Annotated in this window: 54 protein-coding genes and 4 tRNA genes (2 of these 58 running past the window's edge); 18 read left to right on the top strand and 40 right to left on the bottom strand. The window is 70.5% G+C overall.

Features of this window, described 5'->3' with window-relative positions; translation table 11 throughout:
• Positions 1–194, top strand: the final stretch of a protein-coding gene (locus ABZT47_RS21360; protein WP_354844566.1) for a GlxA family transcriptional regulator. The gene continues 784 nt to the left of window position 1, outside the view; the window shows 194 of its 978 coding nt (coding positions 785–978); its start codon lies beyond the left edge, outside the window; it ends in the stop codon at positions 192–194.
• Positions 195–239: 45 nt separating this feature from the next.
• Here ABZT47_RS21360 and ABZT47_RS21355 read toward each other — a convergent pair whose 3' ends face one another.
• Positions 240–1,229, bottom strand: coding sequence for a DUF5937 family protein (locus tag ABZT47_RS21355; RefSeq protein ID WP_354844563.1), 990 nt, complete (start codon positions 1,227–1,229; stop codon positions 240–242).
• A gap of 134 nt (positions 1,230–1,363) precedes the next feature.
• Here ABZT47_RS21355 and ABZT47_RS21350 point away from each other — a divergent pair, with 134 nt between their 5' ends.
• Positions 1,364–2,218, top strand: a complete 855-nt coding sequence (locus tag ABZT47_RS21350; protein ID WP_354844560.1) for an isocitrate lyase/phosphoenolpyruvate mutase family protein — start codon at positions 1,364–1,366, stop codon at positions 2,216–2,218.
• A gap of 114 nt (positions 2,219–2,332) precedes the next feature.
• Here ABZT47_RS21350 and ABZT47_RS21345 read toward each other — a convergent pair whose 3' ends face one another.
• From ABZT47_RS21345 to ABZT47_RS21305, 9 genes are all read right to left on the bottom strand, one after another.
• Positions 2,333–3,088, bottom strand: coding sequence for a class I SAM-dependent methyltransferase (locus ABZT47_RS21345; RefSeq protein ID WP_354844557.1), 756 nt, complete (start codon positions 3,086–3,088; stop codon positions 2,333–2,335).
• Between the two features lie 195 nt (positions 3,089–3,283).
• Positions 3,284–3,928: a response regulator transcription factor gene (locus ABZT47_RS21340; protein ID WP_354844554.1), complete on the bottom strand. Its 645-nt coding sequence runs from the start codon at positions 3,926–3,928 to the stop codon at positions 3,284–3,286.
• The gene (locus ABZT47_RS21335) at positions 3,921–5,093 is read right to left on the bottom strand and encodes a sensor histidine kinase (RefSeq protein WP_354844551.1); all 1,173 of its coding nucleotides are present in this window, start codon (positions 5,091–5,093) and stop codon (positions 3,921–3,923) included. The genes ABZT47_RS21340 and ABZT47_RS21335 overlap by 8 nt, the downstream gene beginning before the upstream one ends.
• A gap of 3 nt (positions 5,094–5,096) precedes the next feature.
• Positions 5,097–5,789 carry an ABC transporter permease gene (locus ABZT47_RS21330; protein ID WP_354844548.1) on the bottom strand — a complete coding sequence of 231 codons (693 nt, stop codon included), beginning with the start codon at positions 5,787–5,789 and terminating at the stop codon, positions 5,097–5,099.
• A gap of 14 nt (positions 5,790–5,803) precedes the next feature.
• Positions 5,804–6,697 carry an ABC transporter ATP-binding protein gene (locus ABZT47_RS21325; protein WP_354844545.1) on the bottom strand — a complete coding sequence of 298 codons (894 nt, stop codon included), beginning with the start codon at positions 6,695–6,697 and terminating at the stop codon, positions 5,804–5,806.
• 318 nt (positions 6,698–7,015) lie between these two features.
• Positions 7,016–7,089: transfer RNA gene (locus tag ABZT47_RS21320), tRNA-Phe, on the bottom strand.
• A gap of 26 nt (positions 7,090–7,115) precedes the next feature.
• Positions 7,116–7,190: transfer RNA gene (locus ABZT47_RS21315), tRNA-Asp, on the bottom strand.
• 115 nt (positions 7,191–7,305) lie between these two features.
• Positions 7,306–7,378 (bottom strand) — tRNA-Glu (locus ABZT47_RS21310).
• Between the two features lie 83 nt (positions 7,379–7,461).
• The gene (locus tag ABZT47_RS21305) at positions 7,462–9,141 is read right to left on the bottom strand and encodes a metallophosphoesterase (protein WP_354844542.1); all 1,680 of its coding nucleotides are present in this window, start codon (positions 9,139–9,141) and stop codon (positions 7,462–7,464) included.
• Positions 9,142–9,267: 126 nt separating this feature from the next.
• Between ABZT47_RS21305 and ABZT47_RS21300 the strand changes: the two genes are divergently transcribed.
• Positions 9,268–9,609, top strand: coding sequence for a metallopeptidase family protein (locus ABZT47_RS21300; RefSeq protein WP_354844539.1), 342 nt, complete (start codon positions 9,268–9,270; stop codon positions 9,607–9,609).
• A 278-nt stretch (positions 9,610–9,887) separates the two neighbouring features.
• Entirely contained in the window at positions 9,888–11,180 is a 1,293-nt protein-coding gene (locus ABZT47_RS21295) for an MFS transporter (protein WP_354844537.1), read from the top strand.
• Here the strand turns inward: ABZT47_RS21295 and ABZT47_RS21290 are convergent.
• Positions 11,177–11,620 carry a PspC domain-containing protein gene (locus tag ABZT47_RS21290; RefSeq protein ID WP_354844534.1) on the bottom strand — a complete coding sequence of 148 codons (444 nt, stop codon included), beginning with the start codon at positions 11,618–11,620 and terminating at the stop codon, positions 11,177–11,179. The genes ABZT47_RS21295 and ABZT47_RS21290 overlap by 4 nt on opposite strands.
• Before the next feature lie 231 nt (positions 11,621–11,851).
• Here ABZT47_RS21290 and ABZT47_RS21285 point away from each other — a divergent pair.
• Positions 11,852–11,923, top strand: a tRNA-Lys gene (locus ABZT47_RS21285).
• Between the two features lie 68 nt (positions 11,924–11,991).
• On the opposite strand, the gene ABZT47_RS21280 is transcribed toward ABZT47_RS21285, so the two are convergent.
• From ABZT47_RS21280 to ABZT47_RS21235, 10 genes are all read right to left on the bottom strand, one after another.
• The gene (locus ABZT47_RS21280) at positions 11,992–13,236 is read right to left on the bottom strand and encodes a tyrosine-type recombinase/integrase (RefSeq protein WP_354844532.1); all 1,245 of its coding nucleotides are present in this window, start codon (positions 13,234–13,236) and stop codon (positions 11,992–11,994) included.
• Positions 13,233–13,418: a helix-turn-helix domain-containing protein gene (locus tag ABZT47_RS21275; RefSeq protein ID WP_354844529.1), complete on the bottom strand. Its 186-nt coding sequence runs from the start codon at positions 13,416–13,418 to the stop codon at positions 13,233–13,235. Before ABZT47_RS21275 ends, ABZT47_RS21280 begins: the two co-directional genes overlap by 4 nt.
• Complete coding sequence (locus ABZT47_RS21270) at positions 13,400–14,755, bottom strand: replication initiator (RefSeq protein ID WP_354844643.1); 1,356 nt, start codon at positions 14,753–14,755, stop codon at positions 13,400–13,402. Before ABZT47_RS21270 ends, ABZT47_RS21275 begins: the two co-directional genes overlap by 19 nt.
• A gap of 142 nt (positions 14,756–14,897) precedes the next feature.
• Complete coding sequence (locus ABZT47_RS21265) at positions 14,898–15,020, bottom strand: hypothetical protein (protein WP_260324633.1); 123 nt, start codon at positions 15,018–15,020, stop codon at positions 14,898–14,900.
• 79 nt (positions 15,021–15,099) lie between these two features.
• Positions 15,100–15,456: a hypothetical protein gene (locus ABZT47_RS21260; protein WP_354844526.1), complete on the bottom strand. Its 357-nt coding sequence runs from the start codon at positions 15,454–15,456 to the stop codon at positions 15,100–15,102.
• Between the two features lie 14 nt (positions 15,457–15,470).
• Positions 15,471–16,106, bottom strand: coding sequence for a DUF2637 domain-containing protein (locus ABZT47_RS21255; RefSeq protein WP_354844524.1), 636 nt, complete (start codon positions 16,104–16,106; stop codon positions 15,471–15,473).
• A 5-nt stretch (positions 16,107–16,111) separates the two neighbouring features.
• Positions 16,112–17,485 (bottom strand): FtsK/SpoIIIE domain-containing protein, encoded by a 1,374-nt coding sequence (locus ABZT47_RS21250; protein ID WP_354844521.1) that lies wholly within the window; start codon positions 17,483–17,485, stop codon positions 16,112–16,114.
• Entirely contained in the window at positions 17,478–17,816 is a 339-nt protein-coding gene (locus ABZT47_RS21245; RefSeq protein ID WP_354844518.1) for a hypothetical protein, read from the bottom strand. Before ABZT47_RS21245 ends, ABZT47_RS21250 begins: the two co-directional genes overlap by 8 nt.
• 327 nt (positions 17,817–18,143) lie before the next feature.
• Positions 18,144–19,346 (bottom strand): helix-turn-helix domain-containing protein, encoded by a 1,203-nt coding sequence (locus ABZT47_RS21240; RefSeq protein ID WP_354844515.1) that lies wholly within the window; start codon positions 19,344–19,346, stop codon positions 18,144–18,146.
• Positions 19,343–19,651: an antibiotic biosynthesis monooxygenase gene (locus tag ABZT47_RS21235; protein WP_354844512.1), complete on the bottom strand. Its 309-nt coding sequence runs from the start codon at positions 19,649–19,651 to the stop codon at positions 19,343–19,345. The genes ABZT47_RS21240 and ABZT47_RS21235 overlap by 4 nt, the downstream gene beginning before the upstream one ends.
• A gap of 153 nt (positions 19,652–19,804) precedes the next feature.
• Here ABZT47_RS21235 and ABZT47_RS21230 point away from each other — a divergent pair, with 153 nt between their 5' ends.
• From ABZT47_RS21230 to ABZT47_RS21220, 3 genes are all read left to right on the top strand, one after another.
• On the top strand, positions 19,805–20,209 hold the full coding sequence (locus tag ABZT47_RS21230; RefSeq protein WP_354844509.1) for an ATP-binding protein: 405 nt from the start codon (positions 19,805–19,807) through the stop codon (positions 20,207–20,209).
• Positions 20,206–20,409 carry a hypothetical protein gene (locus tag ABZT47_RS21225; RefSeq protein WP_354844506.1) on the top strand — a complete coding sequence of 68 codons (204 nt, stop codon included), beginning with the start codon at positions 20,206–20,208 and terminating at the stop codon, positions 20,407–20,409. The genes ABZT47_RS21230 and ABZT47_RS21225 overlap by 4 nt, the downstream gene beginning before the upstream one ends.
• A 545-nt stretch (positions 20,410–20,954) precedes the next feature.
• Positions 20,955–21,356: a hypothetical protein gene (locus tag ABZT47_RS21220; protein ID WP_354844503.1), complete on the top strand. Its 402-nt coding sequence runs from the start codon at positions 20,955–20,957 to the stop codon at positions 21,354–21,356.
• 299 nt (positions 21,357–21,655) lie between these two features.
• On the opposite strand, the gene ABZT47_RS21215 is transcribed toward ABZT47_RS21220, so the two are convergent.
• Complete coding sequence (locus tag ABZT47_RS21215; protein ID WP_354844500.1) at positions 21,656–22,915, bottom strand: tyrosine-type recombinase/integrase; 1,260 nt, start codon at positions 22,913–22,915, stop codon at positions 21,656–21,658.
• 72 nt (positions 22,916–22,987) lie between these two features.
• Between ABZT47_RS21215 and ABZT47_RS21210 the strand changes: the two genes are divergently transcribed.
• Positions 22,988–23,260, top strand: coding sequence for a hypothetical protein (locus ABZT47_RS21210; protein ID WP_354844497.1), 273 nt, complete (start codon positions 22,988–22,990; stop codon positions 23,258–23,260).
• A gap of 399 nt (positions 23,261–23,659) precedes the next feature.
• Here the strand turns inward: ABZT47_RS21210 and ABZT47_RS21205 are convergent, their stop codons facing one another.
• Positions 23,660–23,929, bottom strand: a complete 270-nt coding sequence (locus ABZT47_RS21205; protein WP_354844494.1) for a hypothetical protein — start codon at positions 23,927–23,929, stop codon at positions 23,660–23,662.
• Positions 23,930–24,507: 578 nt separating this feature from the next.
• Between ABZT47_RS21205 and ABZT47_RS21200 the strand changes: the two genes are divergently transcribed.
• The gene (locus ABZT47_RS21200; RefSeq protein ID WP_354844491.1) at positions 24,508–25,458 is read left to right on the top strand and encodes a S41 family peptidase; all 951 of its coding nucleotides are present in this window, start codon (positions 24,508–24,510) and stop codon (positions 25,456–25,458) included.
• A 15-nt stretch (positions 25,459–25,473) separates the two neighbouring features.
• Here the strand turns inward: ABZT47_RS21200 and ABZT47_RS21195 are convergent, their stop codons facing one another.
• Positions 25,474–26,694 (bottom strand): FAD-dependent monooxygenase, encoded by a 1,221-nt coding sequence (locus ABZT47_RS21195; protein WP_354844488.1) that lies wholly within the window; start codon positions 26,692–26,694, stop codon positions 25,474–25,476.
• Positions 26,695–26,770: 76 nt separating this feature from the next.
• Between ABZT47_RS21195 and ABZT47_RS21190 the strand changes: the two genes are divergently transcribed.
• Positions 26,771–27,505 (top strand): TetR/AcrR family transcriptional regulator, encoded by a 735-nt coding sequence (locus ABZT47_RS21190; protein WP_354844486.1) that lies wholly within the window; start codon positions 26,771–26,773, stop codon positions 27,503–27,505.
• A gap of 85 nt (positions 27,506–27,590) precedes the next feature.
• Here ABZT47_RS21190 and ABZT47_RS21185 read toward each other — a convergent pair whose 3' ends face one another.
• The 3 genes from ABZT47_RS21185 to ABZT47_RS21175 form a co-directional block, all read right to left on the bottom strand.
• Positions 27,591–28,025 (bottom strand): DUF1232 domain-containing protein, encoded by a 435-nt coding sequence (locus ABZT47_RS21185; RefSeq protein ID WP_354844483.1) that lies wholly within the window; start codon positions 28,023–28,025, stop codon positions 27,591–27,593.
• Between the two features lie 67 nt (positions 28,026–28,092).
• Positions 28,093–28,677 carry a Chromate resistance protein ChrB gene (locus ABZT47_RS21180; protein WP_354844480.1) on the bottom strand — a complete coding sequence of 195 codons (585 nt, stop codon included), beginning with the start codon at positions 28,675–28,677 and terminating at the stop codon, positions 28,093–28,095.
• 99 nt (positions 28,678–28,776) lie between these two features.
• Entirely contained in the window at positions 28,777–30,057 is a 1,281-nt protein-coding gene (locus tag ABZT47_RS21175) for an MFS transporter (protein WP_354844477.1), read from the bottom strand.
• Positions 30,058–30,561: 504 nt separating this feature from the next.
• Here ABZT47_RS21175 and ABZT47_RS21170 point away from each other — a divergent pair.
• Entirely contained in the window at positions 30,562–31,860 is a 1,299-nt protein-coding gene (locus ABZT47_RS21170) for an RICIN domain-containing protein (RefSeq protein ID WP_354844474.1), read from the top strand.
• Positions 31,861–32,031: 171 nt separating this feature from the next.
• Here ABZT47_RS21170 and ABZT47_RS21165 read toward each other — a convergent pair whose 3' ends face one another.
• Positions 32,032–32,604 carry a TetR/AcrR family transcriptional regulator gene (locus ABZT47_RS21165; protein ID WP_354844471.1) on the bottom strand — a complete coding sequence of 191 codons (573 nt, stop codon included), beginning with the start codon at positions 32,602–32,604 and terminating at the stop codon, positions 32,032–32,034.
• Positions 32,605–32,689: 85 nt separating this feature from the next.
• On the opposite strand from ABZT47_RS21165, the gene ABZT47_RS21160 reads away from it, so the two are divergent.
• A complete protein-coding gene (locus ABZT47_RS21160; protein ID WP_354844468.1) occupies positions 32,690–33,061 on the top strand; it encodes a DUF4267 domain-containing protein in 372 nt (123 codons plus the stop codon).
• A gap of 58 nt (positions 33,062–33,119) precedes the next feature.
• Here the strand turns inward: ABZT47_RS21160 and ABZT47_RS21155 are convergent, their stop codons facing one another.
• The 3 genes from ABZT47_RS21155 to ABZT47_RS21145 form a co-directional block, all read right to left on the bottom strand.
• A complete protein-coding gene (locus ABZT47_RS21155; RefSeq protein WP_354844465.1) occupies positions 33,120–33,686 on the bottom strand; it encodes a GNAT family N-acetyltransferase in 567 nt (188 codons plus the stop codon).
• Positions 33,687–33,915: 229 nt separating this feature from the next.
• Positions 33,916–34,290, bottom strand: coding sequence for a hypothetical protein (locus tag ABZT47_RS21150; protein WP_354844462.1), 375 nt, complete (start codon positions 34,288–34,290; stop codon positions 33,916–33,918).
• 143 nt (positions 34,291–34,433) lie between these two features.
• Positions 34,434–35,186 carry an SDR family oxidoreductase gene (locus ABZT47_RS21145; protein ID WP_354844459.1) on the bottom strand — a complete coding sequence of 251 codons (753 nt, stop codon included), beginning with the start codon at positions 35,184–35,186 and terminating at the stop codon, positions 34,434–34,436.
• Positions 35,187–35,481: 295 nt separating this feature from the next.
• Between ABZT47_RS21145 and ABZT47_RS21140 the strand changes: the two genes are divergently transcribed.
• The 4 genes from ABZT47_RS21140 (at position 35,482) to ABZT47_RS21125 (ending at position 42,165) form a co-directional block, all read left to right on the top strand.
• On the top strand, positions 35,482–37,515 hold the full coding sequence (locus tag ABZT47_RS21140) for a translation factor GTPase family protein (RefSeq protein WP_354844640.1): 2,034 nt from the start codon (positions 35,482–35,484) through the stop codon (positions 37,513–37,515).
• Positions 37,512–39,251 (top strand): ABC transporter ATP-binding protein, encoded by a 1,740-nt coding sequence (locus tag ABZT47_RS21135; RefSeq protein WP_354844456.1) that lies wholly within the window; start codon positions 37,512–37,514, stop codon positions 39,249–39,251. Before ABZT47_RS21140 ends, ABZT47_RS21135 begins: the two co-directional genes overlap by 4 nt.
• Entirely contained in the window at positions 39,248–41,221 is a 1,974-nt protein-coding gene (locus ABZT47_RS21130; protein WP_354844453.1) for an ABC transporter ATP-binding protein, read from the top strand. The genes ABZT47_RS21135 and ABZT47_RS21130 overlap by 4 nt, the downstream gene beginning before the upstream one ends.
• Positions 41,222–41,328: 107 nt before the next feature.
• Positions 41,329–42,165, top strand: a complete 837-nt coding sequence (locus ABZT47_RS21125; RefSeq protein ID WP_354844450.1) for an inositol monophosphatase family protein — start codon at positions 41,329–41,331, stop codon at positions 42,163–42,165.
• 309 nt (positions 42,166–42,474) lie between these two features.
• Here ABZT47_RS21125 and ABZT47_RS21120 read toward each other — a convergent pair whose 3' ends face one another.
• Entirely contained in the window at positions 42,475–42,717 is a 243-nt protein-coding gene (locus tag ABZT47_RS21120) for a hypothetical protein (protein ID WP_354844447.1), read from the bottom strand.
• A 472-nt stretch (positions 42,718–43,189) separates the two neighbouring features.
• Here ABZT47_RS21120 and ABZT47_RS21115 point away from each other — a divergent pair, with 472 nt between their 5' ends.
• A complete protein-coding gene (locus tag ABZT47_RS21115; protein ID WP_354844444.1) occupies positions 43,190–43,525 on the top strand; it encodes a hypothetical protein in 336 nt (111 codons plus the stop codon).
• A gap of 127 nt (positions 43,526–43,652) precedes the next feature.
• On the opposite strand, the gene ABZT47_RS21110 is transcribed toward ABZT47_RS21115, so the two are convergent.
• The 8 genes from ABZT47_RS21110 to ABZT47_RS21075 form a co-directional block, all read right to left on the bottom strand.
• On the bottom strand, positions 43,653–44,171 hold the full coding sequence (locus ABZT47_RS21110; protein ID WP_354844441.1) for a sarcosine oxidase subunit gamma family protein: 519 nt from the start codon (positions 44,169–44,171) through the stop codon (positions 43,653–43,655).
• Complete coding sequence (locus tag ABZT47_RS21105; protein WP_354844438.1) at positions 44,161–47,076, bottom strand: 2Fe-2S iron-sulfur cluster-binding protein; 2,916 nt, start codon at positions 47,074–47,076, stop codon at positions 44,161–44,163. Before ABZT47_RS21105 ends, ABZT47_RS21110 begins: the two co-directional genes overlap by 11 nt.
• Positions 47,073–47,381 carry a sarcosine oxidase subunit delta gene (locus ABZT47_RS21100; protein WP_354844435.1) on the bottom strand — a complete coding sequence of 103 codons (309 nt, stop codon included), beginning with the start codon at positions 47,379–47,381 and terminating at the stop codon, positions 47,073–47,075. Before ABZT47_RS21100 ends, ABZT47_RS21105 begins: the two co-directional genes overlap by 4 nt.
• Before the next feature lie 17 nt (positions 47,382–47,398).
• On the bottom strand, positions 47,399–48,631 hold the full coding sequence (locus ABZT47_RS21095; RefSeq protein ID WP_354844432.1) for a sarcosine oxidase subunit beta family protein: 1,233 nt from the start codon (positions 48,629–48,631) through the stop codon (positions 47,399–47,401).
• 17 nt (positions 48,632–48,648) lie between these two features.
• The gene (locus tag ABZT47_RS21090) at positions 48,649–51,087 is read right to left on the bottom strand and encodes an FAD-dependent oxidoreductase (RefSeq protein WP_354844429.1); all 2,439 of its coding nucleotides are present in this window, start codon (positions 51,085–51,087) and stop codon (positions 48,649–48,651) included.
• Positions 51,088–51,173: 86 nt separating this feature from the next.
• The gene (locus tag ABZT47_RS21085) at positions 51,174–52,169 is read right to left on the bottom strand and encodes an ABC transporter substrate-binding protein (protein ID WP_354844426.1); all 996 of its coding nucleotides are present in this window, start codon (positions 52,167–52,169) and stop codon (positions 51,174–51,176) included.
• Complete coding sequence (locus ABZT47_RS21080) at positions 52,166–54,193, bottom strand: ABC transporter permease subunit (protein ID WP_354844423.1); 2,028 nt, start codon at positions 54,191–54,193, stop codon at positions 52,166–52,168. The genes ABZT47_RS21085 and ABZT47_RS21080 overlap by 4 nt, the downstream gene beginning before the upstream one ends.
• A gap of 22 nt (positions 54,194–54,215) precedes the next feature.
• Positions 54,216–55,194 carry the 3' portion of a glycine betaine/L-proline ABC transporter ATP-binding protein gene (locus ABZT47_RS21075; protein WP_354844420.1) on the bottom strand. 74 nt of this gene lie beyond the right edge of the window, so the window shows 979 of its 1,053 coding nt (coding positions 75–1,053); its start codon lies off the right edge, out of view — the gene reads right to left on this strand; its stop codon occupies positions 54,216–54,218.

Raw genomic sequence — 55,194 nt, 5'->3', positions numbered from 1 at the left:
GCTATGTGGAGAGCATCCGATTCGACATGGCCAGGGCGCTGCTCGACCAAGGACACACCGCGACACAGGCCGCGGCCCTCGCCGGGTTCCCCAGTTACGAGAGCATGCGACGGGTCTTCGCCCGGAAGCTGTCGATCAGCCCCGCCGCCTACCAACGCCGCTTCAGCACCACCCGCCGCACCGACCTGGGGTAGGCCCGCGCCACCGCGCACACGATCAGCCTCACGCCGATCGGGCCTTCACGTCTGTGCGGTGAGCAGGGCATCGGCGAGACCGGTCCGCGCATAGAGCACCGAGCGGCCCGCCCGGTGAGTGCTGGTCAGGCCGGCGGCCCGCAGCGCGGTGAGGTGCTGGGACACGCCCGCCGCGGAAAGGCCCGACCGCCGGGCGAGTTCGGTGGTCGAGGCGGGAGAGTCCAGTTCGGCCAGGATCAGCGCGCGGGATCGGCCGATCACCGCGGCGAGGGCTTCCATGCCCTCATGTGTCCCACGCTCCCACAACGTGCCGATCCCCCGCGCCGGGTAGGCGAGCTGAGGCGGTTCCGACGCGACGGACCGGGTCAGCACTCGCGGCCAGGCGAAGACCGACGGCACCAGGAGCAGCCCGGCCCCGGTCTCGATCCGGGTGATGGCGCAGTGGCGCTGCACCAGGTGGAGGCCGCCGCCGGCCCAGCGCACCGTGTGGTGCAACTGGTCGAGCGCCCGGGCCGTACCGTGCTCGGCCACCTGGCGACCCCGATAGAAGAGGTCCGCCTCCAGCACCGAGCGGATTCTGGCCCAGTAGGGCGCTATCGCGAGCTGCCAGTAGGCTTCGATCTCCGCGACGATCCGAGGCAGGTAGAGCCGAGGGGTCCGATGAAGGCTTCGCAGCCGGGAGGACAACGAGCCGTCGCGCTCGGCGGCCAGAATGTCGAGGTCCCGCCGTACCTGCTCGGGGTCCGTGGCCTCGATGGCGGCGAGTTCGTCGGAAAGGCCGCTGGACGTGGTCGCCGGTACCGGGTTGAGGAAATCGGGGAGATGGCCGGTGGGCGGAATCATCTCGGCCAGCCACCCACGATCGAGACCCGCCGCCGCGAGCCGAGGGCGTACCTGGTCGGCCCAGCCGCGATGGGGATCCGGCACCGCCGCGGCGGCCAGCGCTCTGCGGCTGGTGACGACCTCCCACATGGGCGAGACGGCGAACCGGGTCTCGGCCAGATCGTTCACCGAGAAGGTCAGCCGCGCCTTCATGCCGCCTCCATCTGTTCCACGATTCGGCCATAGCTTAATCAATGGACCTTCACTTCCCGGCCCGGCACCATCCCGTGGGCAGGCCCACGAGTCAGGGTGCCGGAAAGCAGAACAACGCGAAGGCGGTCGTCCCCATGTCCGTTGACATCTCCTCCTCCCCCGATGCCGCGATCGAGGGGAAGGCTCTGCTGTTCCGCACCTTGCACACCGAGTCCGTGCTGGTGCTGCCCAACGCCTGGGACGCCGCCAGCGCGAGTGTGATCGCCGCGGCCGGCGCAACGGCGATCGCCACGACCAGCGGTGGCGTGTCCTGGTCCCTGGGCCGCGGCGACGGGCAGGGGCTCGGCCGGCGCGAGATGGTGGAGGCCGCCCGGCGCATCGTGGACTCCGTCGACCTGCCGGTGACGGTCGACGTGGAGAGAGGATACGGACCGGCCCCGGCGGATGTGACCGCGACCGTGCGGGCAGTGGTCGAGGCCGGTGCGGTGGGCGTCAATCTCGAGGACTCGACGGCCGTCGGCGGTCCTCTGTTCGACGTCGCGGAGCAGAGTGCCAGACTGCGCGCCGCCAGGGACGCGGCGGAAGCGGCGGGCCTGCCGAAACTCTTCGTCAACGCACGCACCGACGTCTTCCTGTTCGCGATAGGTCCGGCCGATGCCCGGCTGGGCGAGGTACTGGCGCGCACGGAGGCCTACGCCAAGGCCGGAGCCGACGGCATTTTCGTCCCCGGCCTGCTCGACCTCGACATGTTGAACAGTCTCTGTGCGCGGTCGCCACTGCCGGTCAACGCCATGGCCGTCGCCGGTGGACCGAGCGTCACCGAGCTCACGCAGGCGGGGGTGCGCAGGATCAGCCTCGGGACCGCACTGGCCCAGGCCGCCTACACCGCGGTCCGCGAAGCCGCCGCCGAACTCCTCGGCACGGGAAACCTCACGGCCCTGGACGGCTCACTGGACTTCAGCGAACTCAACGGCCTGTTCCGTCATTGACCGAGGACCGATGAGCAGGCCCAGAAAGCGATGAGGAACCGGAGGCCGACGTTTTCGCGGCGCCCGGTGCGATGGAGGGCGATCTCAACCCGGCCCCGTGTGACCACGGGGCGGTCAGGTGCTCATGACGAGGCGATAGCCGAGGTCGAGGGTGTCGGCGTCGAGGAGATCTTCGTGTCGTTCATGCCAGCGTCGAGTGGTGAGGTCGATGTCGAGGCGTCGCATCGCGCGCTCGACAAGGTGCTGGTCGAGTCTGGCCAAGGCGGAGATGGCGGCGCGGACGTGGGGGTCGAGGTAGTGGTGCGGCCGGCTCCAGTACGCGCCCAGGAAGCCGTCCGTGCAGTCGGCCGGCACCGGCACGGGGATGACGCTCACTCGTGCGCCCTCGCGCCGGAACCAACTCTGGACGACGTCGAGACAGGCGAGTCCGGCCTCCGCGTCGGCGATCTGCGGGAGGTACTCATCGACCAGCCAGAATCGTGCGGTGACGGCGGGGTCCCAGGTGAGGACGATCTGCCGGTCGGACACTCGGCGCAGCTCGGCGAGGCCGGCGGCCGCGTCGGTCCAATGGTGGACGGTGAGGATGGCCATCGCGGCGTCGAACGACTTGTCAGGGACCGGGAGGGACTCGGCGTACCCCTGGATGACCGGCGCCGAGCCGGGGGGACGCTGGCTTATCATCACCGCCGACGGCTCCACGGCCATGACCTGCCTGCCGCGGGGCTCGTAGGAGCCGCTTCCGGCGCCCACGTTGATCACCGTCGCGGCGGAGCCCAAGGCCCGGTCGATCTGGCCGGCGATGCGAGGGTCGGGGCGGCGGTGATGCGAGTAACCGAGGCCGATCGTCTCGTACGGGTTGGCGTTCCCCATCCTTGTCGCTCCTCTCAACTGCCATGAGTCGATATTGCATGAACACGAGGGAGGCGCGAGAACCGGTCGACCTCAACCGTCCCGACACTCACGTCAGGGTTGCTCTCACTGGAGATCGAAAACGCCCCGTAGCACGGATGCTCGAGGCGTTTCAGCTGTTCGAGAATGTGGTCAGGTGGAGATCTCCACGCGCCGTCAGCGGTCGTTCTCCACGGTGAGCAGGCCGCGGCGAAAGGCGGTGGCGACGGCGGCCGCGCGGTCGTTGACGCCGAGTTTGGCGTAGATGTGCAGCACATGGCTCTTGACCGTGGCCTCGCTGATGAACAAGCGTGCGGCGGCTTCGCGGTTGGTGGCGCCGTCGGCGATGAGTTGGAGGATTTCCAGTTCCCGCGCGCTCAGCGGGTCGGCAGGGGCGCGGACCTGACCGAGGAGGCGGGTGGCGACCGACGGGGACAGCACGGCTTCACCCCGCGCCGCGGTACGTACGGCGCGAACGAGTTCGTCGCGGCCGGTGTCCTTGAGCAGGTAGCCGGTGGCTCCGGCCTCGATGGCGGGCATGACGTCCCGGTCGGTGTCGTAGGTGGTCAGGACGAGCACGCGGGCCGCGATGCCGAGCCTGACCAGTTCCTTGATGGCCGTGACGCCGTCCATCCCGGGCATGCGGAGGTCCATGAGGATCACGTCGGGGTTCAGTGCCCGGGCGCGCTCCACGGCCTGCGCGCCATCCCCCGCCTCGCCGAGCACCTCGAAGTCCGGGTCGCCGGCGAACATGCCGCGGATGCCGTCGCGGACGATGGGGTGATCGTCGGCGATCAGCAGCCTGACCGGGGTCTCAGCCACGTACCACCGCCGGAACGCTCGCGGAGATCGCGGTGCCGGCCCCGGGCTCCGACTCGATCTCCAGCGTGCCCGCCAGCCGGCTCACCCGCTTGCGCATCGCCGTCAGACCGAAGCCGCCGCCGTCGCGGACACGCTCGGGGTCGAATCCGGCGCCATCGTCGCGGACGTCCAGGGTGACCACGTCCTCCATGTACGACAGGGTCAAACCGATCCGGGACGCGCCGGCGTGCTTGGCCGCGTTGGCCAAGGCCTCCTGCGCCGTGCGCAGCAGCGTCTCCTCCACCTCCGGATGCATGGCACGGACCGTACCAGTGACGGTGAAATCAGCGCGCACCCCGTTGAGTTCGCCCCAATGGGTCACGACGTCGTTCAGTGCCTGGGACAGCGGTGCCGCCTCCAGTTGGCCCGGGCCCACCGCGTGCACGGAGCGCCGGGCCTCGGCCAGGCTCTCCCGCGCCAGCCCGATCGCGTTGTCCACACGGCGGTGCCAGTCCTCGGCCTGCTTGGCCGCCATGGCCGCCTGAAGCTGAGTGATGATGCCGGTCAGGCCCTGGGCGAGGGTGTCGTGGATCTCAGCCGCCATGCGTTGCCGCTCGTCGAGTACGCCCGCCTCTCGGGCCTGGACCAGGAGCTGGGCATGCAGGCCCGCGTTCTCCCGCATGGCCTCCTCCAGCCGCGCCACCATCAGCTTGCGCTGGGCGCTCCGCTCGGCGGTGATCTCGCCGGCGAAGCTGAACAGGCCCACCGCCGCGACGATGGCGGCGGTGAAGAAGAGGTAGGTGAGGGTTGCGGACGCGGTGGGCTCGGGCAGGCCCCCACGGTAGGTCGCGACGCAGATCGCCGCCGTAGCGGTCAACCCGACGAAACGCCACTTCCCCTTCAGGTACTGCCAAGAGTGCAGATATCCAACGAAGCCAAAGAAGCTCGCGAACCATATGCCCTGCGTACACAGCGCGCCGATCAGCACCACCAGCCCGGCCACATAGACCGGGCCCCGCGGCGCCGACCACATCCAGGCGGCGGCGAGCGCGGCCACGCCGGACGTGACCCACGGGTTGCTGCCGGTGAGCAGGGAGAGCACCATGGAGACCGCCAGCAGCACGTACGGCGCGGCCGCCAGCTGCCGCTCCAGCAGGTGCTCCCATCGGTCGAGCCGCCCGGTCATGCTTCACTCCCAGCGGAAGAACTTGGCCGCCGCGAGGCTGATGACCAGGGCATAGGCGGCCATCACCCCCAGCAGCAAGGGGCTGGGAGCACTGCCCGCCCAGACATCCCGCATGCTTCGCCCGAAAGCACCCAGCGGGGTGTACTCCCCAATGGCCGCCACGATAGCGGGCATCTGATGCGTCGGCTGGATGAGCCCGGCGAGGTAGGCCATCGGGAAGTACAGCAGCACCCCGATCCCGTTGGCGGCCCGGCCGTTCGGCGCCAGCGCCGCGATGAGCAGGCCGATGGCGAACATGCTCGCCGTACCGACAAGGAACACCAGCACACCGGACAGCACCCGGCTGGGCAGATGAGCGCCCAGGACGGTGCCCGCGACCGCCATCAGCAGCCCGCACGCGGTCACCGCCAGGACCAGCTGCAGGAGCAGCTGCACCATCAGCAGGTTCCCCGGACGCACCGGCGTGGTGGACAGCCTGCGCAGTATGCCCCGCTCGCGGTAGGTCGCCAGAGTGGTGGGCAGCAGGTACAGACTCACCAGCCCGACGGCGATGGCCAGCGCCATAGGCAGCAGCACGGTGTCACCCGGCTCGATCGAGCTGCCGAACACCACCAGGATGAACAACGGTATGAGCAGCGAGAACAGCGCCCCGGGCTCGCGTGTCAGCAGCTTGGTCTCGACAATGGCGAGTTTCATCATGATCTGCTTCCTCAGCCGAAGGACCGGCCGGTCAGGGCGGTGAACGCGTCTTCCAGAGTGCGCCTGTCGAGGCGGAGATCACTGACCAGGACCTGGTGGCGGGCCAGATGCGCGGTGACCGCCGTGGCGAAGTCGCCCCTGCCCGAGACGACCACCCGGTCCCCCTCTCTGGACACACCGGTCACCCCTGGCAGCCCTTCCAGGCCGACCATGTCCCCTGCCATCAGCGTGAACCGCATCTGGTGCTCTCCGCCGACCAGCCCGGCCGGGCTGTCGATCGCCACGACCTTGCCGTGGTTGAACACCGCGACGCGGTCGCACAGCTCCTCGACCTCGTCCATGAAGTGGCTGACCAACACCACGGTCAAGCCGCTCGCCCGGACCTGCTTGATCAGCTCCCAGGTGGCACGGCGAGCCTGCGGGTCCAGGCCCGTGGTGAGCTCGTCCAGGAAGGCCACCCGCGGGTCGCCCACCAGCGCCAGCGCGATGAACAGGCGCTGCTTCTGACCGCCCGACAGCTTCCCGAAGCGAGCGTTGCGCTTGTCGGCCAGCCCCCACTCCTCCAGCAGTTCCCGCCAGTCATGGGGCTTGGCGTAGAAGGAGGCATACAGATCGAGCGCCTCCCATACCTTCAGGTTCTCCGGCAGTTGGGTCTGCTGGAGCTGCACCCCGATCAGCTCACGGACCTTGGGCCCGTCCTCGAACGGGTCGAGCCCAAGGACCTTGATCGACCCACTGTCCGGGCGTCGCAGGCCCTCCACGGACTCCACGGTGGTGGTCTTACCGGTGCCGTTCGGCCCGAGGATGCCGAAGATCTCGCCCTCCTCCACGGAGAACGACACGCCGTCCAGAACTGTCAGATCTGCGTACCTCTTGCGGAGGTCTGTGACCTCGATGACTGCCATGGCTCAAGCATCTTGTGCTCGCCTTCGCGGCGAATCGACCTGCCAGCCATGATCAACCACGAATGATGCTGACCGGAAAATCCACCGAACGGTGGATACCGCTCTCCTTGCGAACTGCTGGCAGGCTGTGAGGCCTGCCAGATCTTGGAGAGGGCGTCGTGCCATAGGGAGTGGCCGGTGCGAGAGCGGACCTTGCGAGAGCCGCCTAGAGCCGACTCGGTTCTCACAGAGAGCCGTTGCTGTCAGTGTCGCCGTCACTGGAGATCAAAAACGCCCCGTAGCACGGATGCTCGGGGCGTTTTGGCTGTTCAGATGGTGTGGTCAGGGGCGGGGTCGAACCGCCGACCTTCCGCTTTTCAGGCGGACGCTCGTACCGACTGAGCTACCTGACCCGGTGGTGAGATGACACCTACCAGAGCGGTCCTGACGGGACTTGAACCCGCGACCTCCACCTTGACAGGGTGGCGAGCACTCCAAACTGCTCTACAGGACCTTGCTTGCCTTGCTTGTCGCCGGGAGCTTGTGGCTCTCGGCCTTTGCGCTCGCTTAGCCTACCAGCTCTTCGGAGATCTTCGACCTCCGTCGTTCTGGCGAGCCGTGCTCGCGCGTGCCCCCAACGGGATTCGAACCCGTGCCGCCGCCTTGAAAGGGCGGTGTCCTAGGCCGCTAGACGATGGGGGCTCAGGACTCTCGCCCTGGATCCGTGACGCCTTCCGTCGGGGACTCCTGAAGCATAGGGGACTGCGCCCCAGATGCCAAAGTGGTCATCTTCTGGATGGTGTCGCGGTGGAGTCGACCGGCTTCGCTGGCGACGAGGCGACGAGCGGCTCCGGAAGAATTGTACGTCCAGGCTCGGGCTCGACGTTACGTTGAATCTGCACCCATTGCTCTCCGAAGCCGCCGAGCGTGACGTCGTCCCAGGCCTGGAGGCGATGGGTCTTCCTGTCGAAGTAGAGCACGGACGCCTGGATGGGCGTGGGCTCGTCGTGTTCCAGCCCTCGCAGGCCCGCGGCGCCGGTCGAGCCCTGGATCATGAGCCGGGTGCCGGACTTGAGCATCTCGGTGGAGCGTTCGTGCACGTGGCCGGCCAGGACGAGGGGGACGGCCCCGCTGAAGGCCCGTCCGATGGTGGGGTCGTGTACGGCGACGAGATCGACGGTGATCTTCTTGGCGGCGTCGGCCCCAGCGGGCCCCGTGGTCGCCGCCGGAGAGGGGGAGGGGGACGGCGATGGCCGCCTGGACGGGGACGGGGAGCCGTGGCCGGGGGACCGGGACGGTCTGGCCGCCGCGTGCGGCGGCTTCCTGCCGGTGGGCGCGGCGTTCGCGGGGGAGGTCACCCGCTCGGCGTGGAAGCGTCCGAGATCCGTGAGCAGCTGGGCGTCCGACTTGACGTCGACCGACTTGTCGGGCGTGAACCGCGGGTCGCCCACGCCGTAGATCCGCAGGCCCTCCACGGTCTTCTCACCGCCGTCCAGGACGACGGCGTTCTTCTGCTGGGCGACGGCGTGCTGCGTGCCGATGGAGTCGTGGTTGCCGCGCACGTAGACGTACGGGACGCCGAGCTCGCCGATCTCCTCGACGAACTTGTTCTCGGCCTTGGTCCCGTGGTCGGCGATGTCGCCCGTGTCCAGCACCATATTGATCTTGAACTCATCCTTCAGTGAGCGGATCGTGCTCCAGGCGACGGGATTGAGATGGATGTCCGAGACATGCAGAACGCGCAACGTGTTGGGGTCCGGCGAGTACACCGGCAGGGTGGCGCCCGCGTGGTAGAGCTGCGAGACGTTGGTCACCAGCTTGGCGAGCTGCGTCCGGTACTCCGAGAAGCGGGTCACGATCGACTCGGCGCTGCCGATGAGCGAGGGGACACCGGTGAGCAGGCCGGTGTAGCGCGGCTCGGCGATGGATCGGGGGTTGAAGGTCAGCACCGCCAGCAGCGCGACGAGTCCCATCGCCACCAGGCTGCCCAGACCCGTCCACAAAGCGCTGCGCCAATGGCGGAACACGATGAGCCCCGCGAGCGCCCCTCCTGCCACCGCGAACAGCGTGGCCCTGATCACCAGCTCGCGCAGGCCCTCCTGAAGGTCCGCCTCGATCAGGTCCGGAAGGGTCTCCGCCCAGCGCGGACTCTCCAGGAGCCGCTGCGCCACGTCCGCGCGGATGCCGTCCAAGCTCAGGCCGAGCTGGATGGGCCCGTGATGGGAGTCGAAGCGCAGCGTGCCGAGGGGACGGATGTCCACGACCGTCTGGCCGCCCCACGAGGGCCGCAGGCTCATCCCGATCTCCGCGGGGCCCACGGCGGTGCGGACATGGGCGCCGATCGCGAGGCCGAGCCATGCCCCCGCCAACGCGACGACGGCGATGAGCAGGGCGTTCACACTGCGGCGCACGGCGCGCCGTTCGTTCAGCCGCTGAGCGGTCGCCTTCCAGCGCATCAGATTCATCGCCGTCTTGCCTACCCGAAAACCCGGCCCCACTCATAGCCACGACGAGTCAGCCCGCGTGTCGGCGCCAGTCAAGACGTCTGATCGCGGTTACGCGACGTCCCGCACCAATGACACGATTGACCGGTGGTGGAGGTTTCGCGGGAAAAGTTCGAGGAGCTCGTGGCCGAGGCGCTGGACACGATCCCGCCCGAGCTCGCCCAGGTCATGGAGAACGTCGTCATGGTCGTCGTCGACGATCCGCCCGAGCCGGGGCTGCTCGGGCTGTACACCGGCATCCCCCTGACCGAGCGGGGCGACTGGTACGCGGGGGTCCTCCCGGACCGCATCGAGATCTACCGGAACCCGATCTGCGAAATCTGCGAGACAGAGGACGAGGTCGTGGAAGAGGTGCAGATCACCGTAGTCCACGAGATCGCCCACCATTTCGGGATCGATGATGACCGTCTGCACGAGCTGGGCTGGTAGACCCTCCCCTGCCTGAAGCCCGATTCTCGTCCCGTCACAGCGCGGATCCGCCGGCGCCAAGGCGCCCGGCCACTCTCGACGTCTACCGCGTACCCGTCACCCCGGGATGCCGCCGTCCATCCCATACCTGACGTCATCCGGACGTAGCGCACGAGGGCGGGCTGGTCACGGCCCTTCGTGCCGCTATCGGCCTTGCGAAACCAGCGGCAGACCGGGCACCGTAGGTGACATACTGAACACGGACTGTCAGAACGGCCCAGCGAGCCCACCGGAGTCATATGGCGGCCATCAGGCCCAGCCGGCTGCCCGGGCGGCACCGCCGCTCGCCCGAAAGCCAGGCAACGTACGGCGAGGTCATCGCCATCGGCGAATTCCGTGCGCTGTGGCTCGGCCAGTGCCTGTCCTTGCTCGGCGACCAGCTCGCCCAGGTGGCGCTGGCGCTCCTCGTCTACGACCGGACAGGGTCCCCGCTGGCCACCGCGGCCGTGTACGCCCTGACCTATCTCCCGCCCATCCTCGGGGGTCCCGTGCTGGCCGGGCTCGCCGACCGGTTCGCGCGCCGCCGCATCATGATCGTGTGCGATCTGGCGCGAGCGGTGCTGGTGGGTCTGATGGCCGTGCCGAGCACGCCGTTCCCCGTGCTGTGCGTTCTGGTGTTCTGCGTCGTCCTGCTCAGCTCGCCCTTCACGGCCGCGCGCGCCGCGCTGCTGCCCGAGATCCTCGAGGGCGACCGGTACGTCGCCGGGTCGGCACTGCAGAACATGACGAACCAGGTGGTCCAGATGCTCGGGTTCGCCGCGGGCGCCGGAATGATCGCCGCCATCGGCGCCTACGAAGGGCTCGCGCTGAACGCCGCGACCTTCCTGGCCTCCGGGCTGATCCTCACGCTCGGGCTGCGCCGGCGTCCCCCGCCGGCTCCCGAGGACGGCGTCCACGCGTCCATGTGGGCCATGACCAAGTCGGGCGCCCGGCTGGTCTTCGGCGACCGGCGGCTGCGCACTCTGGTGTTGTTCGCGTGGCTCTGCGGCTTCTACGTACTCCCCGAGGGCATCGCCGTGCCGTACGCCGTCACGCTGGGCCACGATGCTCGAGAGGTCACGTTGATCACCGGTCTGCTCATGGCCGCCATGCCGACCGGCACGGTCATCGGAGCCTTCGTGTTCAGCCGGTTCGTGGCCCCCACCGGGCGCCTGCGCGCCATGGGGTGGATGGCCATGCTGAGCTGCGCGCCGCTCATCGGCTGCGCGACGCGGCCTCCGCTGGCCGTCGTCCTGGTCCTGTGGATGCTCGCGGGGCTCGGAGGGGCGTACCAGCTCGCGGCCAACGCCGCCTTCGTGCAATGCGTTCCGCCCGGCCGCCGCGGCCAGGCCTTCGGGCTGGTGCAGTCCGGCCTGCTGGCCGCCCAGGGCTTGGGCATCCTCATCGGAGGCGCAGCCGCGCAGGCACTCGGCCCAGAGCCGGTGGTCGCCCTCGCGGGGGCGGCCGGGCTGTGCGTCGCCGCACTGCTGGCCATGCTCTGGACCGAGACTCGCACCGAGATAATCACCAGGGTCCGCACCCAGGTGAGCTAGATGGTGGCGGGGGGCTCGTCCACCGGCGACTGCGGCCGGCTCGTGGGCGACTGCGGCTGGGCGGCGGAGGGGGCCGTGTAGGGCGACTGGCCGGTGGGCTGGTCACCGTACGGCGCGCGGCCGTCCTGCGGGGCCTGCGACGGCTGCCAGTACGAGGAGACCTGGTGCCAGGCGGACCCGCTGTCGCTCTTCTGCTTGTTGATGAGGTCCTGGACGATCGAGCCGTTCTTGCCCTCTTCGGGGATCAGCAGCCAGGCGACGGCGTAGATGCCGACGCCGAGGCCGCCGAAGAAGGTGGCGACGGCGAGCGCGAGGCGCAGGATGTTGGCGTCGATGCCGGTGAACTCGGCGGCGCCGGAGCAGACGCCGGCGACGATCCTGCCTTCGCGGGTGCGGCGGAGTTCCTTGGTGGAGTGACCGTGGAGGTTCATCTCGTTCATGTCTCAAGACTGCCCCCGGGGCCCCTCTTCGCACATCGGGATTCCCCCTGGCCCGACCCTGGTGACGCCCTGAAGCCACGAGAGCTGAAGCCGCTGCTTGAGCCTTACCCTGACAGGGCACCACCTGAAGGTGAAGGCAGCGTCGCCCGGCACACGGCCCCTTGCCGCCCCGCGAGAGGTGGTAGGCGGTCGCGCAAGGCGCGGTACGCTCAGTACCCTGCAATCCATGCCGGGCCGCTAGCTCAATGGCAGAGCTGCGGACTTTTAATCCGTAGGTTCAGGGTTCGAGTCCCTGGCGGCCCACCTGCGAAAACACCCCCGGAGCGCCATGCGTCCGAGGGTGTTTGCTAACACCTTTGCTAACAGCGGCCCTACGGTGTCCCCTTCAGCGCTTGCGCGAAGACATCGGCCGCGGATGCTTCCGCCGACCGGATCACGTGGGCGTACACCCTGAGCGTGATGGCAGGGTCCGCGTGCCCGAGTCGCGCGGCGACCACATGTACCGGGACGCCGGCCAGCAGGAGCGTGGTGGCGTGGACATGTCGTAGGTCATGCAGCCGCGCGAACGGCAGCCGCTCTGCGGACGGCTGTGCGGCGTTGTGCGCCTTCACGAGGTCCCGGATCAACTGTGTGACGGTGTCGGGGTAGATCGGCCGCCCGAAGCCCGTCGTGAAGACGTGGAGATCCTTCTGCCCGCTCCACTCCTCCCCCGCGGCCGCCTTGTCGGCCTCCTGCCGCGCCTGGTGCTCCCTGAGGACGGCAACGGTCTCGTCGTCGATGCTGACCACCCGAATCCGCCCGCTCTTCGTGGTGCCCTCGATGCGCTCACCATCCACGACACCGGCCGACCCGGCAATGGTGATCGTCTTTCCAGCGAAATCGACATTCGACCAGCGCAGATTGACCAGCTCACCGCGCCGGGCGCCGGTATAGGCGGCGAGATGGAAGAAGGCGAACAACCGATGCGATCTGGCTAGCGACAGGAACGTGCGGAGCTGTTCAGGAGTCCACACGCTCCCCGGTTCGGCGTAGACGTGCTTCGGCCGCTTGGCCCGCTCTACGGGGTTCGACGTCAGAAGCTCTTCGACCTTCACGGCATCACCGAATGCCTTACGCAAGACCGCGTGAACATGGCTCACTGACCGCGTGGACAGCGGCTGACCGCCCTTACCGCCCTTAGTGCTTAGATGCCAGTAGAGCTTGGTGATCGTGCTCGGTCGCACCGCCTGTAGCCGCAATGATCCGATATGTGGAGCGATGTAGAGCCGAATCAGCATTCGGTAACCGTGCAGCGTCTTGGGCTTGATCTCGATCGCGTGGGACTCGATCCATTCGGCCAGGTACGCCCCTACGGTGATGGCGCTCCGGTCCACATACTCACCGCGCCGAGCTGCCACACGGGCCTCGTCGCGCGCGGCTTTGGCCTCGTCCTCGGTAGTGAAGCCGCCCACCCATTTGGGCTTGCTGACGCCGGTTTCCGGGTCGGTGACCCTGATGACGTATGACCAGGTCTTGCCGCGCTTCATGACGCCGTCGCGGAGCTTCGGCGCGGGCTTGCTGCCTGTCCTCTTGCGATCGGAGCCCTCTGGGGCGGAGGGCGGAAGGATCTTTGTCACGCTGCCCTCTCTTTCGCCAGCAGGTCGGAGACGTAGTTCTCAAGAGCGGACAAGGGGATGCGGCGGGATCGATCGATGTGGAGGTAAGGAATTTCGCCGTCGCCCATGAGGCGGTACAGCTTGGCGCGGGAGATCGAGAGCGCTTCGGCGGCCTCAGGCACGCTCAGGAGGAGCTTGGCCATGCGCTCACCTCCTCGTCGGAAGCCATCGGCCGGCCGGTGATCGCGGCGGCGAGGACCTGTTCTCCGGCGGACAGGCCCTTACCGGCGTACTCCCAGTGCGCGATCACGAGGACGGTGTCCTCGTCGAACAGGGGTAGGCGTCCGGTGCTGATGTCCTCGTCGCGCATGTGGTCGGCGCGGGCGGCGCGTAGGGCGCCGAGGGTTGTGGAGTAGTGGCGGGATTTGGTGGAGAAGTGGCCGCGGAAGCCGAGCATGTGTGCCCATTGGGCGAGCCGTAGCTCGTTGAGCTGGTCGAGTTCGGCCAGGCGGAAGCACTCGGCGATCAGCCGCCGGGGATGCTCACGCAGGCCGAGACCGGTGACCTCGTTTGGGGTGTTGATGCGCCGGTCGATGGTGCCGACGCATTCGGCGGCTTTGGTGGCGTACTTGGCGATGTAGCCGGCGACCGCCTGCTCTGTCAGTTCTCCGTCCATGGTGATGGGCCGGACGTCGAGCTGTGTCCCCCAGCGCAGGACGCGGGCAGGCTCACCAGCCAGGGACGGAACGGGGACGCTGACCGCACCGGCCGCATGCCGTACGGCCAGCGCCAGGGCGTCACGCTCGGCCCAGGCCGGAGGCGGGGTGTGCGGTCCGCCGGGTCCGTCGAGTCGGATGACCGCGTGGAAGTGCACGACGCCGCGGCGTTGGTACTCGGCGACTTTGGCGAAGGAGACGGCCAGGTGTTCACCCAGTTCCTTGACCGTCAGGCCGTGGAGCTTGGCGAGGTTGCGGCGCAGGGCGAGGGTGAAGCGGCGCCACAGTTCGGGGGCTAGGGCGTTGAACAGCACGCTCGCGGCGTAGTCGTAGCAGTCGGGGCAGAGCGGTTCGCCGAGGCGGTTTTCCTGGTCGCCGTGCCGGGCGGTGCAGGAGATGACGCGCCCGTGCGGGCACTTGTCGGCGTCGCACCGGGGGTGGCAGGGCTGGACCTTGCCGCCGTGCTCGCGCCGGGTGTGGACCGCGCCGAACGAGGGGGCGGTGAGAGTGACGAAGAGCGCCGGGTGTGCGCTGACGGTGTCGGGGACGCCTTTGCCGCCGGCCAGGCCCGCGCGGATGAGCTGGTAGGTGTCGGCGCGGTAGATCTCGGCACAAGCCGGGCAGCGGGAGGCGCGCCGGGTCTTGCACTGCACGCGCAGCACGCCGCCGGGTTCGCGGTTGGTGTTGTAGGTGTGCAGGACGTGGCCGGTCGCGGCGTCGATGTGCCGGACGCGTCCGCGCAGGTGGATGGGTTGGCGGCATCCGCCGGTCGCGCGGATCTGGGCGGCCCAGCGGTCGTATTGGGGGTCGTGGAGCCGGGCGATGATGCCGGTTACCGCGTGCTGAGCGCGGGGGTTGGGGATGATGGGGCGTGTCCCTTCCGGGTCTTTCGGGTTCGGTTGGGGATGGCCCCCGACGTGGCGCGGAACTTGGCGGTTGTGTGGCCACGCCGGGGGCGCCGAGGCGTTAAGCCCCGTGGTTGTCTGCTCCGGTTCCGTCGCAGTCGCGGCAGGTGTCGGCCATGCTGTCGACGCCGGTCCCGCCGCAGGTCGCGCAGCGGTAGCGGACCACCGGAAGCGGTTCGGTCATCGTCCGTTCTTGGATCTCCTGAGCCGGGGCGTGCTGTGGGTGGTCGTCGAGATGGGCGCCCATGGTGGTGGTCCCTTGGTCAGGCGGTGGAGACGGCCGTGTGGTCGGGGATGACGCAGCCGTGGTAGCTGCTGAATGCTTCGTGCCTGGCGCGGGCGTCGGCGAGGATCGCGAACGCCTCGTAGCGGACCGGCCCGAAGTGCAGAGCGGTCATGTAGTGGTCGTGAGCCAGGGCGCCGGAGTCGATCTTCGTGCCGCACAACGCGGCGATCCGGTCGATCTCAGCGCACATCTCCGCATCGGCCGTGCGCTCGGCGCAGTAGCCGATGGTGGTGGAGTACCTAGGCACGGGGACTTCGGGATTGGCCTCCAGGAAGGTGGCCAGCCGTCGTAGTCCGGTGATGAAGGCCGTCCGGTGGTCGGGGTCGACAGACATGGATGGTGCTCCCTTCACGGTGTTTCCGGTGTTGTGCGCAGGTGGTGGAGTAGGTCGGTGGCGAGTTGGCTCGATACGCCTAGCCGGGCGCGCAGCAGGTCGAGGGTGATGGGCTTGCCGTGCTTGGCGCTGTGCTCTTCGACCACGCGCCGGGCGTAGTCGAGGAGCGCGGGAGAGGGTTCGGTGGCGTCGCGCTGGGCGCGGTCGAAGGCAGGTAGCACGGTGGCCGGCGCGGCGACGGCCGAGGCCGGGGATGGTTCGGGGTGGGGGCCGGTCGCGCGTCGTTCCAGCATCGAGACGGCGACGAGGAACGCTGCCGCGGGTGTCGCGGCGGTCAGCCAGCCCCACACCGATGGTTCGGCCTGGTGGAGGTTGGCGGCCAGGGACAGGATGATTCCGGCGACCAGGACGCAGGTGGGCCAGGAGAGCGGGCCGGTCCGGTGGCGGCCGGTCTTCTTGTCGCGTTGACGTTCGCGGGCGGCCATGACGCAGGTCAGATCGACGCACACGGCCACCGCCCAGGCCATCGGGCCCGTCTGCCCGTGCTCCACCGCTGTCTGTCGTACGTGGGAGAAGGAGCCGGCACCGGCGATCAGTGCCAGGACGATGACGGGACCGGAGTCCAGCAGCCAGGAGGCGAGGCGTCGCATGCCGGTCAGCCCTCCAGGACGGCGGTTTCAGGGGCGAGGAAGTCGGCGAGGTCGGCATCGCTCAACTCGGCGCAATGGGTACCGGCCATGACTTCGGCCCATGACGGAGTGAGACCGGCGTAGGTGCGGGTGGCGGCTTCGGCGGCTTGCTCGGAGACGTAGAAGGAGCGCGCCCGGTACCACTGGCCGTCTTGGCCGGCGACGATCGCGACGCCGGGGGTTTCGGAGGCGATGGCCCGTGCGGAGACCAGGGCTGCGGGGTCGAGGTCGCCGAGGGTCATGGTCGCGGTTTCGGGATCGTTGACGCGATGGCAGATCCGCCCCGAGCACTGAGCGCGCAGGGCCGTCACTCCGGGGCCGAGGTCGGAGCCGATGCGCTGGCCGCAGCAGAACAGGTAGATCCCGAACGCCCGTCCGAGCTGGGCGATCCGCAGCAGCGCTGTGGAGGTCTTGGCGATCTCGTCTTTCTCGGACTTGTCGGCCATCAGGTACAGCTCTGCCAGCTCATCGACCAGGACCACCACGGGGACCGGTCGCCGGTCGCCCGGCAACTGCCAGATGTTGCGCGCTCCGGTTGCACGACAGGCGGCCATCCGGTCCACCATCAGCGAGACCAGGTCATCGAGCAGGTTGACGCATTCGGCGCGCGAGGTGGCCAGGGCCGACAGGCGGGGTTCGTACGGGGTGAACTCCACGCCGCCTTTGAGGTCGAAGCCGACCATTGCCACCGGTTGCGGGGATAGTCCGATGATCAGGGCGTTGGCAAGGTTGGACTTGCCGGATTGGGTGGCACCGGCGTTGAGCCAGTGCGGGACGGTGCGGAAGTCGATGACCCAGGGGGAGCCGGTCTCCAGTCGGCCGACGGTGACCTTGAGCAGTTCGGTCGAGACGGGGAGCCGGTCGATTCTGACCAGCGGATCGCGGATGGTCGCGGCCAGGGTGACGCGACCGCGCTTCTTGGAGGAGACGCGTACGGCGTGGACGCGCCAGGAGTGCGCGAGCCGTTCGGCGACCTGGGCGTAGTCCTCCGGGATCTGACCTTCCAGGAGGCGAATGGTGACGCGCCAGCCGTGACGGGTCGGCATGGGCAGCCACATCCACGGCTTGGTGTCGACCGCGACCCGTTGCAACCGCCGTTTGACGCGGACCAGGCCGGTCGAGGAGATCAGCCCGGGGACGGTGGTGAACCAGAAGCGCTGCCGCTTCTTTGTCAGGCCGCAGCCGAGGGCGACCTTGCGCCAGGTGAGGCGGACCGTGATGGCGGTCAGCGGGTAGCGCAGGCACAGCCAGAAGGACCGGTAGTGCCAGCGGCGCCAGGCCCAGAGCCCGGCCGCCGAGGCGGCCAGGACTCCGAGGGAGAGGAGGAGATGGTCAGACACCGCGCGCCTCCGCGGTGACGGCGGGCAGGAGTGAGGTGGCGCGGTAGGCGATGCCCCAGCGTCCCGACAGTTCCCACACGTAGCCGACCAGGCCGACAGGCTTGACCTCGTTGCCGGGGACGACCGAGGGCTCCCCGACGACGCCGATCTTGACCAGCTCGATCTTGCCGAAGGCGTCCTCCACGGAGAACAGCACCTCATAGACGGTCTGACCGGTGGTCTTGTCGGTCTTGAGTTCACCGGTCTCCTTGTTCAAGATGCGCGGGCACGGAGCCTTCACGCAGATGAACTGGAGCCGGGAGACGTCGACCGGGATGGGGATGTTGCGCATGCTGAACACACCTCTCGTCTGCCTGCTGAGCAGGCGTGGGGGACGAGGGAGATCACGCGCCGTCAGAATGCGGAGGCGATAGCATCGAAGCGCCAACTAGGGTGCTGACCGCATCCGGCCTGGGCGGGATCTCCCGCTCAGGCCACTTTCATGTGTGGCCTGTACCGCTCCGGGGTGAGCGGTCGCTTCGTTTCTGGCCCTGAAACGCAGAAGAGCGTTTGTGTTGGGCTGTCACCTCCTGTCCAGGAGAGCTTCAGCGACAACACAAACGCTACCTCGCACCGCGAGTATCTGCTAGTACTTTTAGTATTAGTACACGTACTTTTTCTACACGCCGATCCGGTCGGCAAGTTCCCGCAGCTCAGGGGATGGCGGGTCTTGCATGGTCAGCAAATCGGACACCAACTGGTAGGTGATTCGGTGGTTCCGTATCTGCTCCGGTGTGATCGTCTCGGCCTCCAGCAGCGCGGACACGGCCTCTTCGACCTGACGGCGCTGCGCATGAGCGCGAGCCAGGTCGACATGAAGCCGGGCACGCCGCTCAGGTGACAGCGCCGATGTGTCCACCGCCGTCCCGACCCGAAGCGCATGACCGGCGTCACCCAGCTCGACGCCCACGGCCACCTCATGAAGCGTGACGTTGGCCGGCCCGAACTCGGTGTTGTAGTCGTTGCGCCCTTCTCCCAGCCGCTCCGCGACCTCACGAGCCCGCGCCAGATGCTCATAGGCGGTAGTGGCCTCGTTCAATCGAGACGCGGCCACGGCTCGTTGCAGGGTGAGACCGCCCCACAACGACATGGCCTCGGGCTTGCCCTCATCGACCAGGAACCACAGCGCCTCGGAAGCCGTCCGAGCCGTCTCCTCCACCTGGTCGAAGTGGCGCGCGCCCAAGAAGACGAAGCCGAGCCGGAATGCGCCGGCCGCCATCATCAGCGGGTCACCCGCTCGTTCCGCTGCCACGATCGCCCTGTCGGCGGCGATCCACGCGGCCTCCGGCTCGCCGAGCTTGGCCAGCGCCGCCGAGCACGCCTGATAGGTCACCGCCAGCAGTTGGAACAGCTCCGCCCGCCGCTCCTCGGGAGCCGAGCGGGCAGCGGTCTCCAACGCGGGTACCAACCCGCGCAGTAGGTCGGCCAGCTCGACATACCGGCTCTCGTGCGTCAGCTCCCACGCTCGGTCGACCCGCGGCTTGATCTCCGATGTAGGCGGGACGGGCGCCGAGTGCAGCATGGCCCGCAGGGAATGGGCCCCCGAGAGCACTAGACGCAGACTCGCCGTTCCTGGGATCTCCTCAGCGGAGGCCGCGACGACCGGCGCCTCCGCCGCCAGCTCCGACAACGGGATGTCCAGAGCCTCGGCGACCTTCTCCAGGACCGACATGCGGTCGACCTTGCGGACGCCGCGCTCTACCTGGGAGATCCACGCCACCGACCGGTCGACCAGCCGCGCCAACTCCGGTTGCGACAGGCCGCGCCGTTTACGTTCTTGGGCGATCCGCCGGCCTAGTGCCCGTTGGTATTCGGTGCTCACCCTGCCGTTCCCTTGCCGGTCTGGAGCGACAGCCAGTCGACCTCGACCGAGGCCAGCAGCTCATCGCGCGCCCCGAGGAACCGCCGAGTGTGCTCCTGCTCCTCGTGGGTGTCGAAGGCCGCCCGGTCCCGGTACAGCTCGTAGAAGATCCGCTGAAGCGGCTGGCCCTCCACCAGGTGGGACGCGTACACCAGCGTCCCGGGCTCTTCCGTGCGGATCTTCTCGATGGTCTCAGCGACCAGTTGATCGAACGCCTCCGCGCTCGCCTCGTCCTTACACGTGAATCGGACCACCAGACCGAACATGAACTCCTCCTTCGTCGCAGCCTCTACCAGAGCAGTACTTATTGTGCGTGGCAAGTACTGCAAGTGGCTTGCACTCTAAGTACTGTACTCGTACTTTAAGTATCAGGCATAGATGCAGTGCCCCTGACCTGCTTGATCGCGAGGTGAGCCCACGTGACCGCACCCACAAACAGCCGCAAAGGCACCGGAGAATGGCAACAAACCTTCCTCGGACGAGCGGAGCAGGTGCGCGCGGTCCGCCGCTTCGTCAAGACCCATCTCCCCGACCACGCCGACGCCGATCTCATCGCCAGCGAACTCGCCACCAACGCCGTCGAACACACCCACACCGGACAACCCGGCGGAACCTTCACCGCCACCGTCAAGCACCACCCCGACGGCACCGCCTACATCGAGATCGCCGACCAAGGCGGACCCATCGCCTTCGGCGCCCGCACCTCCACCCGCGAAGGCGGGCGAGGACTCCACCTCGTCACCGCCCTCACCACAACATGGGGAGTCAAAGGCGACGCCGCCGGCCGCACCGTCTGGGCCCAGCTACCCCCACCCACCCCATGAACGACACACCATCGGCCTTACGCGCCCTCCGCGAACGCTTCCCCCACTGGGCCTTCCTCTACAACCCCTTCGCCTACCGCTGGCACGCCCTCCACGGCCGCACCACCACCCTCACCGCCGACACCCCCCAAGAACTCGCCGAACGCATCGTCCGCCACCAAGTACGCCAACGCCTGACCAGACCCCAACCACGGCAATGAGCGACGCCTAGCAACAACCGGCAAAGCACCAGACCAGAGGCACCGCGAAGGCCACGACATTCAAGATCATCCGAGTCCGCGTTCCTCCGGATGAGGACTTTCTCTACGTCTTTAAAGGCGGCCCGCTGCGCGGTCCGCCGGGCGCGCCGGTCGGTCTGCGTGCCCGGCTGCGGCCCTCGGCCGGTCCGGGCACGCACCGCCCACGCGCCCGCAGAACCAGCACAGTGACCACCTAAGGCCGTGACGATCGCTCACTTCGGTCCTCGCCACACGCGGTCGGGGCGATCGGCTGCCGCGCGGCTTCCGGTGCTCGGGCCTGGCGGCCCTGCGCTCCGGGTCCGCTTGCCAACGAGTGACCTGGTGATCATCTGACGGGGCAGGCCGGATCGCGAACAGGCATGGACGTGACCTCGCCAGCGATTCGAGGTGGAGTCCAATTCTCGTCCGATCTGCTCAGCTCAGCAGAGGAGGAGTGGACGAAGATCTTGTTACTAGACCAGCGGCGAAGTACTCTCTTTAGGCTTGCACAATGAGGAGGTCCTTTCGTGGCGCTTGCCGACTTAGACTCTCGCTACTTGTGGTTACTAGTGGGACTATCGACCTTGTTCCCATTACTGCGATTAAGTCTCCTGATGCCTACCTGGGGCTATCGGGCAAGGGTCGCCATCGGATTTCTCGTTGCTCTAGCTGGCCTAGTAGCTAAGTATGCCTTCTTTACCGATCACTCATCGCCAGCTAAGTGGATGGCGATCTATGTCGTAGCGATGATTGCTCTATTAGCGGGAACCTTGGGCCAAGGTGACGAGATCAGGGAGGCCGCCTCTCATGCATTGAACAATCCGGATCAGGAACCGCAATATGTGCGCCCCGCTCCCTTTGTGTTGAAAGTTATGGCCGCGATCGCGGTCCAGCTTCTCTTGTTGTACTTGCTGTTCAGCGACTTCTGATAACGCAACAGCAAGAACGATCTTGCTAACGCGCATGCTAACTGCCTCCCGAGACGGCGGTAGACGCTGGTAGAAGTTGATCAAGATGATTGCGCTTCGACCAGGCATGTAGTGACACCGGGAGACGTGGGTAGACGCTCTTCGGACGACTTTTAATCCGTAGGTTCAGGGTTCGAGTCCCTGGCGGCCCACCTGCGAGAACAGGCGTGTTGGGCCTTGCTTCGGCCCGCACTACAGCCATCCTCTACAGCCAACAGGGCCGGACCCCGTCTTGGGAGCCGGCCCTTGCGCTTCTGCGCTCATCCGAAAAGTTTCTTCGCGACCGCATCGACGGCCTCCCGCTCGACCTCGGGCAGGACGTGAGCGTAGGTGTTCATCGTCAGCCCGATCTGACTGTGTCCGAGCGTCTTCATCACCGTTCGGGGGGAGGCCCCGCAGGCGATCAGGAACGAGGCGCAGGCGTGACGAAGGTAGTGCAGCCGCAGCCAGTCGAGCCCAGCCTTGGCCCTGGTCTTCCGCCACCTGGTGCTCAGGTTTCCCGGCTCGATCGGTGTGCCGATGGTCGAGGCGAACACGAGCCCGCTGGTCTTCCACTTCTCCCCCGCGGCGAGCTGTTCGGCGGCCTGCTCTCGCTTGTGCTTCCGCAGAGCGGCCAGGGTCGGCTCAGGGACGGGCACGACGCGACGTGACCGGCTGGTCTTGGGGTCAACGAGCTGAAGCGACCCGTCCGCCCGCTGGAGGCTCTGGCGCACTGTGAGAAGCCCATTGCCGAAATCGATGTCATGCCATCGGAGCCCGAGAAGTTCCCCACGCCGCAGGCCGAGAGTGAGAGCGCAGATCCAGAATGCTTCGAGCCGGTCACCCTTGATCGCGTTGATGAGGGTCTTGGCCTCTTCGATCGTCAGCACCCGGACCTCGTCACGCTTGACGGACGGAGGCTTGACGAGCTTCGCCACGTTGCGGTGAACCAACTCCTCACGTTCCGCATCGGCCAGCGCATTGCGGATCAACCCGTGAACCTGCTTGACCGTCGCCGCCGAGAGACCGGACTCTGCTTTGGCCTCGACCAGCCGCCGGACATCGGTCGGGGTGAGCTTGTCGAGTTGTTTCCGCCCAAGGGCCGGCTTCACGTGATCGTGGATGAGCTGTCGATACCCGCGAAGTGTGAGGGGGCGAGTGCCCTGCCGCTTCTTCATCTCGATCCACTCATCCAGCCACTCCGCGAACTTCCGAGGTCGAGCGGCGAGGTTCTGCCCCTTACGCTGGGCATCCTTCAATTCGGCGAGCTTGCCGAGAACTTCTTTCTCGGTCTTCCCGTAGACCGTCTTGCGAATCCGCTTGCCGTTCACCCAGCCCAAATCGACCAAGGCGACGGCGCTCCGCGCCGCCGCACGGCCCGCCGCCCGCTCCGCCCGGCCGGGCGTGCGGCGTGGACGCCGGTCCCGGCCGGCGGCGGGAACGCGGGCCGCCCGCCGACCACCGCGCCCGCCGCACCAAGCCGCACCAAGCCGCACCCGCCGACCGGGGCGCGCCGCCGCCGAGCACGGGGTGTTCGCCATCAGTGTTGATCGCTCCACGCCACCGATCGAGCGCTGTCGCTTGTCCAGGCCCGCGTCCTAAAATCGGCCGCCATGCACCGGTTCAAGTTCTTCCCTGTGTTCGGACCCATCATCCTCTGCATCGGCCCTCTATACACGGGGCTGACTGTTCCTGGGGATACGGCGTCCACAGCGGCAGTGATCCGCTGGGCAGGCATGGGCATCACCACAACTCTGTTCGGCGTCGGCCTGATGTTGTGCGGCATCATGGCCGTACTCATCCAGCGGTTCAAAGATGAAAATCATGCCTCCGGCGGGGGCGCTCGGCTCCGGGGTGATCACCCGAACGAGCCTGTAGAGCCGTAGGTGGCTGAGGTGGAAGCCTGATCTCCCCGCCCGCCACGACCCAGGCAAGCTCAGCAGACCGGCTCCTACGATCAAGCCCGTTTGTGACCGTTGGCATCCGATGACCGAGGAATGGCGACCGGTCGACGTACACGCGAAGACGGGCTTGACCCTCCGTCCCCGGCCCGCTGCCGCTTCGCGGTGGGTCGAGGCAGACGGGGAGATCAGGCGGGGGAGATGTGCGCGTCCGCGCAGGCCACTGGGTTTGATCGCGTGTCATTAGCGTGCCATTAAGGGCGGTGAACAGGGGGGAGTCACGGGGACCCAGCGGAGGCTTGCCCCCGAGGTCAGGCACGTTCCCCCAGGTGATCAGGCCGATTTGCAAGCAGGATGTCATACAGTGATTCGACCGTACAGGAGCTACGGTTTCATTTGAATCGACTTCACCCAAGAGCGGGCCTTATCGGCAGGCATCGCGAGTTCGTTTTGGACAAGAAGCACGGCTGCCTCCTCCTGACCTCGAACTTTGAGCTGGCGTACGCGGCCGACGATGTCCATCGCTCTCATTGGGTCCGTGTACTTCAGCACACGGCGTTGCCTCAGCGTCTTGATCAGAGTCAGGACGAAGAAGACAAGGAAGCAGGCGAAAAGCCCAATGAAGATGGCGGGGATGACAGTGTCGAGGTACATCTATTGAGCATATGTTCCCTGGGATTGGAGCGATGGCTGTACAGCCACAGCTACAGCCAAGAGGGCGGGCGACGGCGGAAGTCGGCGAACGACCACGGACACCGGACCAACAGGTCGGAGCCTCGGAGCTTGATCGAAGCGTCTTCTTTTGATCCGTAGGTTCAGGGTTCGAGTTCCTGGCGGCACACCCATAATGACCTGGGCAGACTCCCAGATCTCCTGATCGGCAAGCCTGTCCGGGGTTGCAGTCCGGGTTGCAGTTGTCAGCACGGGGTTGCAGTCGCCGGCCTCAGTCATCCCACAGCGCCCGGCCGATCCGAGCCGCCACATTGCTTGCCGGCTTGGACGTCGCGTGGGTGTAGGGCACCTCGCAGGGCAAGGCCGCAGACACCCGTGCCACACCCCGCCACATCCTCGTCTACAGCGGCCTGTTCCTCGCCGAGAACGCCGGCATCCTCCGCCTCATCGCCGAGCGGAACATCCTCAGGGAGATGGCATGTGGGAAGGCTGATCACGCTTACCGAGAACGTCCGAACGTCTTTGACGTTTTCGCGCGGACAGTGATCTACTCCCTGCCCATGACGACTCTGACGAAGGTTCAGCCTGCCCCTGTCATCGACGAGATAGCGCGGCTGCTGACCGAGCACTACGTTTTCCCTGAGATAGCCGAGCAGCTCACCGGCGTGCTGCAACGACGTCTGGCCAAGGGCGCCTATGACGTCGACGGCGCCGAGGAGCTCGCCCGTCTGGTCACCGCGGACCTGCAGTCCGTCAACAACGACCAACATCTGAGACTGAAGCACCACGCCGACCCGGTGCCCCCCAAGCAGATGGAGGCGACTCTGGCCTCCATCCGCCGGGACTTCGACACCTCGCTGGGCGGTGCGCCCCGGGTGGAGTTGCTGGACGGAGGGATCGCCGTGGTGGAGCTGGCGCCGATGCTGTTTCCGCTGGACTGGGCCGCCGAACCGCTGAGCGCCGCGCTCACCCTGGCCTCCCGCGCCCAGGCGCTGATCGTGGACCTTCGCGGCAACCGGGGCGGCGACCCGGACACCGTCGCCTTCATCTGCAGCTACCTCTTGGACGAGCGCACTCACCTCAACACCATGTACTGGCGCGACGGCGAGCGCAGCGAGCAGTCCTGGAGCCTGCCGCACGTTCCCGGCGCGCGTTTCGGCGGCAGCAAACCGTTGTACGTGCTGTCCAGCGACAGCACCTTCTCCGCCGCTGAAGAACTGGCCTACGACCTGCAACAGCTCGGCCGCGCAGTTGTCGTCGGCGAGCCCACCCGCGGCGGCGCACACCCGTGCAAGGGGTGGACCGTGCACCCCCACCTGGAAGCCACGGTCCCCACCGGCCGCGCCATCAACCCCGTCTCCGGCACGAACTGGGAAGGCACCGGTGTGCGGCCCGACGTCCCTTGCGCCGCCGCGGAATCCCTCGACCAGGCGCACGCCCTGGCCCTCGCCCGACTGGCAGGCGACGATCGACCCTCGCCGAGCGCGGATCGCTCTGTGAAGTCGCGTTGAACGGCATGTGCCTTTCTACGGCCGCGCCGTCGGCTGTGCCGCGGTGGGGTAGTCGCGCAATTCGATGCCGTTGGCCGCTTTCCGGATCGGCTTCATAATGGCTTCCATCACTCGTGCCTTGCCCGGCATGTGCGGCGCCATCTGCAGCATGAGGCCCTGCAGGCGCGCGCGGGTCCGGGAGGCGGGCACCATGCCCTTGGCGGCGGTGCGGCCCAGCCGCTGGTTCAGCTCGACGAACCCGCGCATCTCCTCCTCGTACCGTACGAATGCGACCCGGTGGTCGCCCTGGGCGGCGGCCAGCTCTCCGGCGAGCACGTAGGCGCCAACGAGGGCCATGCCGGTGCCTTGTCCGGACGCGGGTGAGGGGCAGTAGGCGGCGTCGCCCAGCAGCACTGTGCGCCCACGCGACCAGGAATCCATCCGTACCTGCGCCAGGGTGTCGAAGTAGAAGTCGCCCGCCTCCGGCATCGCGGCCAGCAACCGCGGCACCTCCCATCGGTGTCCGGTGAACGCCTCAGCGACGGCCTGCTGTTGGGCCGCCACGTCGTGCCGGTCGACGGGCCGTTGCGGCGCGGGGAAGAAGAACTGGGCCTTGGCCGCCGTCGCCGCCCGCACGCTGTAGACGTTCACCACGTGCCCGGCGGCCGACAGGACCATCTCCCAGCGGTCCAGGCCCAGGTGGTTGGGGACGCCGAAGACCGCCACGCCCAGGCCGAGTCCCTCGGTGAACCGCTCCTCCGGGCCGAAGACGAGCGCGCGAGTGCCCGAATGCAGGCCGTCGGCCCCCACTACGAGGTCGAACGTACGCGGTGCCGCATCGCGGAACGTCACGCGCGTTCCGCAGCCCTCATCGGTGATCGAGGTGATCGTGTCGCCGAAGACGTACTCGGCCTCGCCTCGGGTGCGGGCATGAAGGATCTCAGCCAGATCCCCGCGCATGATCTCCAGGTCTCCCGGGTCGCGAAACCCGATCATGTCCGGACCGAGTGTCGCGAGGGTCTTGCCCGCCCCGTTCAACCACGTCCCGCCCCGGATATCGGTCGACCGGCGCCGCACCTCGTCGAGAATCCCCATCCGCCGCGCCACCTCCACCGCCACCCCGCGCAGGTCCACCTTGTAACCGCCGGGGCGCGGCGTGGCGGCCCGCTCCACCACAGTCACTTCGAAGCCGTGGTGGCGCAGCCAATACGCCAGGGCGGGACCGGCGACACTCGCGCCAGAGATGAGCACGTTCATGAACCCTCCATCTGTGTATGCCATACGCTCTATTGCGTATGACGTATACCTTACTGCGTATGCTATACACAGAGGCATGGATGTGGGCAAGATCGAGGAATCGGAGATCCCCGTCGGCATCGCGGTGGCCTGGGGGCTGCGGGACCGTCCTGGCAAGGGCCCCAAACCTGCCCTGAGCCTGCCCAGGATCGTCCAGGCAGGCTTGGACGTCGCCCGCGCCGACGGGCTGGCGGCGGTGTCCATGGCACGCGTGGCCAAGGAGGTCGGCGTGTCGACCATGGCTCTCTACCGCTATGTCGCGGCCAAGGACGTCTTGTTGGAACTCATGCAGGACGCCGCCTACGGGCCGCCGCCTGAGGCGACTGCGGACCAGGACTGGCGTGCTGGGCTGACCGAGTGGTCCTGGGCCATCCTGCACGCGATCAGGAGGCATCCGTGGGTGCTGCAGATCCCTGTCAGCGGGGCTCCGCTGCTGCCCAACCAGATCACCTGGCTGGAGCGTGGACTCACATGCCTGAGCGGTACGGGCCTTGCCGAGTCCGAGAAGCTGTCGGTCGTCATGCTGCTGTCCGGCTATGTCCGGCAGTGGGCGGGCCTGTCAATCGCCGTCGGCGCGGCAGGGCCTGACCAGGCCGCGCGGTACGCCAAGACGCTCGCCCGCGTCATCGACCCGGTCCGTTTCCCCGCGGTCTGCGCCGCCATGGCCGCCGGTGCCGTCAACGACGAGTGGGACGACGGCGACACCGAGTTCGTCTTCGGCCTCGACCGCGTCCTGGACGGCATAGCCGCCCTCACCCACGCCCGCTCCTGATGCGCAATGGGCGACAACAGCGTGAGCATCACATGGCGACGTGGCGTTCGTGTCAACTCGGGCGCGGGGTGTCCGAGCGGCTTTGTCACTGTTCGGGGAGAGGCTGCGGCTTGTCGAGGCCGGTCAGGCGGGTGAGGACGGTGAAGCCGTCGTCGGTGCCGGGCCAGTGCCGGCGCACGGCCTCCAGCCCGGAGCGGCGTACCACCGAGCGCAGGACGGCGGTGACGATGATGGCGTCGTCGGCGTACCCCAGGATGGGGATGAAGTCGGGGACGATGTCGATGGGAAAGGCCAGGTAGGCCAGCAGCAGCGCGAGCCGGACGCGGACGCCGCGGGGCAGGTCGGGGTCGGCGGCCAGGCGGCGTACTAGGCGCAGCACGTCGGGCAGCAGCCGCAGCGCCTCGCGCAGCAGGCCGCCGCGCGGCCGGACGAGGGCCAGCGCGCCGATGAGGACCAGCCAGGCGGCCGCCAGGGCGATCGCGATACCGATGAGCAGGTCCCATCCCCATGACCCGGTCATACCGGCCCCCCTTCGCCCATCTCGGCCACAGCGATGCCGCCGAGCAGGTCCCACCACCATGGCCCGGTCATACCGGCTCCTCTGAGCCCACCGCGGGCACTGCGATGCCGGTCTCGGCGGCCAGTGCGGCCTGTTCGAAGTCGGCGAGGTCGGTTTCGGCGTCGGCGATCGCGGCGCGTACGAGAGCGCCGGCGGGGGCGGCGAAGTAGTCGCGTGCGGCGATCTTGGCCAGCCAGGAGCGGAAGCGTTCCAGGTCGGCCTCCGACTCCTCCACCTCGGCGTAGGTGGCCCGGCCTCGCTCGCGTTCGCGCGCCAGCTCCTCGCGTAAGGCGGGGAGACGCTCCATCACCTCGGCGTACTCGGCATCGCGGGCGGCGTTGAACTCGCCGATGATCTGCCGCTTCTCGGCCGGGTCGGTGAGCGCCATCCGCAGCATCCGGGCCGTGCCGCCCTGCCGGCGCACCCGGTCCAGCAGACGGCGCACCTGCCGGAGGGTCTGCTCGCGCTCCGGCAGCAGGCATACCGACTGTTGCAGGTACAGCCCACCGAGCGAGCGCAGCTTTCGCCACACCTGCACGCGCAGGGCCGGAGCGGCCCCGGCGGTGGACACGCTGACCAGCAACCAGCCACGATCCTCCGTATCGTCCGTCACGTCTTCATGTTACATCCGTAACATTCCCCTGCAGGCGCCAAATGCAGGTGGACGGGCGAGGCCGGTGGACCCGTCCTTCGACCAGGTGCCGCCCTCCCGTTACCCGGCTTCGTCGGGAGCGCCTGCTGCCTGTGGTGGGGGACCGGTCGTCGCCGGCTCGAGGGCGCGGACGATTTCGGGGGCCGGGTGACGGGGGAGCAGCAGTGGGCTGACGAGGATGAGCAGGCCCGCGACGGTGATGGCCGTGCGTGGGCTGGTGGCGTCGGCGAGCAGTCCGCCGAGGGCGCTGAAGACGGCGATGGAGGCGTTGCCGCTGATCGACCAGGCCGACAGAGTGCGGGCGACGCGGTCCTGGGGAGTGTGCTCAAGTCGATAGGTCGCCAGTACCGGGGTGTACAGGCTCATGCTGATGATGATCGCGAGCTCGACGGCGATCACGATCGCGAGGCCGGCGACACCAGGACGGACGAAGGCCAGGCCGACCAGCCAGACGGCGCGCAGCGTGCCGACCGTGCGCAGGACCCGGTGTTGGCCGTAGCGCGCCACGACCCGGCGGGCAAGGCGTGAGCCGATCAGTCCGCCGACACAGGGAGCGGCGAAGGCGAGGCCGTACTGCCAGGGCGGGAACCCGAGCTGGCGCAGCAGGAGCACGGCCAGCAGCGGCTCGGTGGCCATGATCAGCCCGTTGACGAGAAGGTTGTTGAAGTAGAGGGCCCGCAGGCCGGGATGGGTCAGGATGTGCCGCCAGCCGTCGAGCAATTCGCCGGCTCCGACCTGGTTCTTGCCGCTTCGCCGTGGAGGCTCTTCCCGGCCGCGGATGGCGGTGATGCTCAGCGCGGACAACAGGTAGCTGAGCGCATCGGCCACCACGGTCGTCACCGGCCCGAACAGGCCGATGGCCGCTCCGCCCAGCGGCGGGCCGACCGCGATCGAGCTCCACGTGGTCGACTCGAACCGCGCGTTGGCCACCAGCAGATCGTCCGGCCGGACCAGGGCCCGCAGGTAGGCGCCGCCGGCCGCATTGGAGGTGATCTTGGCGGCGGCGACCACGGCGGAGACGATCAGCAACTGGACGAACCCGAGCAGGCCGAAGGCGTAGGCGACCGGGATGGTCATCATGACCCCGAACCGGGTCAGGTCCATCGCGATCATGACCGGCCGTTTACGGCGGAACTCGACCCACGGTCCGAGCGGCAACGCGATCAGCATGCCCACCGCCGGTCCCGCGGCGGACAGCGCGGACACCTGAGCGGGGCCGGCGTGCAGCACCAGCACGGCTATCAGGGGAATCGCCCCGAACCCCAGCCCGGAGCCATAGGCGCTGACCGCGTAGGCGGCCCACAGCCACCCGAACCGCCGCCCCAGAGATCGTCTGGCCACGAAGCTCCCCCGCCTCCCGCTATAGACAACCGGTGGTTGATCGCTCCGATCAAAGCAAGCCAGGGAATGCAGATCAAACAACTAGAAGGACAGCCAGCCACAACTAACCGTTGTGTATTCACGGTTCGGCACGTAGATCGCGAAGCCGTAGGCACATTCGTTCGGCACGTTCTCACGGGGGCATGCGGGGGGCGGCGGAAGGTGAGATCGGCGGTCGGGTGGTGGTGTGGGAGATGAGTGAACCGGCGTACTTCGGGGTTGGCGGGCGGGGTTCTGACTGGGGCATTGACAGGGGGACCCGGCTGATCGTAGCCTCGGCGCGAGCCCATTGTTAGTAAACTTTCTTAAAGAAAGGGCTTCTCGGCGGTCTGAGGGCTCCCGCTCGTCCCCACGATGGCACGGTGGCGCGGTCGCCCCGTCGGCGCGTACGCGATGGCAGGGCACGGCACCAGCGGCCATCACCACTCTCGGCACCAGCCACCCCCCACCGGCGAAGGATCCACTGTGCCCAGAAGCTTCGTGAAACGCTCTCTCACCGCACTGCTCGGCGTCACGGTCGCGGCCTGCCTCGGCCTTCCGGCCGCTCCGGCCAGCAGCGCCGCCACCCAGCAGGCCGCCGCCCCGTTCAAGGTGCTCGCCTTCTACAACGGCACCTGGGACGCCGCCCACATCGACTTCGACAAAGAGGCCAGGGACTGGTTCCCCGCGGCCGGCGCGCAGAACGGCTTCACCTGGGAGGCGACCACCGACTGGAGCCGTCTCAGCGCCACAGGGCTGTCGCAGTACAAGGTGATCATGTTCCTGGACGACGCCCCGCCCGCGAGCCAGCGCGCCGCGTTCCAGACCTACATGCAGAACGGCGGAGCGTGGATGGGCTTCCACGTCAGCGCGTGGACCGACAACCCCGGCTCGTGGAGCTGGTACTACAACACCTTCCTCGGTTCGGGCGCGTTCCAGACCAACACCTGGGGGCCGACCGCCGAGACCCTGAAGGTCGAGGATCGCGGCCATCCGTCCACGGCGGGGCTGCCGGCCACCATCCAGTCGTCGGTGAGCGAGTGGTACTCCTGGAGCCGCGACCTGCGGCAGAACCCCGACATCGACATCCTGGCGTCGATCGACGCCTCGAGCTTCCCGGTGGGTGACGACCCGAACCAGCAATGGCGCAGCGGGTTCTACCCGATCTTGTGGACCAACAAGAACTACAAGATGCTGTACGCCAACTTCGGGCACAACGGGATGAACTACTCCACGAACACGCGCACGTCCTCGACCTTCGCGAGTCCCCAGCAGAACCAGTGGCTGATCAACGGCCTGCTCTGGCTGGCCGGCGCGGGCGGCACCACGCCTCCCCCGACCGACACGATCTCCCCCACCACGTGGTACTCGGTGGCCAACAAGAACAGCGGCAAGTGCGTCGACGCCCGCGCGGCCGGGACGGTCAACGGGACCGCGATCCAGCAGTACACCTGCAACGCGACCAACGCGCAGCAGTACCAGTTCGCGCCGACGAGCGGAGGCTTCGTCCGGGTGAACAACCGCGGCAACAGCGCCCAGGTGCTCGACGTGAAGGATGTGTCGACCGCCGACAACGCCCCCATCCAGACCTGGACCTACAGCGGCGGCAACAACCAGCAGTGGCAGCCGGTGTCCGAGGGCGGCGGCTACTACCACTTCGTCAACCGCAACAGCGGTAAGTGCCTCGACGTGCCGGCCGCCTCGAGCGCCGACAGCGTCCAGCTCGTCCAGTACGCCTGCAACGGCACGGCCGCCCAGTCCTTCCGGCTGGCCGCACAGAGCTGAGCAGGCGGTACCCGAACGAACACCGGCGTCCCGTCGGTACCCGAACCACCACCGGCGTCCCGCCGTCGCCACGCCCTGGCGACGGCGGGACGTTCGCGAGCCGACCGCCGCCGGGTCAGCGCGACGATCCGCCGGGCAGCGCGAGAAGCGGGGTCAGCGCGAGAAGCCGGATCAGCGCGAGAAGCGGGCGAGGAGGAGGGTCAGCCGCCGGTCGTGGTCGTCGCGGCGGAGCCTGCCGTTGCGCATGAGCGTGAGAAGCCCGTGCAACGCGCTCCAGAACGTCTCGGTGAGCGTCTCAAGGTCGTCGTCCCGCGCGAGAGGGCGCAGGGCCTCGCGCAGCTCGCCGAAGCCCTCCCGCAGGGCGGGCGGCGCCTGCGCGGTGGCGAACGGCAGGTCGACGGCGTGGGTGAACATCGCGTCGTACAACGCGGGCCGCCGCGCGGCGAAGAGCGCGTACGCGGCGCCGACGTCGGCGAGGGCCTGGCGGGGATCGGCCGCCGCCGTGCGCGCCGCGCGCAGCGCGGCGGCGAGGTCGGCGAAGCCCTCGACCGCGACCGCCGCCATGATGGCGTCCTTGCCCTTGAAGTGGCTGTAGAGGACCGGCTGGCTGTACTCGATCTCCTCGGCGAGCCGCCGTGTGGTCACCGCCTCCCAGCCTTCCGACTCGGCCAGTTCGCGCGCGGCCGTGACGATCAGCCGTTCCCGCTCCGCTCGTTCGCGCTCCCGGCGCTCCTGGATGGACACGACCGACATTCTAGCGCCGCTAGCGCGTCTGCCATCGATACGTTAGTGTCGCTCTTGTATCTAGCACTGCTAGCGAGGAGACGTCGTGCTCACCCCCATCGCGTACGGACTGGCCATCGTGCTGGACGTGTTCATCCTGTTCATCGGCGCCCGCTTCCTGCTCGCGCCGCACGCCGCGGCCGCCGGCTACGGCGTGCCGGCCCGGAAGGACGGAGACCCCGCCTACCTCTCCATCAAGGGCCTGCGCGACCTCACTTATGGCGTGCTCGGCCTGGCCCTGCTGGCCTTCGCGGGCGCCCGCGCCGAAGCATGGTTCATGCTGGTCGTCGCCCTGGCGCCCCTCGGCGACACCCTCATCGTGCTGCGCAACGGCGGCACCAGGGCGGTCGCCTTCGGCATCCACTTCGCCACCGCCGTGATCGTCCTGATCAGCGCCGCCCTGCTGTTCGCCGTGTGAGGTCCGCGGCTCTCGTGCCGGGCCTCAGAAAAGAGGTCCGCGGCTCTGGTGCCCGGCCTCAGGGAAGCGGCCGCCGAGGTGCGTGCCGGACGTGGACATGGCCGTCGCCGGGGAACGGAGGCCGGGCGGGGACGATCTCGTCGAGGGCGTATCCGCACTTCTGCGCCACCCGGCACGAGGCGAGGTTGTCCACCAGGTGCAGCAGCCGCAGGCGACGCAGCCCCTGGGGGGCGAAACGCTCGAAGGCCCAGGCGGTGAGCGCCTCCAGGGCCCGGCCGGCGACGCCCCGGCCGCGCGCCGCGCGAGCGGTCCAGTAACCGACGTCGGCGTGGTGCCCGCCGGCGACCAGCCCTTTCACCGCCACGTTGCCCACCAGACGGGAGCCGCCTTCCGGCTCCGCCTCCACGACCGCGAAGCTCAGCCGGTGGCCCTCGCTCCAGCCCTTCCACTGGATCTCCAGCCAGCGCCGGGCGTCCTGCTCATCGGTGACGTGGAGCCTGGTCCACTGGCGCATGACCGGATCGCGGTAGGCCGCGATCAGTTCGGGGATGTCCTGGTCCGTCCAGGGCCGAAGCACCAGAGACGAACCCTGTCCATGCGGAGCGGCATGCAGGACGACGGTCATGCGTCCTCCTCCCCTGGGGGCACGGTCTCGTGCGATCGCGAAGCTAGCTCAGGGAACGGCGAGCGGCAAACCGGCCTGGGCGAACATCCCCCGTCGCGATCCATGACATCCGTGGGCCGGCCGGAACGGATCAGGCGAACATCCCCCGTCGCGATCCACGACGTCCGTGGGGCCGGCGGGAACGGATCACCGGCGCACGGCGGCGCGCCCATCGGCACGCTGAGGACGATCACCGCCCGGCCGCCGGCCTTCGACGGAGCGCGGGGCGGTCTTTCGAGGGCAGGAGGGCCACCTGGTAGCGGTCGCGGTAGATCACCTGGGACTTCGCCGGGTTCTTGACGCGGATCACGCGAATGGTGTGCCCACGGGCCCGCAGGCCCGCCGCGAGGTCTCTCCCGTAGACCCGCCAGCCCTCCTCGGTGAACCAGAACCTGGCCCGCCGGTTCTCGATGTACGGCATCGGCAGGTCGCCCAGGACGGCATTGCCGCCGGCCATCACCCAGGCGCCGCCGAGCCGGGTGCCGGAGGGGTCGTCTTTCTGTTCGTCCGTCGCGGTGACGTCGACCCAGCGCCGGAGGCTGTCGGCAAGGACGCGGTACAGCATGATGCCAGGATGCGGCAGCACCCCTGCTGATTTCAGTAGATGGGAGGAGACTCGTGGTACCGCGTCAGCCCTGAGCGTCAGCCCTGAGCGTCAGCCCTGAGCGTCAGCCCTGAGCGCCGGCCCTGAGCGCCGGCGTGCGCGGATCAGCCCTGGCCGGTGGGACGGATGATCAGGTCGTTGACGTCGATGCCGTCCGGCTGTGCGATCGCGTACGCGATGGCGTCGGCGACGGCGGCGGCGGGGATGCCCAGCCGCTCCGACATCTCGTGCACGGCGGCGCGCACCTCCGGGTCGCCGCCGTGGTCGGTGAGCTCGGTCCGGGTGTAGCCCGGGGACACGAGGGTCACCCGGATGTCCCGGCTCTCCTGCCGCAGCCCTTCGGACAGCGCCCGGACGGCGTACTTGGTGGCGCAGTAGACGGCCGCGGTCGGGTCCACCCGGTGCGCCGACGTCGAGGCGACGTTGACGATGTGGCCGGCGCCCCGGGCGCGCATGAGCGGCAGGACCGCCGCGATCCCGTGCAGGGTGCCGCGCAGGTTGACGTCGATCATCTGGTTCCAGTCGTCCACGCGCAGCGCGTCGACGGTGGACAGCGGCATGACGCCGGCGTTGTTGACGAGCACGTCGACGCGGCCGTGCCGGTCGTGCGCCTGCCCGGCGAAGGCGCGCACGCTGTCGAGGCTGGTCACGTCGAGGTGTCCGTGGTCGGCGCGGCCGCCCGCCGCGCGGAGCTCCTCGGCGAGGACGGCGAGCCGGTCCACGCGCCGCGCGCCGAGCACGACGTGGTGCCCGTCCGCGGCCAGCCGGCGGGCGGTCGCCTCGCCGATGCCGCTGCTCGCGCCGGTGATGAGGACGATCTTGCCGTCGACGGGCGACGGGCCGTTCATGCTGCTCATGTGGACTCCTGCCAGAGATGGAAGACGCGGAGGTGCGCCGCGTCCACCCTGTGGCCGTCGCCCGCGCGGAGGAAGGCCGTGTCTTCCTGGGTGCGCCACACCCAGGAAGACCCTCGCCGTCCCGCCCGCCGTCCGCAGGGGGCGCGCGGCGGCGGTAATTCGGTTGTCCGCCCGAGGCCGTTCTGTTGTACTCCGGGAGACGACCGGCCCACCGAGGAGGCGAACATGTCTGCAGCGTTCATGTCCATCCACCAGGAAGTTTCCGCTCGCCCAGAGGACATGACGCTTCGTGAGAATGCTCAATCTCGGGATTTTGGCCCATGTAGACGCCGGTAAGACCAGCCTGACCGAGCGGCTGCTGCACGCCGCCGGTGTCATCGACGAACTCGGCAGCGTCGACGACGGCGACACCCAGACCGACTCCCTTGCCCTGGAGCGGCGGCGCGGCATCACCATCAAGTCCGCCGTCGTGTCGTTCGTCGTCGGCGGCGTCACCGTCAACCTGATCGACACTCCCGGGCACCCCGACTTCATCGCCGAGGTCGAGCGGGTGCTGAGCGTGCTCGACGGCGCGGTGCTGGTGATCTCCGCCGTCGAGGGCGTGCAGGCGCAGACCCGCGTGCTGATGCGGACGCTGCGGCGCCTGCGCATCCCCACGCTGATCTTCGTCAACAAGATCGACCGGCACGGCGCGCGCTACGAGGGCACGCTGGGCGGCATCGCCGAACGGCTGACGCCGGCGATCGTCCCGATGGGGACGGCGCACGGACTCGGCACGCGCGAGCCCGCCTTCGTCCCGTACACCGCCGTGGACGCCGCCTTCACCGCCCGGCTCGCCGAGGTGCTCGCCGAGCATGACGAGGATCTGCTCGCCTCGTACGTGGACGGCGGCGCGGCGATCTCCTACCGGCGGCTCCGCCGCGAGCTCGCGGCGCAGACCCGCCGGGCGCTGGCGCACCCGGTGTACTTCGGGTCGGCGATCACCGGAGCCGGCGTCGACGCGCTGATCGCCGGCGTCACCGAGCTGCTGCCCTCGGCCGAGGGCGACCCGGACGGCCCCCTGTCCGGCACGGTCTTCAAGGTCGAACGAGGACCCGCCGGCGAGAAGATCGCCTACGCCCGTCTGTTCTCCGGGTCGGTGCGCGTGCGCGAACGGCTGCCGTTCACGCGCGACGCCGCAGGCAAAGTGCACGGCGAGGGCGACGTGCACGGCGAGGGCAAGGTCACCGCCGTCGAGGTGTTCGAGCATGGTTCGGCCGTCCGCCGCGACGCGGTCACCGCCGGGCGCATCGGCAGGCTCTGGGGCCTGCCTGACGTCCAGATCGGCGACACGCTCGGCGTCCCGGGGACGGGCGCGCCCACGCGGCGCGTGTTCGCGCCGCCGACCCTGGAGACCGTCGTCGTGCCGTGCCGTCCCGCCGACATGGGCAGACTGCACGTCGCGCTCACCCAGCTCGCCGAGCAGGACCCGCTGATCGGCGTGCGGCAGGACGACGTGCGCCGCGAGGTGTCGGTCTCGCTGTACGGCGAGGTGCAGAAGGAGGTCGTCCAGGCCACGCTGGCGGAGGACTTCGGCCTCGATGTGGACTTCCGCGAGACGACGACGATCTGCGTCGAGCGGCCGGCCGGCACCGGCGCCGCCGTGGAGTTCATGCACAAGGACCCCAACCCGTTCCTCGCGACCGTCGGCCTGCGCGTCGACCCGGCCCCGGCCGGCGCGGGCGTCGAGTTCCGGCTGGAGGTGGAGCTCGGGTCGATGCCGTTCACCTTCATGAGGACCGTCGAGGACACCGTCCGCGAGACCCTGCGCCAGGGGCTGCGCGGATGGCAGGTCATCGACTGCGCGGTCACGCTGACGCACTCCGGCTACGCGCCCCGGCAGAGCCACGCCCACGCCACCTTCGACAAGAGCATGTCGAGCACCGGCACGGACTTCCGCGGCCTGACGCCGCTGGTGCTGATGGACGCGCTGCGACGCGCCGGCACGAGAGTGCACGAGCCGCTGCACCGCTTTCGCCTGGAGATCCCGGCCGACACGCTCCGCCCGCTGCTGCCGGTGCTGGCCCGCCTGCGGGCCGTGCCGCGGACGACGGCGACCCGGGGCCCGGTGTGGGTGGTGGAGGGCGAGATCCCGGCGGCCCGGGTGCACGAGTTGCAGCGGCACCTGCCCGGCGCGACCCGCGGGGAAGGCGTGCTGGAGTCGGCGTTCGAGCGCTACCACCCGGTCGCCGGCGAGGCGCCGTCCCGGCCGCGCACCGGCCACGACCCGCTGGACCGCAAGCAGTACCTGCTGCGCTTCATGCGCCAGGTCGAGGGCGGCCGCCGATGAACTCCTCCGGACGGCGGGCCATCCTGCGGGCGTTCCGGCCGGGACGGCGGGCCGGCGCCGCACTGGTCGCGGCCACCGGCGCCGCCACGGTGCTGCCGCTGCCGGCGCCGCAGCTCACCCGGCGCTTCGTCGACGAGGCGATCGGCGGCTCGGCCACCGGGCACCTCACGCTCGTCGCGCTCGGCTACCTCGCGCTCGCCATCGCCGGCCAGGCGGCGCGCATGCTCACCGCCTGGCTCGCGAGCCGGCTCGCCTGGGACGGCACCAACCGCCTGCGGGAGGACCTCGCCGGGCACGCGCTCGGCCTGGACATGGCCTTCCACGGCAACCGCACCCCCGGCGAGATGATCGAGCGGGTGGACGGCGACGTGGTCGCCGTCGCCGACTTCGTCGTCGCGTTCGTGATGGACGTCGTCGTGGGCTTCCTGCTGCTCGCGGGGGTGCTGGCCGTGGTCCTCGCCACCGACGTGCGGCTCGGCGGCGTGCTGCTGCTGTACTGCGTGCTCGCCGGGCTGGTCATTGCGCGCGCCCAGCGGCTGGCCGTCCCGTCGGCGATCCGTGCGCGGGCGGCCGGCGCGGTCGTGGCCGGCGCCCTGGAGGAGCGGCTGGCCGCCGTGGAGGACCTGCGGGCCAACGGCGCGGGCGAGCACGCCGTCACCCGGTTCCACCAGGTGAGCGCCGCGCTGTACCGGGCCGAGGCGCGGGCGGACGTGACGCGCAGCGGCCTGCTCGCGGGCACGTCGGTGGTGTTCGCGGCGGGCACGGCGCTGGTGCTGGGTCTTGCCGTGTGGAGCCGGCAGTCGGGCGCGCTCACCGTCGGCACGGCCGTGCTGCTGTTCCAGTACACGCAGATGGTGCGCGCGCCGCTCGAGCGGCTGATCGACCAGCTCAAGCAGTACCAGGCGGCGCTGGCCGGCGTGGCCCGCGTCGCCGGGCTGCTGGCCGAGCGGCGGACGCTGCCCGACCCCGCCGACCCGCGACCGCTGCCGGCCGCCGGGCCGCTCGGCGTGCGCCTGGACGGGGTCGGGTTCGCCTACCCGGACGACGGCGAGCGGGTGCTGTCCGGCGTCACCCTCACCCTGGCGCCCGGCGAGACGCTCGGCCTGGTGGGGCGCACCGGCAGCGGCAAGACCACCATCGCGCGGATGCTGCTGCGCCTGTACGACCCGGCCGAGGGCCGCGTCGAGGTCGGCGGGCTGGACCTGCGCGAGGCCGACCCGGCATCGCTGCGCCGGCGCGTGTGCGTCGTCACGCAGGACGTCCAGCTGTTCGCGGCGAGCGTCCGGGACAACCTCACGCTGTTCCGCGCCCTCGCCGACGACCGCCGGCTCCGCGCCGTCCTGGCCGGAGTCGGGCTCGCCGAGTGGCTGGCCGGCCTGCCCGACGGGCTCGACACCGAGTTGGGCGCCCAGGGCGCCGGGATGTCGGCCGGGGAGGCGCAGTTGCTCGCGTTCGCCCGGGCGTTCCTCACCGATCCGGGGCTGGTGGTGCTGGACGAGGCGTCAAGCCGGCTGGACCCGGCGACCGAGCGGCGCGTCGAGCACGTCACCGGCCGCCTGCTGGCCGGGCGGACCGCCGTGCTCATCGCGCACCGGCTCTCCTCGCTGTCCCGCGTGGACAAGATCGCTGTGGTCGACGGCGGCGAGATCGTCGAGTACGGCCGCCGCGAGGAGCTGGCCGCCGACCCGCGCAGCCGCTTCTCCGCCCTGCTCACCGCCGCGGGGGTGCGCCGATGAGGCCGGTTCCGTTCGTCCTGCGGCTGACCGCGATCGCCGGCCTTCGCCGGTATGTGGTCGGCGGGCTGCTGTGGGCGCCGGTCAGCGTCCTGCCGCTCGCCGGCGGGCTCGCGTTGCAGCGGCTGTTCGACCTCATCGGCGCGCATCGCGGCGTCGCCCTGACCGAGCCGTTGTGGCTGTGCGCGGCGCTGGTGGGCGTGGAGGTCGTCCGCGGCCTGGTCATGGTCGTCGCCTGGGTCTACGGGACCTACTGGTGGGACGCCGCCGCGACCCTGCTCCGCGCGAACGTGCTGCGCTCGCTCCTGACCGCGCGCGGCGCGGCGGCCCGCCGGCTGCCGCACTCGTCGGGCGAGGCGATGGCGCGCCTGCGCGACGACGTGGGCGACCTGGTGCAGCTCACCGACGACATCGTCCCCCTGGCCGGGGCCACGCTGTTCAGCTGCGCCGCGCTGGTGATCATGGCGGCGATCGATCCCCTCATCACGCTCGTCCTGGTGGTGCCGATGATCGTCCTCGGCGTGCTGACCCGGACGCTGCGCGGGCTGATCCAGCGGCTGCACCGGCGCGCCCGGACGCTCGGCGCGGCCGTCACCGCCTCCATCGGCGACATCTTCGCCGGCGTGCTGGCGATCAAGACGGCGGGCGCAGAGGAGGCGGTGCTGGAGCGCCTGCGCGCGCGGAACCGGGCGCGGCGGGACGCCGCCGTCGCGGACCGGCTGGCGACCGACACGCTGGACACCGCGCTGGGCGCGACCGTCGAGATCAGCGTCGGGCTCGTCCTGCTGCTGGCCGCGCCGGCGATGCGACGGGGCGAGTTCACCGTGGGCGACCTCGCGCTGTTCACCAGCTACGCCGGCTGGCTGACCGCGCTCCCGCGCACGATCGGCTCGCTGCTGTCGCGCCTGCCCCAGGCCGCGGTGGCCATCGAACGGCTCGGCCGCCTGCTGGCCCCGCACGAGGACGCCCGTGACCTGGCACGCGCCGGCGAGGTGTGGTTCGGACGCGAGCCGCCGGCGACGGCGCCGCTTCCTGGCCACCAGGACCCGCTGCGCGTCCTCGCGGTCCGCGGCCTGTCCGTGCGCCACCGGCCCGTCCACCGCGACGGCGCCGCGACGAGCGCGGACACGAGCAGCGCGACGAGCGCGGACACCGCGGCCGGCGCGGGGGCGGCCGTGGGAGACGGGCTCGCGGACGGTGACGGGGACGGCGATGGCTTTCTGGGCCGGGGCGTGTACGAGATCGACCTGCGGGTCGAGCGGGGATCGTTCACGGTGATCACCGGGGCGGTCGGATCGGGCAAGACGACCCTGGTGCGCGCCCTGCTCGGCCTGGTGCCGGCGGACGCCGGGACGATCACCTGGAACGGCCGGCGCGTCGAGGACCCGGGCACCTTTCTCGTGCCCGGCCGCGCGGCCTACGCGGCCCAGGTCCCCCGGCTGTTGTCGGAGTCCCTGGAGGAGAACCTCCTGCTCGGCCTGCCCGCGGACGGCGATCGGATCGCCGCCGCGCTGTGGCTGGCGGCGCTGGATCAGGACGTGTCCGGCATGCCGGACGGCTTGCGCACCGTTATGGGACCACGCGGGGTGCGGCTGTCCGGCGGCCAGGTCCAGCGGGCGACCGCGGCGCGCGCGCTGGTCCGCTCGCCGGACCTGCTCGTCGTCGACGACCTGTCCTCGGCGCTGGACGCGGAGACCGAGAGGGCGCTGTGGGACCGCGTCGCCGCCGCCGCGCGCGACGGCGACGGGCCGGGCACGCTGCTGGTGGTGTCGCACCGGCGCGCGGCGCTCGAACGCGCCGACCAGGTGGTCGTGCTGGACCGCGGCCGGGTCGCCGGACGCGGCACGCTCGCCGGCCTGCTGGCGAGCTGCCCGGAGATGCGGCGGCTCTGGCACGGCGAGCTCTTGGCCGAGGCCGGGGAGCAGGCGCGGACGCACTCCGGGAGCGCCTCCGCGCCGCCCGTCGCCGGCTGAGCCCGTGATCGGCCGGAGGTGGTCCTAGAGTCGGAGCCGACGCCGGCCCCGGCCGCATGGGGCATCCTCGGCGAAGCGGCATTCGGCATGGGGAGTGGTTGCGGGACATGAGCGATGACGCGCGGGCTCTTCTCTCCGTCGCGCTGGAGGCGGCCGGCGTCGCCGGCGAGCTGGTCAGGACGCGCCTGCCGGGCGCCGTCACGGCCAAGGGCGACCGGGACATGGCGACCGAGGTCGACTACGCCGTCGAGCGGGCGGTCCGCGACCACCTCCGCGAGCGCACCCCGCAGGTCGGCTTCCTGGGCGAGGAGGAGGCGGCCGGAACCGGATGGGAGCCGGGGGCTGGGTTGCGCTGGGTGCTGGACCCGGTGGACGGCACGGTGAACTTCGTCCACGGTCTTCCGCTGTGCGCCGTATCTCTGGGCCTGGTGCGCGGGGACGTCCCCGTCCTCGGCGTCATCGAGCTGCCGTTCCTCGGCTCCCGCCATGCCGCCGCCGAGGGGTGCGGCGCCACCGTGGACGGCCGGCCGATCAAGGCGAGCGGCGCGGTGGCGCTTTCGGCCGCGCTGGTCTCCGTCGGGGACTTCGCCGTTGGCGACGGGGCCCCGGAGGCGAACCGGCTCCGGCTCGCGATCACCGGCCTGCTGGCGGAGCGGGCCCAGCGCGTCCGCATGTTCGGGTCCGCCGCGATCGACCTGGCCTGGGTCGCCGAAGGCAGAACCGACGCCTGCCTGATGATGAACAACCGGCCGTGGGACACCGCCGCCGGCGTCGCCATCGCCCGCGAGGCGGGCGCGCTGGTCGTCGACCGCGACGGGACGCCGCACACCATGCGCTCGACGGCCACCGTCTGCGCCGCCCCCGGCGTGCTCGCCGAGGTGCTGGACATCGTGCGCGAGGCCCGGAGCGTCACCGGGCGCGAGCGGGACATCCGCGAACGTTGACCGGGTTGGGCGCCGTGACCGGCGCCGGCATCGCCGTACCACGACCCGCCGCCCCGGCGCCGATCACCCACAGCACATGGCCGGGGTGCGAAGCCGCGCCCGCTGAACGGACGTGGACACCGCGCCGGCCGGTGCACTGCGCCGGAGATCCGTCGGCTGAGTCTCGTCCGATCCCACAAGGTCGGATGCGGAGGAACCACCGATCGGCCTCACCCAGCCCACCATCGACCCAGACGGCGAACACCCGGCACGGCACACCGGCCGTTCAGCTTCCGACGCCCCGGGCCCGCGGGCCGTCCGGGCCGGCTCTCACCCGGCCACGACGGCCGTCTCGTCGCCGCGGAGCAGGCGCTCTTCGAGCTGGACCTCCGCGGCGAGATAGGCCGCGAGCTCGTCGAGCGTGGCGGCGCAGCGGACGTTGGACAGGCCGCGCGAGAGCAGGCCACGCGAGACGCCGTGCCGGCGGACGGCGTACCAGCCGCCGCCCACGGCGTCGGACACGAGCCAGTGCTTGCTGTAGCGGTCTTTCAGCTCGTTGATCGTCACAGCCATCGCCGGGCACCCGCCGAGGACGGAGGGCGAGGAGCGGACGGGGCCGGCGCGAAACCGCGGGCCGTGACGGTGGGGGAGGGCATGCGTCAAGGCTAGTCAACGACTCGTATTCGCTCAATCACACAACGTAATCGGGTCGGCATTGGCCTACATCGGCCACACCCCTCAAGCTTGAGGGTATGAACGCGAACGAGTCGGCCACGACACGAAGGTCCCTGCACGGCGTCGCCGAGCTGCTGCTGGCCGGGCCGCAGCACCGGCGCAGCGGCACCATCCGCCTGCGGGCCACGCCCGGCGGCTTCGCCACGGTCACCGAGCCCGACCTGCGCGTCGAGGGCGCCGACCTGGTGGCGGGCGAGCTTCGCCTGCCGATCTCCGGCACGTCGGCGCGGCGCTGGGCGCGGCGGCGGGGACGGACGCGGGCGCGCCGGAGAACCTCTACTCCGACGGCTCGGGGGTCTCCCCCGACGAGGTGCTGCGCGTCGACCCCGTCGCGGCGGCGGAGCTCGCCCACGCTCTCACGCTGGGTGACCAGGCGCTGCGCGCCCTGTCCCCCGGGGCGACGCCCGTGCTCTGGCCCGAGCACTTCGATCTGGCGATCACCGTGGACAAGGTGAACTACGGCGTCTCACCCGGCGACGCCTACCTCGCGGTGCCGTACGCGTACGTCGGCCCCTGGGAGCCGCGCGGCGGCGACTTCTGGAACGCGCCCTTCGGCGCGGCGCGCCCGCTGAGCGAGCTGGGCGGGGTGGTCGCGGCGATCACCGGCTTCTTCGCCGAGGGCCGCGACCGCGCCACCATCTCCTGACGTCCCTGCCGCCGCGCCGCCACTCCCGCCGCCGCGTCGTCCCCCGTCCCGCCGCCCCCCGTCCCGCCGTCCCGCCGTCCATGACCGGAGGCGAAACGGCGGAGCGGCGGACGAGCGGCGGCGGAGATCAGTAGTCCACGGCCGCGTCGACGAGCCAGGCGGCCAGGTAGCGGGCGTAGGAGGCGCGGACGAGGACGCGGAACTCCTCCTCCCCGGCGATCAGCACGACGTGGGCGCGGGCGAGCATGGTCTGCGCGCAGCGGCCGGAGCCGAACACCGAGGGGTGCAGGTCCAGGGCGCACCCGTGGGCCAGCAGGTCGCGGGCGCCCGGGCCGGCCACCATGATCGTGGTGCGCTGCGCCGAGACGTCGGTCGCCGCGACCTCCTCCGAGCGCGACAGGGGTGCCTCGCCGATCACCAGCCACTCGTCCGGCCCGAGCCAGACCACGTCGGCCTCCCCCGAGCGCAGCCAGGTGCCCGGCTCCAGCGGCAGCCTCACCCCCAGCGAGGCTGGAACCCGCGCGGGGTCCACGCGGAGGTTCGTCTGCCGCAGGAAGGGGATCTCCCGCACCTGGAGCCGCGGGCCCGTGACGCCGTCGAAGATACCGTCGAATCCGGCGAGCGGGCTGGTCCGGTCAACCGTCACGGCGGGTCCCCTCGGGGTCGTACAGGACGGGGTGGGCGACCGTCACCGGGACCAGGCCGGCGCCGGTGTAGGCGTGCAGGCGCTCGCCGATCCTGTCCCTGCCGCCGGCCACGAGCGCGAGTGCGAAGGCGCGCCCCAGGGCGGCGCTGCGGTAGGCCGAGGTGACGTGGCCGAGCATGGGGACCGGCGGTCTGGGGAGCCGGTCGGCGGCGATGACCTGGGCCCCCTCGGGGAGCAGTTCGGCCGGGTCGTCGGGGAGCAGGGCCACCAGATGGCGGCGGCCGGCACGGGCGGTGTCGGGCCGGGTGAAGGACCGTCTGCCCACGAAGTCGGCCTTGCTCCTGGAGATGATCCAGCTCATGCCGAGGTCGGCGGGGGTGACGGTGCCGTCGGTGTCCTGGCCGATGATGGGGTATCCCTTCTCGGCGCGTAGCACGTGCATGGTCTCGGTGCCGTACGGCGTGACGGCGCCGGTGCCCATGACGGCCTTCCAGAGCGCGAGCCCGTGCCACCAGGCGACGTTGATCTCGTAGGCGAGCTCGCCGGAGAAGCTGATGCGGCACACCCTGGCCTCCATGCCGGCCACCTCGGCGTCGCGCCAGGTCATGAACGGGAAGCTCCGCGCGTCCACCGCCAGCCCGGGGGCGAGCCCGGCCAGGACGGCGCGGGAGCCGGGACCGGCCAGGGCGACCGTGGCCCACTGCTCGGTGACCGACGTGCAGCGCACCCGCAGGCCCGGCCACTCGGTCTGCAGCCATTCCTCCATCCAGTCCAGGACGGCGGCCGCGTTGCCGGTGGTCGTGGTGACCAGGAAGCGGTCGGGCGCCAGGCGGATGACGGTGCCGTCGTCGAACACCATGCCGTCGGCGCGGCACATGACGCCGTACCGGATCGCGCCGACCTTCAGGCCGCTCATGAGGTTGGTGTAGAGGCGGTCGAGGAACTCGGCCGCGTCCGGTCCCTGTACGTCGATCTTGCCGAGGGTGGAGGCGTCGAGCGCGCCCGCCGCCTCACGCACGGCGCGGCATTCGCGCAGCACGGCGGCCGCCATGTCCTCCCCCGGCCGCGGGTAGTACCAGGGCCGTTTCCACTGGCCGACGTCCTCGAACCGCGCGCCGTGCTCGACGTGCCAGTCGTGGAGCGCGGTGACCCGCACGGGGTCGTGCAGGGCGCCGCGGTCGCGCCCTGCGAGGGCGGCGAAGGACACCGGGACGTAGGGGGCGCGGAAGGTGGTGGTGCCGAGTTCGGCCAGCCCGGCGCCGAGCGTGTGGGCGAGGACCGCGGTGGTGAGCGTGCCGGAGGTCTTGCCCTGGTCGTGGGCGGTCCCGGCCGTGGTGTACCGCTTGACGTGCTCGACGGAGCGCAGCCCGGCCCCGGTGGTGGCCAGCGCGATGTCGGCCACGGTCACGTCGCGTTGCAGGTCGACGAAGTGGCGCGTGTAATCCCCCGCGCCCGCGGGATCGGCCGGCTCTGGCGCACCAGGACCGGATGGCCCGCGCACACCGAACCGCTCTTGCTCGTCGGACGGCCCCCGCACTTCAGACGGCCCCCGCTCGTCGGACGGCACCCGCTCGTCGGACGGCTCCCGCACACCGGACGGCTCCCGCTCGTCGGACGGCTCCGGGGGGACGATGGTGGCCGGGGAGAGGGGCGGCACGATCCATACGTGTTCCGGGGGCGGCCCGGCGGGGACGGGGAGCGGCGGCGGTTCGGCGCCGGAGCCGGCGGCCTCGCCGTCGGCCAGGCATCCGGCGAGGGTGAACAGCCCGCGCGCCGCCCCGGCCACCCGCACGGCGCCGCCGGCGGCGAAGGGCTCCGCGGGGCGGAAGGCCGCGAGGTGGTCGTCGTAGGTAAGGGCACCGCCGGCCTGGCCGAACAGGTGGACCACGGGGTTCCAGCCGCCGGAGACCAGCAGTAGGTCGGCCTCGACCTCGCGGGCGCCGACCCGTACGGCGCGCACGCCGCCGTCGCCGCCCGGGCCGTCCGCGCCGAGCGCTCCCGTGACCAGCCCGCCCTCCCGGGCGTCGGCGATCTCGGCGATCTCCACGCCGGCCGCCGCGAGGTCGCGGGCCGCGTCGTGGCCGCTGTCACCGCAGGTGAAGACCACCGCGCGGCGGCCGGGCAGCACGCCGTGCCGGTTGGCGTACGCGCGGGCGGCCGAGGCGAGCATGACGCCGGGCAGATCGTTGCCGTGGAAGGCGACCGACCGTTCGTGCGCGCCGGTGGCCAGCACGACCCTGCGGGCCCGGATGCGCCAGACCCGTTCCCGCGTGACCGCCTCCTCGCCGCGGCGCTCGACGGCGACCAGGTAGGTGTGGTCGTAGTAGCCGAGGACGCTGGTGCGGGACAGCACGCGCACGTCCGGCAGGGCACGCAGTTCCCCGGCGACGGCCCGCGCCCACGCGGCGCCGGGACGGCCCTCCACGGCGCCGCCGGTGTCGGCGAGGGTGCCCCCGGGCTCGGGGCGGTCGTCGGCGAGGACGACGCGGGCGCCGGTGGCCGCGGCGGCCCGCGCCGCGGCGAGCCCGGCGGGTCCGGCGCCCACCACCAGGACGTCGCAGTGGGCGTGGGTGGCGTCGTAGCGCGCGGTGTCCGGTTCGGCGGACAGCCGTCCACGTCCGGCCAGGCCGGAGGCGGCCATGCCGTCGAGCAGCGGGACCGTGGTGGCCTGCACCATGGGCTCGGAGTAGGGCCGGTCGATCTGGACGACCGCGCTGGGCTCCTCGGTCCAGGAGCCGAACACCCCGCGCGGGCGGCCGAGGGTGACGCTGGTGGCCACCCGGCGCACTCCGGCGGCGAGCAGCGCCGAGGCCAGCGTGTCGCCCCGGCGGCCCTCGTAGGGCCGGCCGTCGAAGGTGAACCGCAGCGTCTCCCCCGCGTGCTCGTCCCTGCGCCGCCCGGTCATCGCCCGCCTCCCGGAACGGAGGCGTCGGCGGAAGCGGGATCGCCACCGGGGGTGGGATCGCCGCCGCCGAGGATCTCGTCGGTCGCGGTGTCCCTGGTGAGGGCGAACCAGCGGCGGCAGCCGGCGGCGTGGTGCCAGCGCTCCCGGAACGGGCCCTCGGGGTTGTCGCGGAAGAACAGGTAGCGCGCCCACTCCTCGTCGGTGAGCGCCGCTGGGTCGCCGGGGTAGGCGACGCCGGCCTGCCCGCCGTACCGGAACTCGGCCTCGTCGCGCGGCCCGCACCACGGGCAGGGGATCAGCAGCATCGGGAAAGGGCGCTCCTTCAGTGGGCCACGGCGGCGGCGCCGTGCTCGTCCACGAGCGCGCCTGTGGTGAATCGTGCGAGGTCGAAGGGCGCGTTGAGCGGGTGCGGCTCGTCGCGGGCGATGGTGTGCGCGTAGCACCAGCCGACGCCGGGCGTCGCCTTGAAGCCGCCGGTGCCCCAGCCGCAGTTGACGTAGAGGCCGCCGACCGGGGTGAGCCCGACGATCGGCGAGGCGTCGGGGCTGACGTCGACCACGCCGCCCCAGGTGCGCAGGACGTGCGCCCTGGCGAAGATCGGGAACAGTTCGAGCGCGGCGGCCATCTGCCGTTCGATGATGTGGAAGGCGCCGCGCCTGCGGTAGGAGTTGGGCGCGTCGATGCCGGCGCCCATGACCAGCTCGCCCTTGTGGGCCTGGCTGACGTAGACGTGGACGGCGTTGGACATGACGACCGTCGGGTGCACCGGTTCGAGCAGTTCGGAGACCAGCGCCTGCAGGGTGTGGCTCTGCACCGGCAGCCGCACCCCGGCCAGGCCCGCGACGACCGAGGAGTGGCCGGCCGCGCTGAGCGCCACCCGGCCCGCCGCGACCCGCCCGCGGGTGGTCCGGACGGCCTGGACGCGTCCGCCGGCGACCTCGATGCCGGTGACCTCGCAGTGCTCGATGAAGTGGACGCCCATCGCGGAGGCGGCGCGGGCGTAGCCCCATGCGACGTGGTCGTGCTTCGCGATGCCGCCCCGGGGCTGGTAGGTGGCGCCGAGCACCGGGTAGCGGGCGTCGGGCCGGACCTCGACGATGGGGCAGATCTCTTTGACCCGCTCGGGGCCGAGCCATTCGGCGTCCACGCCGTTCAGCCGGTTGGCGTTGACGCGGCGCACGCCGTCGCGCACGTCCTGGGCGCTATGGGCGAGGTTGAGCACGCCGCGCTGGCTGAACATCAGCCGGTAGCCGAGTTCCTCCTCCAGCCCCTCCCACAGCTTGAGCGCGTGCTCGTAGATGCCGGCGCTCTGGTCCCACAGGTAGTTGGAGCGGATGATCGTGGTGTTGCGCGCCATGTTGCCGCCGGCCAGCCAGCCCCGCTCAAGGACGGCCACGTTGGTGATGCCGTGGTTTCTGGCCAGGTAGTAGGCGGTGGCGATGCCGTGCCCGCCGCCGCCGACGATGACGACGTCGTAGGACCGGTCGGGCTCGCCGGGGCCGCGCCAGAGGGCGGCGCCGTCTCCGGGACCGGCCAGGCGGTCGGGGTCGGTCATGGTCCTCCCGTGCGGGGTCACGCGCGCAGCCGTTTCATCGCGGGGTCGAACAGCGGCTCCCGCGCGACGACGGCCGGGACGCGCCTGCCGAAGTAGCCGATGTGCACCTGCCGGCCGGGGACGGCCAGCTCGGCCGGCAGCCACGCGTAGGCGACGGCCTTGCCGACGGTGTACCCATAGGCGGCGCTGGTGACGTATCCCACGCAGGAGTCGCCGTCGTACACCGGCTCCTTGCCCATCACCACGTCGGCGGGGTCGTCGGAGGTCAGGCAGGTGAGGCGGCGCCGCACCGACGCCTCCCGCTCGGCGAGCGCGCTCTTGCCGATGAACCCGGGCTTGCGGGTCTTGACGGCGAAGCCGAGCCCGGCCTCGTACGGGTCGTGCTCGTAGGTCATGTCGGTGCCGAAGGAGCGGTAGCCCTTCTCCAGGCGCAGGCTGGTGAAGGCTCCGCGTCCGCCGGCGACGACGCCGTGCGCCCGCCCGGCCTCCCACAGCGTGTCCCACAGCTTCTGGCCCATGTCGGCCGTCGTGTAGAGCTCCCAGCCCAGCTCGCCGATGTAGGACAGGCGCAGCGCGGTGACCGGCACGGCGCCGATATAGGCGCGCTTGGCGCGGAAGTAGCCGAAGCCCTCGGCGGAGAAGTCGGCGGTGGTGAGCGGCGCGACGACGTCGCGGGCGAGCGGCCCCCAGACGCCGACGCAGCACGTGCCGGGGGTGATGTCCCTGACGGTGACCGAGCCGTCGGCGGGCAGGTGGCGGTGGAGCCAGTCGAGGTCGAGGTTGCCGTTGGCGCCGACCTGGAACAGCTCGCGGCCGAGCCGGGCGACGGTGATGTCGCTGCGGATGCCGCCGTCGTGGTCCAGCAGCAGGCAGTAGGTGACGGTGCCCACCGCCTTGTCGACCTCGCCGGTGGACAGGCGGGTGAGGAACGCCGCGGCGCCGGGGCCGGCGACCTCCAGCCGTTTCAGCGCGGTCATGTCGTACAGCGCGACGCCCTGCCGGGACGCCAGGGCCTCGGCGCCCACGATCGGGGACCAGTAGCGGGCCGCCCAGTCGCCGGGCCTCGGGATGTCGCCGACCCCGGCCAGGGCGGCGTTGGCGGCGTACCACTGCGGGCGCTCCCACCCCGCGGCCTCCAGCGCGACCGCGCCCAGTTCGCGCTGCCGCGCGTGGAAGGGGCTGACCCGCAGCGGCCGCAGGTTCTCCGGCGGCTGAAGGGGGTGGATGATGTCGTAGACCTCGACGAAGTTCTGGCAGTCGCGGGTGAGGACGTACTCGGGCGCCAGCTGGTGCGGCTCGAACCGGTTGACGTCGCACTCGTGCAGGTCGAACGACGAGCAGTGCCCGTCGACCAGCCATTCGGCCATGGCGCGGGCCACGCCCGCCGAGTGGGTGACCCACACGGCCTCGGCCACCCAGAAGCCTTTGACCTCGGCCGACTCGCCGAGCAGCGGCATGTTGTCGGTGGTGAAGGAGAACAGCCCGTTGATGCCCCGCTCGATCTCGGCCTCGCGGGTCGCGGGGAGCAGCGCGCGGGTCTCCTCCCACGCCGGGGCGAAGTCGGCGGGGGTGAAGGGGGTCACCGAGGGCATCACCCCGGCGGCGGCGACGGCCGGGATGTCCTCGGGGCGCACGGGCATCGGGCGGTGGCCGTAGTAGCCGACGGCCAGCCGGTCGTGCCGCTCGCGGTAGTACAGGTCGGCGTCCTGGTGGCGCAGGATCGGGCGGGTCGCCTCCCTGGACGGCCGGTCCACCTCGCTCGCGGCGAGGGCGGGGACCGGGCCGGTCCAGGCGAGCTGGTGGGCGAGCGGGGTGAGCGGCAGCGTCATGCCGGCCATGGCGGCCACCTTGGGACCCCAGATGCCCGCGCAGCACACGACGACGTCGGCGGGGATCTCGCCACGGTCGGTGAGCACGGCGCTCACCCGGCCGTCCTCGGCGCGCACGTCGAGCACCTCGTGCCGGTCCAGGACGCGCACGCCGCGCTCGCGGGCGCGGGCGAGCTGCGCCTCGACGGCGGGGACGGCCTTGGCGATGCCGTCGGTCGGGACGTACAGGCCGCCCAGCACCCGGCCGGGGTCGAGCAGCGAGTGGCGCCGCAGGCACTCCTCGGGGGTGAGCAGGCGGGCTTCGAGGCCCCAGGAGGCGGCCCAGCCGTGCCGCCTGCGCAGGTCGGCGAGGCGTGCGGGGGTGGTGGCCACCTCCAGCCCACCGACCTGGAGGAAGCAGCCGAGCGCCAGCAGCTTCTCGACGGTGTAGCGGGCCATCTCGGTCATGGTCTTGGACGGGTTGGTCTGGAACACCAGGCCGGGCGCGTGGGAGCTGGACCCGCCGGCGGCCGGGAGCGCTCCCTGGTCGACCACGGTGATGTCGTCCCAGCCGCGCGTGGACAGCTCGTCGGCCAGGGCCGCGCCCACCACACCGGCTCCGATGACCACGACCCGCGGGCCTGCCATACGCCGCTCCTCTGTTGCGCATGCCGAGATCGAATGCGCATTCCGCAACAAGCGTGACCGGCGGCCCGGGGGGTGTCAAGAGCGGGTCAGCCGGTCGGCAGCCAGGCCTTCACCTTGGCGGGGTTGTCGGCGACCCACTTCTTCGCGGCGTCCTCCGCGGACATCTTGTCCTCGGAGATGTACTTGGCCACGAGGTTCTGGTCGTCGTTGGTCCAGGTGAACCTCTTCACCAGCTCGTAGGCCGGGCCGCCCGAGTCGGCGAACCTCTTGCTCACGATCTTGTCGAGCTCGTACGGCGGGTAGTCGCAGGCCACCTTGGCGGCGTCGGCGTCGCAGCCGTCGGTGTAGGGCGGCAGGTTCACCTTGACGAGCTTGACCTCCGACAGGAACCACTGCGGCTCGTAGAAGTAGCCGAGCATGGGCTTCTGCTGCGCCTCGGCCTGCCGGAACCCGGTGATGAGCGCCGCCTCGCTGCCCGCGTAGACGACCTTGTAGTTCAGATGCAGGTTCTTCACCAGCGCGGCGTCGTTGGTCACGAACGAGGGGTCGCCGTCGAGCAGCTGCCCCTTGCCGCCGGACTCCGAGGTCGTGAACAGGGAGGCGTACTTGTCCAGGTTCTTGTAGTCGGTGATATCGGGGTACTTCTGGGCCATCCACGGCGGCACGTACCAGCCGATGACGCCCTTGTTGCCGGTCGGGCCCGCCTCGACGGCGACCTTCTGGTCCTCGATGTACTTCTTCTTCAGGTCGTCGTGGCCCCAGTTCTCTACGATCGCGTCGACCTCGCCGGTCGCGAAGCCCTGCCAGGCGACCTCCTCCTTGAGGTCCTTCTTGGTGACCTGGCAGCCGAGCTCCTTCTCGGCCACGTAGGCGATCACGGCCGCGTTGGCCTCGTACCCGACCCAGGGGTTGACCGCGAGGTTGACGGCGCCGCACGCCTTCTTCGCCGGGGCGGCGGCGTTCCCCGAGGCCGCCGGGGCCTCGCCGACCTTCGCCCCGCCGCACGCGGAGACGAGCAGGCCGGCCGCCGCCAGCAGCAGGGCCGCCCTCGGCCGCCCGGATCCGCAAACCGAAACACTCACCAGGGTCCTCCTGATCGCAGGGCCGCGCGGAGCGGCCATCGTGCACCCGTGACGGGCGGCTGGTGAACTCCCCGACGCCGCGACCCCTTGGTGATCGCGGCGAGCATGGTGCCGAGCACGACGATGGCCAGGCCCGCGGCCAGGCCCTTGCCGCGCAGCTGGAGCTGCGAGAACCCCGACACGACGTCGTAGCCGAGCGCGCCCGCGCCGACCAGGCCGCCGACCACGACCATGGCCAGGACGTAGCACAGGCCCTGGCTCGCGGCCAGGGCGACCGCGCCGCGCGCCATCGGCACCTGCACCTTGGAGATGATCTGCCACGTGCTCGACCCGGCGGCCGTCGCGGCCTCCACCGCCCCGGCGGGGACTCCCCGGACGCCGTCGGCGACCAGCTTGATCGCCACGGGCGCGGCGTACACCACCGCGGCGATGATCGCCGTGAACCGGGTCGCGCCGAACAGCCCGAGGATCGGCACCAGGTACACGAACGCGGGCATGGTCTGGCCGGCGTCCAGCAGCGGGCGCATCACCCGGTCGGCGCGGTCGTCCCGGCCGATCCACACGCCCACCACGATGCCCAGCGCCATCACCAGCACGGTGGCGACCAGCGTGGAGGCCAGCGTCACCATCGCGTCCTGCCACAGGCCGAGCGCCACCAGCAGGACCAGGCAGGCGGCGCACACGAGCGCGACGCGCGGGGTGGCGACCACCAGCGCGACCGCGGTGACCACCAGCAGCACCAGCCACCACGGCGACCCGGTGAGCACCGCCTCGAACGGGTTCAGCAGGCTGTAGGTGATCAGGTTCTTCAGGCCGTTTGTGGAGGCGTACAGGTCGGCCTGCGCCCACCGGCCGGCCGCGTCGGCGCCCCGGCGGACGTAGGAGCCGAGGTCGGCCTCGCCGGGGAACTCCGCCGCCCACACGTAGACGTGCGAGAGGTAGACCAGCACGGCGGTGACGGCGAGGACGGCCGCCACCTGGAGCCTGCGCCACAGCGGCCGGCGGGCGCGCCCGGCGCGGCGGGCCGCCTCGACGCGGCGCCCGGCCGCCGAGACGCCGCGGTCCAGCACGATGGCCATGACCACGATGGCCAGGCCGGCGTTGAACGACGTGCCGACGTCCAGCGTCTCCAGCGCCTTGAGCACGGTCTTGCCCAGGCCGGGCGCGTCGATGAGCGCGGCGATCGTGACCATGGACAGCGCGGCCATGACGGTCTGGTTGACCCCGACGATGATGGTGCGCTTGGCCAGCGGCAGCCGCACCTTGGCCAGCAGTTGCCAGGGCGTCGAGCCGAGCGAGACACCGGCCTCGACGCTCTCGCGGGGCACCTGCCTGATCGCGTGCGAGGTGATCCTGATCGCCGGCGGGATCGCGTAGATCATCGTGGCCACGGTGGCGCTGGCCGGCCCGATCAGGAAGAACAGCGTCAGCGGCGCCAGGTACACGAAGGTCGGCATGGTCTGCATGAAGTCCAGTACCGGGGTGACCAGGCGGTCGAACCGGTCGCTCAGCCCGGCCCAGACGCCGAGGGGGATGCCCGCGGCCAGCGACAGCAGGACGGCGGCCAGCGTCAGTGCCAGCGTGTCCATGCTCTCCTCCCACAGGCCGAGCAGCCCGAAGGAGACGAACCCGGCGACGGTCAGCGCCGCCACCCGGAGGTTGCCGTAGAGCAGGGTGAGCGCCCCGGCGATTCCGGTGACGCCGAGCCAGCCGACCACCGGCACCGGGCGGCCGAAGGAGGGCCGGCTGATCAGCGCCTGGACGAAGGTGACCAGCTCGTCGATGAACAGCCGCACGTAGTTGACGAAGTAGAGGAACAGCGGGCTCTCGTTGCGGCCGTTGTCGACGGCCTCGGCGATCCGGCCGACGCGCACGTGCAGCGGGGTGAGCTCGGCGCCGTCCAGCGGGAGGGTGGCCTGCCCGCGGAAGGCGGCCCACAGCGCCACCCAGGCGGCCAGGATGCCGAGCAGCAGGTACGGCCGGGACCACGCCGGCCGGCGGCGGGGCGCCGTGGTCGCGGTCATCGCGCGGTCACCTCGCCGGCGCTCATCCGGCGATCACCTCCAGCATCTCGGCGCCGCCGACCAGGCCGAGCAGCGCTCCGTCCTGGACGACCCGCACGGGCCGGTCGGCGCGCAGGACGGTGCGCACGGCGTCCTTGATGACGACGTCCGGCCCGAGCTCGGGGCCGTCCAGCGCGTCGCCGTCCTCGGGCGGGCGCATGATCCAGCGCAGGGTGAGCACGTCGGCGCGGGACACGTCCCGCACGAACTCGCGGACGTAGTCGTCGGCGGGCGCCCCGACCACCTCGTCCGGGGTGCCGATCTGGACGATCTCGCCGTCGCGCATGACCAGGATGCGGTCGCCGAGCTTGAGCGCCTCGCTCAGGTCGTGGGTGATGAAGATCATCGTCTTGCCGACCTCGCGGTGCAGGCGGACGACCTCGTTCTGCATGTCGCGGCGGATCAGCGGGTCGAGGGCCGAGAACGGCTCGTCGAAGAACAGCACCTCGGGGTCCACCGCGAGGGCGCGGGCCAGGCCCACGCGCTGTTGCATGCCGCCGGAGAGCTGGTCGGGGTAGGACTCGCCGTACCCGGCCAGCCCTACCAGGTCGAGCATCCGCGTCGCGCGCGCGTAGCGCCCCTGCCTGCCCTGGCCCTGGATCTCCAGGCCGTAGGCGATGTTGTCCAGCACCCGGCGGTGCGGCAGCAGGCCGAAGTGCTGGAACACCATGGCGAACCGGTGGCGGCGCAGCTCGCGCAGCTCCCGGTCGCCGGCCTTGCGGATGTCCCGCCCGTCCAGCAGCACCTCGCCGGCGGTCGGCTCGACCAGCCGGGTCAGGCAGCGCACCAGCGTCGACTTGCCCGAGCCGGACAGGCCCATGACGACGAAGACCTCGCCGCGCCGCACGGAGAAGGAGACGTCGCGCACCGCGGCGACGCAGCCGGTGCGCTCCTTGAGCTCGGCCCGCGACAGCTCGGCGAGCGGCGTGCCCGCCACCCGGCCGGCCCGCGGGCCGAAGACC

This window comes from Sphaerisporangium sp. NPDC005289, assembly GCF_040607455.1.
GTDB lineage: Bacteria > Actinomycetota > Actinomycetes > Streptosporangiales > Streptosporangiaceae > Sphaerisporangium > Sphaerisporangium rhizosphaerae.
The sequence above is the reverse complement of the archived record's forward strand: the minus strand, read 5'-3'. Positions and strand labels throughout refer to the sequence as shown.

What these genes read in the sequence shown, in the direction of transcription:
- ABZT47_RS21095 (WP_354844432.1), bottom strand. Translation starts at nt 48,631, where the DNA reads ATGACCGACCCCGACCGCCTGGCCGGTCCCGGAGACGGCGCCGCCCTC.
- ABZT47_RS21265 (WP_260324633.1), bottom strand. Translation starts at nt 15,020, where the DNA reads ATGACCGAACCGCTTCCGGTGGTCCGCTACCGCTGCGCGACCTGCGGC.
- ABZT47_RS21295 (WP_354844537.1), top strand. Translation starts at nt 9,888, where the DNA reads ATGGCGGCCATCAGGCCCAGCCGGCTGCCCGGGCGGCACCGCCGCTCG.
- ABZT47_RS21245 (WP_354844518.1), bottom strand. Translation starts at nt 17,816, where the DNA reads ATGCGCAACATCCCCATCCCGGTCGACGTCTCCCGGCTCCAGTTCATC.
- ABZT47_RS21330 (WP_354844548.1), bottom strand. Translation starts at nt 5,789, where the DNA reads ATGAAACTCGCCATTGTCGAGACCAAGCTGCTGACACGCGAGCCCGGG.
- ABZT47_RS21195 (WP_354844488.1), bottom strand. Translation starts at nt 26,694, where the DNA reads ATGAACGTGCTCATCTCTGGCGCGAGTGTCGCCGGTCCCGCCCTGGCG.
- ABZT47_RS21290 (WP_354844534.1), bottom strand. Translation starts at nt 11,620, where the DNA reads ATGAACGAGATGAACCTCCACGGTCACTCCACCAAGGAACTCCGCCGC.
- ABZT47_RS21260 (WP_354844526.1), bottom strand. Translation starts at nt 15,456, where the DNA reads ATGTCTGTCGACCCCGACCACCGGACGGCCTTCATCACCGGACTACGA.
- ABZT47_RS21275 (WP_354844529.1), bottom strand. Translation starts at nt 13,418, where the DNA reads ATGGCCAAGCTCCTCCTGAGCGTGCCTGAGGCCGCCGAAGCGCTCTCG.
- ABZT47_RS21210 (WP_354844497.1), top strand. Translation starts at nt 22,988, where the DNA reads ATGCACCGGTTCAAGTTCTTCCCTGTGTTCGGACCCATCATCCTCTGC.
- ABZT47_RS21080 (WP_354844423.1), bottom strand. Translation starts at nt 54,193, where the DNA reads ATGACCGCGACCACGGCGCCCCGCCGCCGGCCGGCGTGGTCCCGGCCG.
- ABZT47_RS21345 (WP_354844557.1), bottom strand. Translation starts at nt 3,088, where the DNA reads ATGGGGAACGCCAACCCGTACGAGACGATCGGCCTCGGTTACTCGCAT.
- ABZT47_RS21355 (WP_354844563.1), bottom strand. Translation starts at nt 1,229, where the DNA reads ATGAAGGCGCGGCTGACCTTCTCGGTGAACGATCTGGCCGAGACCCGG.
- ABZT47_RS21100 (WP_354844435.1), bottom strand. Translation starts at nt 47,381, where the DNA reads ATGCTGCTGATCCCCTGCCCGTGGTGCGGGCCGCGCGACGAGGCCGAG.
- ABZT47_RS21350 (WP_354844560.1), top strand. Translation starts at nt 1,364, where the DNA reads ATGTCCGTTGACATCTCCTCCTCCCCCGATGCCGCGATCGAGGGGAAG.
- ABZT47_RS21200 (WP_354844491.1), top strand. Translation starts at nt 24,508, where the DNA reads ATGACGACTCTGACGAAGGTTCAGCCTGCCCCTGTCATCGACGAGATA.
- ABZT47_RS21130 (WP_354844453.1), top strand. Translation starts at nt 39,248, where the DNA reads ATGAGGCCGGTTCCGTTCGTCCTGCGGCTGACCGCGATCGCCGGCCTT.
- ABZT47_RS21150 (WP_354844462.1), bottom strand. Translation starts at nt 34,290, where the DNA reads ATGCTGTACCGCGTCCTTGCCGACAGCCTCCGGCGCTGGGTCGACGTC.
- ABZT47_RS21145 (WP_354844459.1), bottom strand. Translation starts at nt 35,186, where the DNA reads ATGAGCAGCATGAACGGCCCGTCGCCCGTCGACGGCAAGATCGTCCTC.
- ABZT47_RS21185 (WP_354844483.1), bottom strand. Translation starts at nt 28,025, where the DNA reads ATGACCGGGTCATGGGGATGGGACCTGCTCATCGGTATCGCGATCGCC.
- ABZT47_RS21135 (WP_354844456.1), top strand. Translation starts at nt 37,512, where the DNA reads ATGAACTCCTCCGGACGGCGGGCCATCCTGCGGGCGTTCCGGCCGGGA.
- ABZT47_RS21305 (WP_354844542.1), bottom strand. Translation starts at nt 9,141, where the DNA reads ATGAATCTGATGCGCTGGAAGGCGACCGCTCAGCGGCTGAACGAACGG.
- ABZT47_RS21120 (WP_354844447.1), bottom strand. Translation starts at nt 42,717, where the DNA reads ATGGCTGTGACGATCAACGAGCTGAAAGACCGCTACAGCAAGCACTGG.
- ABZT47_RS21105 (WP_354844438.1), bottom strand. Translation starts at nt 47,076, where the DNA reads ATGACCGGGCGGCGCAGGGACGAGCACGCGGGGGAGACGCTGCGGTTC.
- ABZT47_RS21140 (WP_354844640.1), top strand. Translation starts at nt 35,482, where the DNA reads ATGCTCAATCTCGGGATTTTGGCCCATGTAGACGCCGGTAAGACCAGC.
- ABZT47_RS21125 (WP_354844450.1), top strand. Translation starts at nt 41,329, where the DNA reads ATGAGCGATGACGCGCGGGCTCTTCTCTCCGTCGCGCTGGAGGCGGCC.
- ABZT47_RS21225 (WP_354844506.1), top strand. Translation starts at nt 20,206, where the DNA reads ATGAACGACACACCATCGGCCTTACGCGCCCTCCGCGAACGCTTCCCC.
- ABZT47_RS21215 (WP_354844500.1), bottom strand. Translation starts at nt 22,915, where the DNA reads ATGGCGAACACCCCGTGCTCGGCGGCGGCGCGCCCCGGTCGGCGGGTG.
- ABZT47_RS21155 (WP_354844465.1), bottom strand. Translation starts at nt 33,686, where the DNA reads ATGACCGTCGTCCTGCATGCCGCTCCGCATGGACAGGGTTCGTCTCTG.
- ABZT47_RS21090 (WP_354844429.1), bottom strand. Translation starts at nt 51,087, where the DNA reads ATGGCAGGCCCGCGGGTCGTGGTCATCGGAGCCGGTGTGGTGGGCGCG.
- ABZT47_RS21235 (WP_354844512.1), bottom strand. Translation starts at nt 19,651, where the DNA reads ATGTTCGGTCTGGTGGTCCGATTCACGTGTAAGGACGAGGCGAGCGCG.
- ABZT47_RS21255 (WP_354844524.1), bottom strand. Translation starts at nt 16,106, where the DNA reads ATGCGACGCCTCGCCTCCTGGCTGCTGGACTCCGGTCCCGTCATCGTC.
- ABZT47_RS21335 (WP_354844551.1), bottom strand. Translation starts at nt 5,093, where the DNA reads ATGACCGGGCGGCTCGACCGATGGGAGCACCTGCTGGAGCGGCAGCTG.
- ABZT47_RS21325 (WP_354844545.1), bottom strand. Translation starts at nt 6,697, where the DNA reads ATGGCAGTCATCGAGGTCACAGACCTCCGCAAGAGGTACGCAGATCTG.
- ABZT47_RS21190 (WP_354844486.1), top strand. Translation starts at nt 26,771, where the DNA reads ATGGATGTGGGCAAGATCGAGGAATCGGAGATCCCCGTCGGCATCGCG.
- ABZT47_RS21205 (WP_354844494.1), bottom strand. Translation starts at nt 23,929, where the DNA reads ATGTACCTCGACACTGTCATCCCCGCCATCTTCATTGGGCTTTTCGCC.